The 57671-nt window shown below is 65.7% G+C and carries 46 protein-coding genes, 2 tRNA genes and 3 rRNA genes (2 of these 51 running past the window's edge); 13 read left to right on the top strand and 38 right to left on the bottom strand.

Going from position 1 to position 57671, the window contains the following annotated elements:
* The 5 genes from hydA to AC5LXK_RS36890 form a co-directional block, all read right to left on the bottom strand.
* Positions 1-1350, bottom strand: partial view of a dihydropyrimidinase gene (hydA, locus tag AC5LXK_RS36870; protein WP_493394552.1) — the 5' portion only. Its footprint begins 108 nt before the window's first position; the window shows 1350 of its 1458 coding nt (coding positions 1-1350); its start codon is at positions 1348-1350; its stop codon lies off the left edge, out of view.
* Between the two features lie 64 nt (positions 1351-1414).
* Entirely contained in the window at positions 1415-2923 is a 1509-nt protein-coding gene (locus tag AC5LXK_RS36875; protein WP_493394553.1) for an NCS1 family nucleobase:cation symporter-1, read from the bottom strand.
* Positions 2924-3026: 103 nt separating this feature from the next.
* The gene (preA, locus tag AC5LXK_RS36880) at positions 3027-4343 is read right to left on the bottom strand and encodes an NAD-dependent dihydropyrimidine dehydrogenase subunit PreA (RefSeq protein ID WP_493394554.1); all 1317 of its coding nucleotides are present in this window, start codon (positions 4341-4343) and stop codon (positions 3027-3029) included.
* Positions 4344-4398: 55 nt separating this feature from the next.
* On the bottom strand, positions 4399-5736 hold the full coding sequence (locus tag AC5LXK_RS36885; RefSeq protein ID WP_493394555.1) for an NAD(P)-dependent oxidoreductase: 1338 nt from the start codon (positions 5734-5736) through the stop codon (positions 4399-4401).
* Positions 5737-5863: 127 nt separating this feature from the next.
* Positions 5864-7144: a Zn-dependent hydrolase gene (locus AC5LXK_RS36890; protein ID WP_493394556.1), complete on the bottom strand. Its 1281-nt coding sequence runs from the start codon at positions 7142-7144 to the stop codon at positions 5864-5866.
* Positions 7145-7465: 321 nt separating this feature from the next.
* Here AC5LXK_RS36890 and AC5LXK_RS36895 point away from each other — a divergent pair, with 321 nt between their 5' ends.
* Positions 7466-8158 carry a TetR/AcrR family transcriptional regulator gene (locus tag AC5LXK_RS36895; protein ID WP_493394557.1) on the top strand — a complete coding sequence of 231 codons (693 nt, stop codon included), beginning with the start codon at positions 7466-7468 and terminating at the stop codon, positions 8156-8158.
* A gap of 119 nt (positions 8159-8277) precedes the next feature.
* On the opposite strand, the gene AC5LXK_RS36900 is transcribed toward AC5LXK_RS36895, so the two are convergent.
* Genes AC5LXK_RS36900 through AC5LXK_RS36910 form a run of 3 tightly spaced genes read right to left on the bottom strand, consistent with a single transcriptional unit; the run spans position 8278 to position 11935 of the window.
* Entirely contained in the window at positions 8278-9468 is a 1191-nt protein-coding gene (locus AC5LXK_RS36900) for an acetyl-CoA C-acetyltransferase (protein ID WP_493394558.1), read from the bottom strand.
* An 18-nt stretch (positions 9469-9486) separates the two neighbouring features.
* Positions 9487-10254, bottom strand: coding sequence for a 3-hydroxyacyl-CoA dehydrogenase (locus AC5LXK_RS36905; protein WP_493394559.1), 768 nt, complete (start codon positions 10252-10254; stop codon positions 9487-9489).
* Positions 10255-10267: 13 nt separating this feature from the next.
* On the bottom strand, positions 10268-11935 hold the full coding sequence (locus AC5LXK_RS36910) for an acyl-CoA synthetase (protein WP_493394560.1): 1668 nt from the start codon (positions 11933-11935) through the stop codon (positions 10268-10270).
* A 146-nt stretch (positions 11936-12081) separates the two neighbouring features.
* Between AC5LXK_RS36910 and AC5LXK_RS36915 the strand changes: the two genes are divergently transcribed.
* Positions 12082-13086 (top strand): AraC family transcriptional regulator, encoded by a 1005-nt coding sequence (locus tag AC5LXK_RS36915; protein WP_493394561.1) that lies wholly within the window; start codon positions 12082-12084, stop codon positions 13084-13086.
* Positions 13087-13230: 144 nt separating this feature from the next.
* The gene (locus AC5LXK_RS36920; protein ID WP_493394562.1) at positions 13231-14481 is read left to right on the top strand and encodes an SMI1/KNR4 family protein; all 1251 of its coding nucleotides are present in this window, start codon (positions 13231-13233) and stop codon (positions 14479-14481) included.
* Positions 14482-14514: 33 nt separating this feature from the next.
* Here the strand turns inward: AC5LXK_RS36920 and AC5LXK_RS36925 are convergent, their stop codons facing one another.
* The 3 genes from AC5LXK_RS36925 to AC5LXK_RS36935 all read right to left on the bottom strand — a co-directional run bounded on the left by AC5LXK_RS36925 (position 14515) and on the right by AC5LXK_RS36935 (position 19184).
* Positions 14515-15912 carry a purine-cytosine permease family protein gene (locus tag AC5LXK_RS36925; protein ID WP_493394563.1) on the bottom strand — a complete coding sequence of 466 codons (1398 nt, stop codon included), beginning with the start codon at positions 15910-15912 and terminating at the stop codon, positions 14515-14517.
* Positions 15913-16205: 293 nt separating this feature from the next.
* Positions 16206-17597: an aspartate aminotransferase family protein gene (locus tag AC5LXK_RS36930; protein ID WP_493394564.1), complete on the bottom strand. Its 1392-nt coding sequence runs from the start codon at positions 17595-17597 to the stop codon at positions 16206-16208.
* An 81-nt stretch (positions 17598-17678) separates the two neighbouring features.
* Positions 17679-19184 carry an aldehyde dehydrogenase gene (locus tag AC5LXK_RS36935; RefSeq protein ID WP_493394565.1) on the bottom strand — a complete coding sequence of 502 codons (1506 nt, stop codon included), beginning with the start codon at positions 19182-19184 and terminating at the stop codon, positions 17679-17681.
* 384 nt (positions 19185-19568) lie between these two features.
* On the opposite strand from AC5LXK_RS36935, the gene AC5LXK_RS36940 reads away from it, so the two are divergent.
* The gene (locus tag AC5LXK_RS36940) at positions 19569-20168 is read left to right on the top strand and encodes a hypothetical protein (protein ID WP_493394566.1); all 600 of its coding nucleotides are present in this window, start codon (positions 19569-19571) and stop codon (positions 20166-20168) included.
* A gap of 60 nt (positions 20169-20228) precedes the next feature.
* Entirely contained in the window at positions 20229-20600 is a 372-nt protein-coding gene (locus AC5LXK_RS36945) for a nuclear transport factor 2 family protein (protein ID WP_493394567.1), read from the top strand.
* A gap of 258 nt (positions 20601-20858) precedes the next feature.
* Here AC5LXK_RS36945 and AC5LXK_RS36950 read toward each other — a convergent pair whose 3' ends face one another.
* The 10 genes from AC5LXK_RS36950 to AC5LXK_RS36995 all read right to left on the bottom strand — a co-directional run bounded on the left by AC5LXK_RS36950 (position 20859) and on the right by AC5LXK_RS36995 (position 31272).
* Positions 20859-22688, bottom strand: a complete 1830-nt coding sequence (locus AC5LXK_RS36950) for a methyl-accepting chemotaxis protein (RefSeq protein ID WP_493394568.1) — start codon at positions 22686-22688, stop codon at positions 20859-20861.
* Between the two features lie 415 nt (positions 22689-23103).
* Positions 23104-23820, bottom strand: coding sequence for an O-methyltransferase (locus tag AC5LXK_RS36955; RefSeq protein ID WP_493394569.1), 717 nt, complete (start codon positions 23818-23820; stop codon positions 23104-23106).
* Positions 23821-23925: 105 nt separating this feature from the next.
* Positions 23926-24222, bottom strand: coding sequence for a 4Fe-4S dicluster domain-containing protein (locus AC5LXK_RS36960; RefSeq protein WP_493394570.1), 297 nt, complete (start codon positions 24220-24222; stop codon positions 23926-23928).
* A gap of 2 nt (positions 24223-24224) precedes the next feature.
* On the bottom strand, positions 24225-24542 hold the full coding sequence (locus tag AC5LXK_RS36965) for a hypothetical protein (RefSeq protein WP_493394571.1): 318 nt from the start codon (positions 24540-24542) through the stop codon (positions 24225-24227).
* 12 nt (positions 24543-24554) lie between these two features.
* Positions 24555-25136, bottom strand: a complete 582-nt coding sequence (locus AC5LXK_RS36970) for an RNA polymerase sigma factor (protein ID WP_493394572.1) — start codon at positions 25134-25136, stop codon at positions 24555-24557.
* Between the two features lie 816 nt (positions 25137-25952).
* Positions 25953-26065: ribosomal RNA gene (gene rrf, locus AC5LXK_RS36975) — 5S ribosomal RNA — on the bottom strand.
* A gap of 188 nt (positions 26066-26253) precedes the next feature.
* A 23S ribosomal RNA gene (locus tag AC5LXK_RS36980) occupies positions 26254-29135 on the bottom strand.
* A gap of 349 nt (positions 29136-29484) precedes the next feature.
* Positions 29485-29560: transfer RNA gene (locus AC5LXK_RS36985), tRNA-Ala, on the bottom strand.
* Positions 29561-29600: 40 nt separating this feature from the next.
* A tRNA-Ile gene (locus AC5LXK_RS36990) sits at positions 29601-29677 on the bottom strand.
* Positions 29678-29739: 62 nt separating this feature from the next.
* A 16S ribosomal RNA gene (locus AC5LXK_RS36995) occupies positions 29740-31272 on the bottom strand.
* The 16S, 23S and 5S rRNA genes sit together here with 2 tRNA genes alongside, the layout of an rRNA operon.
* Before the next feature lie 645 nt (positions 31273-31917).
* On the opposite strand from AC5LXK_RS36995, the gene AC5LXK_RS37000 reads away from it, so the two are divergent.
* Entirely contained in the window at positions 31918-32355 is a 438-nt protein-coding gene (locus AC5LXK_RS37000) for an ATPase (RefSeq protein ID WP_493394573.1), read from the top strand.
* 184 nt (positions 32356-32539) lie between these two features.
* Here AC5LXK_RS37000 and AC5LXK_RS37005 read toward each other — a convergent pair whose 3' ends face one another.
* From AC5LXK_RS37005 to AC5LXK_RS37050, 10 genes are all read right to left on the bottom strand, one after another.
* Entirely contained in the window at positions 32540-33226 is a 687-nt protein-coding gene (locus AC5LXK_RS37005; protein WP_493394574.1) for a DUF429 domain-containing protein, read from the bottom strand.
* Between the two features lie 9 nt (positions 33227-33235).
* Entirely contained in the window at positions 33236-33760 is a 525-nt protein-coding gene (locus tag AC5LXK_RS37010) for an HD domain-containing protein (protein ID WP_493394575.1), read from the bottom strand.
* Between the two features lie 121 nt (positions 33761-33881).
* A complete protein-coding gene (locus AC5LXK_RS37015) occupies positions 33882-37352 on the bottom strand; it encodes an ATP-binding protein (protein WP_493394576.1) in 3471 nt (1156 codons plus the stop codon).
* A 3-nt stretch (positions 37353-37355) separates the two neighbouring features.
* Entirely contained in the window at positions 37356-38606 is a 1251-nt protein-coding gene (locus tag AC5LXK_RS37020; protein WP_493394577.1) for a metallophosphoesterase family protein, read from the bottom strand.
* Positions 38607-38661: 55 nt separating this feature from the next.
* A complete protein-coding gene (locus AC5LXK_RS37025) occupies positions 38662-39204 on the bottom strand; it encodes a CbrC family protein (protein ID WP_493394578.1) in 543 nt (180 codons plus the stop codon).
* A gap of 335 nt (positions 39205-39539) precedes the next feature.
* The gene (locus tag AC5LXK_RS37030; RefSeq protein ID WP_493394579.1) at positions 39540-40316 is read right to left on the bottom strand and encodes a hypothetical protein; all 777 of its coding nucleotides are present in this window, start codon (positions 40314-40316) and stop codon (positions 39540-39542) included.
* A 246-nt stretch (positions 40317-40562) separates the two neighbouring features.
* The gene (locus AC5LXK_RS37035) at positions 40563-41072 is read right to left on the bottom strand and encodes a hypothetical protein (RefSeq protein WP_493394580.1); all 510 of its coding nucleotides are present in this window, start codon (positions 41070-41072) and stop codon (positions 40563-40565) included.
* A gap of 313 nt (positions 41073-41385) precedes the next feature.
* Positions 41386-41796, bottom strand: coding sequence for an immunity protein PIM1 family protein (locus tag AC5LXK_RS37040; RefSeq protein WP_493394581.1), 411 nt, complete (start codon positions 41794-41796; stop codon positions 41386-41388).
* Between the two features lie 26 nt (positions 41797-41822).
* Positions 41823-43808, bottom strand: a complete 1986-nt coding sequence (locus AC5LXK_RS37045; protein WP_493394582.1) for a gamma-glutamyltransferase family protein — start codon at positions 43806-43808, stop codon at positions 41823-41825.
* 226 nt (positions 43809-44034) lie between these two features.
* The gene (locus AC5LXK_RS37050) at positions 44035-44991 is read right to left on the bottom strand and encodes a LysR family transcriptional regulator (protein WP_493394583.1); all 957 of its coding nucleotides are present in this window, start codon (positions 44989-44991) and stop codon (positions 44035-44037) included.
* Positions 44992-45093: 102 nt separating this feature from the next.
* Here AC5LXK_RS37050 and AC5LXK_RS37055 point away from each other — a divergent pair, with 102 nt between their 5' ends.
* The 4 genes from AC5LXK_RS37055 (at position 45094) to AC5LXK_RS37070 (ending at position 49460) form a co-directional block, all read left to right on the top strand.
* Complete coding sequence (locus AC5LXK_RS37055) at positions 45094-46218, top strand: aryl-sulfate sulfotransferase (RefSeq protein ID WP_493394584.1); 1125 nt, start codon at positions 45094-45096, stop codon at positions 46216-46218.
* Between the two features lie 58 nt (positions 46219-46276).
* The gene (locus AC5LXK_RS37060) at positions 46277-47632 is read left to right on the top strand and encodes a uracil-xanthine permease family protein (RefSeq protein ID WP_493394585.1); all 1356 of its coding nucleotides are present in this window, start codon (positions 46277-46279) and stop codon (positions 47630-47632) included.
* Positions 47633-47929: 297 nt separating this feature from the next.
* Positions 47930-48442 carry a DUF2165 family protein gene (locus AC5LXK_RS37065; RefSeq protein ID WP_493394586.1) on the top strand — a complete coding sequence of 171 codons (513 nt, stop codon included), beginning with the start codon at positions 47930-47932 and terminating at the stop codon, positions 48440-48442.
* 79 nt (positions 48443-48521) lie between these two features.
* Entirely contained in the window at positions 48522-49460 is a 939-nt protein-coding gene (locus tag AC5LXK_RS37070) for a tyrosine-type recombinase/integrase (RefSeq protein ID WP_493394587.1), read from the top strand.
* Between the two features lie 29 nt (positions 49461-49489).
* On the opposite strand, the gene AC5LXK_RS37075 is transcribed toward AC5LXK_RS37070, so the two are convergent.
* The 5 genes from AC5LXK_RS37075 to AC5LXK_RS37095 all read right to left on the bottom strand — a co-directional run bounded on the left by AC5LXK_RS37075 (position 49490) and on the right by AC5LXK_RS37095 (position 52095).
* The gene (locus AC5LXK_RS37075; protein ID WP_493394588.1) at positions 49490-49969 is read right to left on the bottom strand and encodes an RES family NAD+ phosphorylase; all 480 of its coding nucleotides are present in this window, start codon (positions 49967-49969) and stop codon (positions 49490-49492) included.
* The gene (locus AC5LXK_RS37080) at positions 49966-50421 is read right to left on the bottom strand and encodes an Xre family toxin-antitoxin system antitoxin (protein ID WP_493394589.1); all 456 of its coding nucleotides are present in this window, start codon (positions 50419-50421) and stop codon (positions 49966-49968) included. Before AC5LXK_RS37080 ends, AC5LXK_RS37075 begins: the two co-directional genes overlap by 4 nt.
* A gap of 415 nt (positions 50422-50836) precedes the next feature.
* The gene (locus AC5LXK_RS37085) at positions 50837-51040 is read right to left on the bottom strand and encodes a DUF1289 domain-containing protein (RefSeq protein ID WP_493394590.1); all 204 of its coding nucleotides are present in this window, start codon (positions 51038-51040) and stop codon (positions 50837-50839) included.
* Positions 51041-51152: 112 nt separating this feature from the next.
* Positions 51153-51410, bottom strand: coding sequence for a hypothetical protein (locus AC5LXK_RS37090; protein WP_493394591.1), 258 nt, complete (start codon positions 51408-51410; stop codon positions 51153-51155).
* Positions 51411-51453: 43 nt separating this feature from the next.
* A complete protein-coding gene (locus tag AC5LXK_RS37095) occupies positions 51454-52095 on the bottom strand; it encodes an HD domain-containing protein (protein WP_493394592.1) in 642 nt (213 codons plus the stop codon).
* A gap of 215 nt (positions 52096-52310) precedes the next feature.
* Between AC5LXK_RS37095 and AC5LXK_RS37100 the strand changes: the two genes are divergently transcribed.
* The 3 genes from AC5LXK_RS37100 (at position 52311) to AC5LXK_RS37110 (ending at position 54847) form a co-directional block, all read left to right on the top strand.
* Positions 52311-53276 carry a GlxA family transcriptional regulator gene (locus tag AC5LXK_RS37100; protein WP_493394593.1) on the top strand — a complete coding sequence of 322 codons (966 nt, stop codon included), beginning with the start codon at positions 52311-52313 and terminating at the stop codon, positions 53274-53276.
* Between the two features lie 284 nt (positions 53277-53560).
* Positions 53561-53872 carry a DUF4148 domain-containing protein gene (locus tag AC5LXK_RS37105; protein WP_493394594.1) on the top strand — a complete coding sequence of 104 codons (312 nt, stop codon included), beginning with the start codon at positions 53561-53563 and terminating at the stop codon, positions 53870-53872.
* 261 nt (positions 53873-54133) lie between these two features.
* On the top strand, positions 54134-54847 hold the full coding sequence (locus AC5LXK_RS37110; RefSeq protein WP_493394595.1) for a dienelactone hydrolase family protein: 714 nt from the start codon (positions 54134-54136) through the stop codon (positions 54845-54847).
* Between the two features lie 130 nt (positions 54848-54977).
* Here AC5LXK_RS37110 and AC5LXK_RS37115 read toward each other — a convergent pair whose 3' ends face one another.
* Both AC5LXK_RS37115 and AC5LXK_RS37120 read right to left on the bottom strand, forming a co-directional pair.
* Entirely contained in the window at positions 54978-56510 is a 1533-nt protein-coding gene (locus tag AC5LXK_RS37115; protein ID WP_493394596.1) for an efflux transporter outer membrane subunit, read from the bottom strand.
* A 2-nt stretch (positions 56511-56512) separates the two neighbouring features.
* Positions 56513-57671 carry the 3' portion of an efflux RND transporter permease subunit gene (locus tag AC5LXK_RS37120; protein ID WP_493394597.1) on the bottom strand. 2033 nt of this gene lie beyond the right edge of the window, so 1159 of the gene's 3192 nt are visible here — the last part of the coding sequence; its start codon lies beyond the right edge, outside the window — the gene reads right to left on this strand; the stop codon is at positions 56513-56515.

Raw genomic sequence — 57671 nt, forward strand, 5'->3', positions numbered from 1 at the left:
CACCGCGCGCAGCTCGCCGTCGGCCCATGCGAGCGCACCGCGCGTGAGCGTGTGCGTCGCGACGCCCTGCACCGTCATCCCCTCGAACACGTTGAAGTCGACCTGCTGGTGATGGGTCTTCACCGAGATCGTCTTCGTCGCGGCCGGATCCCATACGACAAGATCGGCATCGGCGCCGACCTGCACGGCGCCCTTGCGCGGATACAGGTTGAAGATCTGCGCGGCGTTCGTCGACGTGATCCGCACGAACTCGTTCGGCGTGATGCGGCCGTGATTCACACCGTGGTGCCACAGCACCGACATGCGATCCTCGACGCCGCCGCAACCGTTCGGAATCTTTGTGAAATCGTCGCGACCCATCGCCTTCTGCGACGCGCAGAACACGCAATGGTCGGTCGCCGTCGTGTGCAGCTGCCCCGATTGCAGCCCGCGCCACAGCGCCTCGCGATGCTCGGCCGAGCGGAACGGCGGGCTCATCACGTGCGCGGCCGCCCGCGTCCAGTCCGGGTCGCGATAGACGGCTTCGTCGATCACCAGGTGGCCCGGCAACACCTCGCCGAACACGCGCAGCCCTTCGCTGCGCGCACGCGTGATCACGTCGACCGCGTCCTTCGCCGACACGTGCACGATATACACCGGCACGCCGAGCACCTGCGCGATGCGGATCGCGCGGTTCGCGGCCTCGCCCTCGACCTCCGGCGGCCGCGACAGCGGATGCGCCTCCGGCCCCGTCATCCCGCGCGCGAGCAGCGCCTTTTGCAACTGGAACACGAGCTCGCCGTTCTCCGCGTGCACGGTCGGCAGCGCGCCGAGCTCGAGCGAACGCGTGAAGCTGTTCACGAGCACCTCGTCGTCGGCCATGATCGCGTTCTTGTACGCCATGAAGTGCTTGAAGCTCGATACGCCGTGCTCGCGCACGAGCGTGCCCATGTCGCGGTGCACGCTCTCGTCCCACCACGTCACGGCCACGTGGAAGCCGTAGTCGGAAGCGGCTTTCTCGGCCCAGCCGCGCCATTCCTGGAACGCCTCCATCAGCGGCTGCTTCGGGCTCGGGATCACGAAGTCGATGATGCTCGTCGTGCCGCCCGACAGCCCGGCGGCCGTGCCCGTGTAGAAATCGTCGCTCGCCCTCGTGCCCATGAACGGCAGTTCCATGTGCGTATGCGGATCGATGCCGCCCGGCATCACGTACTGGTCGTGCGCGTCGACGACGGTTGCGCCGGCCGGCGCGTCGATCTTCTCCGCAATCTGCAGGATCGTGCCGCCGTCCTGCGGGTCCGCGCAGAGCACGTCCGCGCGATAGGTGCGGTCCGCATCGACCACGGTGCCGCCGCGAATCAGGATTGCCATTTCGTTGCCTCCTCGTTGACTGTCGGGTGCCGCATGCCGCGCCTGCGTCACATGCCTTCGCGCGTCAGGCGCTCGCGATCTGCGCGCGCTGTCCGGCGCGCCACTTCATCCAGGTGCCGTACACGCTGGACGCCAGCACGAGGCCGACGAACCACGCGTACGTGTAGAGCGTGTTGAAGAACGCCGGCACGTTCGGGAACGACGCCGGAAATGCGGTGTGCAGGAAGCCGGGCAGGTTCGGCAGCACGCCGACCGCGAGCGCGACCAGCGCGGCCGGGTTCCAGCCGCGCGCGTAGCTGAAGCCGCCGCGCTCGTCGAACAGCGCGCGCGTGTCGAGCTGCGTGCCGCGAATCAGGAAGTAGTCGACCATCAGGATGCCCGCGACGGGCCCGAGCAGCGCCGAATAGCCGACGAGCCAGGTGAAGATGTAGCCGTCCGTCGTCGCGAGGATCTTCCACGGCATCATCACGATCGCGATCGTCGCGGTGATCATCCCGCCGGTGCGGTACGAGATGGCCTTCGGCCACAGGCTCGAGAAGTCGTAGGCGGGGCCGACGAGATTCGCGGCGAGGTTGCAGCACATCGTGTCGAGCGTGAGGATCACGAGCGCGATGCCCACGCCGATCCCCGTCATCCGGCTCGTCAGGTCGATCGGATCCCAGATCGCGTTGCCGTAGATCACGACCGTGGCCGACGTCACGACGACCGACACCACCGACAGCAGCGCCATCGGCAGCGGCAACCCGATCGACTGCCCGATCATCTGGTCGCGCTGCGAATGCGCGAAGCGCGTGAAATCGGGAATGTTCAGCGCGAGCGTCGCCCAGAAGCCGACCATCGCGGTCAGGCCCGGCCAGAACGTCGCCCAGAACAGCCCGGCCTTCTTGCCGCCGGCCGCGAACTGCGACGGCGCCGACAGCATCGAGCCGAACCCGCCCGCCTTCGACGTCGCCCACCACACGAGCGCCACGCACATCACGACCTTGATCGGCGCGGACCAGCTTTCGAGCCAGCGGATCGAATCGGTGCCGTGCCAGATGAAGTACAGCTGCAGTGCCCAGAACACGAGAAAGCACGCGAGCTGCCCGAACGAGATGCCGACGAGCGGCAGCGCCGCGCCGTGCAGCGCGTTGCCGGTCAGGATGTTCAGCAGCGTGTAGATCGCGCTGCCGCCGAGCCAGGTCTGGATGCCGTACCAGCCGCAGGCGACGATCGCGCGCAGCAGCGCCGGCAGCTTCGCCCCCTGCGTGCCGAACGACGCACGCACGAGCACCGCATAAGGAATCCCGTGCTTCGCGCCCGCATGGCCGATCAGCAGCATCGGCACGAGCACGATCAGGTTGCCGAGCAGCACCGTCGTCACCGCCTGCCACGGCGACATGCCCTCCTGGATCAGCCCGGCCGCAAGCATGTACGACGCGATGTTCATCACCATCCCGACCCACAGCGCCGCGAAGTGATACCACTTCCACGTGCGCTGCGCCGGCGTCGTCGGCGCGAGGTCGTCGTTGTACAGGCTGCCGCCCTGCGCCGCGGCGCTGTCGGGATCGGCGGGATTCGCTGCGGATTTCATCGATGGCACTCCACGAAAAACGTCAGCGCCGGCATCGTGCGATGCCGGCCCAGGGGGTAACGAAAAACGGCGGCGCAGACGATGCTGCACCGCCGGACGCCGGTCAGGCCGCCTTCGCGTGTTTCTCGGGCGGGGCCGCGGTGCCCGCACCCGCCCCGGCATCCGCGCTCGCCGGATTGTTCGGATGCGTGGTCCAGTTCGCGTAGTCGCCCGAATCGACGCGCTCCATCGTGATGCATTGCTCGACCGGACACACATGCATGCAAAGATTGCACCCGACGCACTCCGAATCGACCACTTCGAAATGCCGCACGCCGTCCTTCGTCGCCGTGATCGCCTGGTGCGACGTGTCCTCGCACGCGATGTGGCACAGCCCGCACTGGATGCAGCGGTCCTGGTCGATGCGCGCCTTGATGTCGTACTTCAGGTTCAGGTATTTCCAGTCGGTCACGTTCGGCACCGCGCAGCCGCACACGTCGTCGAGCGTCGCGTAGCCCTTCTCGTCCATCCAGTTCGACAGCCCGTCCGCGAGATCCGACACGATCCGGAAGCCGTAATGCATCGCGGCGGTGCACACCTGCACGCTGCCGGCGCCGAGCACCATGAACTCGGCCGCGTCGCGCCATGTCGAGATGCCGCCGATGCCCGAGATCGGCAGGTTCGGCGTTTCCGGATCGCGTGCGATTTCCGCGACCATGTTCAGCGCGATCGGCTTGACCGCCGGGCCGCAATAGCCGCCGTGCGTGCCCTTGCCGTCGACGGTCGGCATCGGCGCCATGTGGTCGAGATCGACCGCGACGATCGAGTTGATCGTGTTGATCAGCGACACGCCGTCGGCCCCGCCCTTGTACGCGGCGCGCGACCCCATCCGGATGTCGCTGATGTTCGGCGTGAGCTTCACGAGGCACGGCAGCTTCGTGCCTTCCTTCACCCAGCGCGTGACCATCTCGACGTATTCGGGCACCTGCCCGACCGCCGCGCCCATCCCGCGTTCGCTCATCCCGTGCGGGCAGCCGAAGTTCAGCTCCACCGCGTCGGCCCCGGTATCCTCGACGAGCGGCAGGATCCACTTCCAGTCGCGTTCGTTGCACGGCACCATCAGCGACACGATCAGCGCGCGGTCCGGCCAGTCGCGCTTCACCTGCGCGATCTCTCTCAGGTTCACGTCGAGCGGACGGTCGGTGATCAGCTCGATGTTGTTCAGCCCCGCCATGCGCTGGCCGTTCCATTGCACGGCGCCGTAGCGCGAACTGACGTTGACGACGTGCGGATCGAGCCCGAGCGTCTTCCAGACGACGCCGCCCCAGCCCGCCTCGAATGCGCGGTTGACGTTGTAGGCCTTGTCGGTCGGCGGCGCGGACGCCAGCCAGAAGGGATTCGGCGAGGTGATGCCTGCGATGGTGCAGCGAAGGTCGGCCATGTTCGGCTCCGTGAGAATGGGGTCGTGATCGGTGTGCTGCCGGTGCGCCGCGCGTTCAGGCCGCCTTCGCGTCGCGCGCGGCGAGCGCCGCGTCGATCGAAGCGGCCGCGCACTTGCCGTCCTGTACGGCCTGCACCGTGAGGTCGATGCCGTCCGTCGCCGCGCAGTCGCCGCCGGCCCACACGTCGGGCAGCGCCGTGCGCCCGTCCGCCTCCACCGCGATGCGCGTGCCGTCCGCCGTCAGCAACGCGGCGGCGACGCCGTCCGGCACCAGCGTCTGGCCGATCGCCTTCAGCACCAGGTCAGCGTCGACGGTGAAGCGCTCACCCGATGCCGCCTCGAATTCGACACCCGTCACCTGGCCGTTCGCCCCCGCGATGCGCATGGGCTTCGCGTGCGTGACGAGCGCCACGCCGCTCTTCTGCGCGAACTCGCGCTCGGCCCACGTCGCGCTCATGGCCTCCACGCCGCGTCGGTACACCATCGTCACGCGCTCGGCGCCGAGCTTGCGGCTCTGCACGGCCGCGTCGATCGCCGTATTGCCGCCGCCGATCACGACCACGCGCCGCCCGACCGGCACGTTCTCCAGCCCGTCGGCCTGCCGCACCTGCTCGATGAAATCGACCGCGTTCATCACGCCGCCCAGTTGCTCGCCGTCGATCGCGAGCGCACGCACGCCGCCGAGGCCCATCGCGAGAAATACCGCGTCGTGTTGCTCGCGCAGCGCGTCGAGCGTCACGTCCCGCCCGAGCGCGACGCCCGTTTCCAGCGTGATGCCGCCGACCGACAGCAGCCACTCGACTTCGCGCTGCGCGAAATCGTCGACCGTCTTGTACGCGGCGATCCCGTATTCGTTGAGGCCGCCTGCCTTCGGGCGCGCGTCGAACAGCGTGACGCGATGCCCGGCGAGCGCGAGCCGGTGCGCGCATGCGAGCCCGGCCGGCCCCGCGCCGACTACCGCGACATGACGGCCCGTATCGGGTGCGCGCCGGAACTGCACCGCGCCGGTCTCCATCGCCCAGTCGGTCGCATGCCGCTGCAGCGCGCCGATCGCGACCGGCTGCGCATCCTGGTGATTCCGCACGCAGGCGCCTTCGCACAGGATCTCGGTCGGGCACACGCGTGCGCACATCCCGCCGAGCGGATTCGCGGACAGAATGTCCATAGCGGCGCCTTTGAGGTTGCCGTTACCGATCTTGCGGATGAAGCTCGGGATGTCGATCTGCGTCGGACACGCCTGCACGCACGGCGCGTCATAGCAGTAATGGCAGCGGCTGGCGGCAGCCGCCGCGGCAGTCGGATCGAGCAGCGGCGCGATATCGGCGAATTCGCACGAGAGTTGCGTGGACGACAGGCGATGCGCGGCGATATCGCCGGTTGGCTTGGTGGTCATACGCGTTCCTTCGACTGAGTGGAGACAAAGCCGTCCCCGCCGGCTGCGAACGCACAGTCGGGGCGGTCATGCTGAGGAATCCTGCGGTCAGGCGATACGCAGCGTCCCGGCTGCTACGGTCGATGCGTCATGAGGCCGGCTCGCATGCGCGCGACAGCATCGCGTGCAGCAGCACGTTCGCGCCGGCCTCGATCCATGCGGGCGTCGCGTCCTCGATCTCGTTGTGGCTGATGCCGTCGACACACGGCACGAACACCATCGAAGTCGGCGCGACCTGCGCGAGGTAGCATGCGTCGTGCCCCGCGCCCGATACGATGTTGCGATGCGAGTAGCCGAAGCGATCGGCCGCGCTGCGCACGGCTTCCACGCAAGCGGCATCGAACGCGACCGGCTTGTAATAGAAAATCTGCTCGAGCTCCGTGTCGAGCCCGATACCGGCCGCGATGCGCGCGACACCGTCGCGCAGCGCGACATCCATCTTCGCGAGCACCGCATCGTCCGGATGCCGAAAGTCGACGGTGAAGAACACGCGGCCGGGAATCACGTTGCGCGAGTTCGGGTGGACCTGCATCATGCCGACTGTCGCGCAGCCGAACGGCGCATGATCGAGGCCGATCCGGTTGACGAGATCGACCACGCGCGACGCGCCGAGCAGCGCATCGCGACGGCGCGGCATCGGCGTCGGCCCCGCATGCGCTTCCTGGCCGGTGAACGTGATCTCATACCAGCGCTGCCCCTGCGCGTCGGTCACGACGCCGATCGTCTTGCATTCCGCTTCGAGAATCGGCCCCTGCTCGATATGCAGCTCGAATGCCGCATGCAGCTTGCGCCCGCCGCACGGCACGTCGCCCGCGTACCCGATGCGCGCCAGTTCCTCGCCGATCGTCTTGCCGTCCACATCCTTGCGCGACAGCCCGTATTCGAGCGAAAACACGCCGGCGAACACACCGGACGCCACCATCGCGGGCGCGAAGCGCGAGCCTTCCTCGTTGGTCCAGATCACGACCTCGACCGGATGCTCGGTCTCGATCCCGTGATCGTTGAGACTGCGAATCACCTCGAGGCCGCCGAGCACGCCGTAGATGCCGTCGAAGCGGCCGCCCGTCGGCTGGGAATCCGCGTGCGAGCCCGTGACGACCGGTGCCGCGTCGGCCACCCGGCCCGCGCGGCGCATGAATACATTGCCCATCGTATCGACCGTCACCGTGCAGCCGGCGGCCTTCGCCCAGCCGACGATCAGGTCGCGGCCGGCCTTGTCGAGATCGGTCAGCGCGAGGCGGCACACGCCGCCCTTCGGCGTCGCGCCGATCTTCGCGACTTCCATCAGGCTGTCCCACAACCGCTTGCCGTCGACCTTGATCGACGTGTCGAAAGCTGCCCGCTTCACTGTTTCCGATACCGCGTTCATTCGTATCGCTCCTGTGGGGTCGGTAATGTTTTCAGCCCGGTCTGTGCCGGTGCGTGCCATGCCGGTTTCGGCGCACATCCGCCCTTGCGTGGTGCATGCCCGGGTGGTTCGCGAAGTGCGTTGAATCCTGTCCGATTGGACAGGTTTTAGACGATCAAAATGACCAGCGCAACGTCTTTCTTGCAGGATTCGACAGAGCGAGAAACGTGCCATCGCAACGCAGCATCGCCGTACACGCATGTCATCCGCATGCGTGCGCTCGACGCGGATCAGCGGCTAGAATGAAGCCCAACGCGGCATGCCCGCCGCGCGAGGGTAACGATGAGACACGACGAGGCGGCAACCGAAGCCACCGACCGGGACGAAACGCCGGCGCCTTTGCGGCGACGCAAGGCACACATCCGCGAGTCCAACGAAGCGCATCTGCTCGCCTGTGCGGAGGCCGTTTTCGCGGAACGCGGGCTCGACGGCGCGAGCACCGCGATGATCGCGGAGCGCGCCGGATTGCCGAAAGCGAACCTGCATTACTACTTCCCGACGAAGCTCGCGCTGTACCGCCGCGTGCTCGACGACCTGTTCGAGGACTGGCATCGCGCGGCCGGCTCGTTCGAGGCCGGCGACGATCCGGTGGAAGCGATCGGCGGCTACGTGCGCGCGAAGATGGCGCTGTCGCAGCGGCGGCCGCTCGGCTCGAAGGTCTGGGCCAACGAGATCATCCACGGCGCGGAGCACATGCAGGACATCCTGTCGGAACGCGTGAAGCCGTGGTTCGACACGCGCGTGAGCGTGATCGACGGCTGGATCGCGCGCGGGCTGCTCGCGCCGATCGACGCGCATGCGCTGATGTACCTGATCTGGGCGACCACGCAGCACTACGCGGATTTCGATGCGCAGATCCGCGCACTGAGCGGCAAGCGCACATTCACGAAGAAGGCGTTCGACGCGCAAACCGAACAGGTCGTGCAGCTCGTGATTCGCGCGTGCGGCGCGGTATCGCCGAACGCGAAACCGTAGCGCAACAAGGCGATCCGCCGAATGAAAAACGGGCGACGCGCACCGCACGGGGAGGTCCCGTGCGATACGCGCCGCCCGTGTTGCCGCGTACGTACGTGCGTGCGACGTGATGCGCTGCGTTACGCGATGCGCTCGATCGCGATCGCCGTCGCTTCACCGCCACCGATGCACAGCGATGCGACGCCGCGCTTCAGGCCATAGGTCTCGAGCGCAGCCAGCAGCGTCACCATCACGCGTGCGCCCGATGCGCCGATCGGATGGCCCAGCGCGCACGCGCCGCCGTGCACGTTGACCTTCTCGTGCGGCAGATCGAGGTCGCGCATCGCGGCCATCGGCACCACCGCGAACGCTTCGTTGATCTCGAACAGGTCGACGTCGCGCAGGTTCCAGCCGGTCTTCTCCGACAGCTTGCGCAGCGCGCCGATCGGCGCGGTCGCGAACAGGCCGGGCTTGTCCGCAAACGTCGAATGCCCGACGATCACGGCCTTCGGCGTGAGGCCGAGACGCTCGGCTTCCGAGCGGCGCATCATCACCAGCGCGGCCGCGCCGTCCGAAATCGACGATGCGTTCGCGGCCGTCACCGTGCCGCCGTCGCGGAACGCCGGCTTCAGCGTCGGGATCTTGTCGAGCCTCGCCTTGCCCGGCTGCTCGTCGATCGACACGACGCTTTCCGTCTTGCCGGCCTTCACGGTCACCGGCGCGATTTCGGATACGAAATGCCCGTCCGCGATCGCGCGTTGCGCGCGTGTGAGCGACGCGATCGCGAACGCGTCCTGCGCCTCGCGCGTGAACTGGTACGCCTGCGCGCAATCCTCGGCGAACGTGCCCATCAGGCGGCCCTTCTCGTACGCGTCCTCGAGCCCGTCGAGGAACATGTGGTCGAGCACCTGCCCGTGACCCATGCGCATCCCCGCGCGCGCCTTCGGCAGCAGGTACGGCGCATTCGTCATGCTCTCCATCCCGCCTGCAACGGCCACGCCCGCCGAACCCGCCAGCAGCAGGTCATGCGCGAACATCGCCGCCTTCATCCCGGAACCGCACATCTTGTTGACCGTGGTCGCGCCCGCCGCGAGCGGCAGCCCGGCCTTCAGCGCGGCCTGCCGCGCCGGCGCCTGCCCCTGGCCGGCAGGCAGCACGCAGCCGAACACGATTTCGTCGATGCGTTCGGCCGGCACGTTCGCACGTTCCAGCGCCGCGCGAATGGCCACCGCGCCGAGGTCGCTCGCGACGGCCCCCGCCAGGTCGCCCTGAAAACCACCCATCGGCGTACGCGCCGCCCCAACGATTACGATCGGATCCTGAGTCGTCATGATTCGCTTCCTCCAGTGTCAGCGCGGTGCCATGCGCAACGCGCCATCGAGACGGATGACTTCGCCGTTCAGCATCGTGTTCTCGGCGATGTGGCGCACCAGCGCCGCAAATTCTTCCGGGCGGCCGAGCCGCGGCGGGAACGGCACGCTCTTGCCGAGTGCGTCCTGCACGTCCTGCGGCATGCCGGCCATCATCGGCGTCGCGAAAATGCCGGGCGCGACCGTCACGACGCGAATGCCGAAGCGCGCGAGTTCGCGCGCGATCGGCAGCGTCATGCCCGCCACGCCGCTCTTCGACGCCGCATACGCGGCCTGTCCGATCTGCCCGTCGAACGCGGCGACCGACGCCGTATTGACGATCACGCCGCGCTCGCCTTCCGCGTCGGCGTCCTGCGTCGACATCGCTTCGGCGGCCAGCCGGATCATGTTGAACGTGCCGACGAGGTTGATCGACACCGCGCGCGCGAAGCGCTCGAGCGAATGCGGGCCGTCGCGGCCGACAACCTTCTCGCCCGGCGCGACGCCCGCGCAATTGACGAGCCCATCGATGCGGCCGAACGCGTCGCGCGCGGCGGCGACGGCCGCCTGGCCGTCGGCTTCGCTCGTCACGTCGGTCTTCACGAAGCGTGCGGCCGCGCCGAGTTCGTTCGCGAGGCTCGCGCCCGCATCGTCATTGACGTCCAGCAGCACCGCCTTGCCGCCTTGCGCGACGACCATCCGCGCTACCGCGGCGCCGAGGCCCGAACCGGCGCCCGTAATCAGAAAAACGCGATCCTTGATATTCATTCGCAGTCCATATTCAGGGTTGAGCGGCCTTCTCGGCTTCCATCTTGCGCAACACGAAGCGCTGGATCTTGCCGCTCGGGGTTTTCGGCAGCGCGTCGACGAAGTCGATCGCGCGCGGATAGGCGTGAGCGGACAGCCGCCGCTTCACATGCAGGCTCAATTCGTCGGCCAGTTCGGGCGTGCCGTCGAAGCCTTTCGACAGGACGACGAACGCCTTCACGATCTCCGTGCGCTCGGGATCGGGCACGCCGATCACGGCCGCTTCGCTGACGGCTGGATGCTCGATCAGCGCGCTTTCCACGTCGAACGGGCCGATCCGGTAGCCGGACGACGTGATCACGTCGTCCGCGCGGCCGATGAAGCTCACGGTGCCGTCCGGCTCCAGTTCGACGTTGTCGCCGGTCCGGTAATAACCGCCCGCGATCGCCGGCGTGTCCTGCTGCCAGTAGCCGTGGAACCACAGCAACGGCGAGCGCGCGATGTCGATCGCGAGGTTGCCGGGTTCGCCGGGGCCGAGCTCGCGGCCCGCTTCGTCGAGCACCGCGACACGGTAGCCCGGCATCGCGAAGCCGGCCGAACCGACGTGCACCGCGTGTGCGAGACCGTGATGGTTGTTCACGACCATGCCGAGTTCGGTCTGGCCGTAGTGATCGTAGATCGGCGCGTCGAGCGCCGCGTCGAACCAGCGTACGACTTCCGGATTCAGCGGTTCGCCCGCGCTGCTCACCACACGCAGCTTGCCCTTCACGCGCGCCGCCGCTTCCGGCCCGGCGGCCATCAGCATCCGGTATGCGGTCGGCGAGCCGGCGAGGCTCGTGATGCCGAGCCGTTCGATCACGTCGTACGTGCTGTCGACCGTGAAGCTGCCCTCGTAGAGGGTCGTCGCATGGCCGAGCACCAGCGGGCCCGTGATCGCGTAATAGAGGCCGTATGCCCAGCCCGGATCGGCGATGTTCCAGAACCGGTCGCCTGCACGCAGATCGACTGCATCGCGCGTGTACGCGCCGAACGCGAGCAACGCGAACAGCGGCACCGGCACACCCTTCGGCAAGCCCGTCGTACCCGACGTCGACATCATCATGAACAGGTCCGACCCCTTGCGCAGCACCGGTTCGAATGCATCGGACTGCGCGTGGAGCGCCGCGCGGAAATCGATGTCGCGTTCGGGCAGCGTATCGCCCGGTTCGCACACCGTCGCCACCGGCGGGCAGTCGGCGATCTCGTCGAGCTTCGCGCGATTCGCCGCATTGGTCACGACGAGGCGCGCGTCGCTCATGCGCAACCGGTGCTCGATCGCCTTCGGGCCGAATGCGGTAAACAGCGGCTGGTAGACGGCGCCCGCGCGCCACGTGCCGAGGATCGTCGCGACGAGCTCCGGCGTGCGCGGCAACAGGCCGGCCACCACGTCGCCCGGCTTCACGCCCTGCGCGACGAGCAGGTTCGCGACCCGGGCCGACAACGCCTGCATCTGCGCGAACGTGAAGCGGTGGTGCTGCCCGCCGGCATCGATCCAGTCGAGCGCGACCGCGTCCGCCGTCACGTGCCGGTCGCAACATTCGACGCACGCGTTCAGGCCGCGTTCCAGGTCGCCGTGCAACTGCGCGGCGGCGGTCTCGATACTGAACCGGGCCACGGCGTCGGCGTAGGCCGGCACCGCCGGGGCGGTAGCTCCATCAGGCATGCGTGTCTCCTGTGCGTTATGACCGCCGGCGAGCCCAAGGGGCGCGACGGGGATATATCGATAGTAGACAGCCCGCACATTGCAATCAATGACAAACAGAATCTAGAATCGTGATCGCTTTTGCCATGTCGGGAGGATGCAGAAAAATGGGGCCGCAGATGATTTCGCCGGATTTCGTCGACGATGCGCTCGCGTGCCTGCGCCGGCAGCACATCGCGACGGCGCCCGTGCTGCGCGCCGCCGGCCTGCCGGCCGCCGTGCGCGAGCCCGTCACGCCGCAGCAGTACGGCCGGCTGTGGCTCGCGATCGCCGGCACGCTCGACGACGAGTTCTTCGGGCTCGCCGCGCGCCCGATGCGGCGCGGCAGCTTCACGCTGCTGTGCCACGCGGTGCTGCACGCCGGCACGCTCGACAAGGCGCTGCGGCGCGCGCTGCAGTTCCTGCGCGTGGTGCTCGACGAGCCGCACGGCGAGCTCGTCGTCGCCGACGGTCAGGCGCAGATCGTGCTGGCGCAGCCGGGCGCCCCGTACCCGGCGTTCGCGTACCGGACGTTCTGGCTGATCCTGCTCGGTGTCGCGTGCTGGCTGACCGGCCGGCGCATCCCGCTGCAGCGCATCGATTTCGCATGCCCGAGCCCCGGCCAGCGCAGCGACTATCACCAGTTCTTCGGCGTGCCCGTGCATTTCGACCGGCCCGACAGCCGGCTCGCGTTCAACGCCGCGTACCTCGCGCTGCCGACGATCCGTTCCGAGCAGGCGCTGAAGACCTTCCTGCGCGGCGCGCCCGGCAACCTGCTCGTGCGCTACCGTCACGATACCGGCTGGGTCGCCAGAACGCGCGCGCACCTGAAGGCGCTGCCGGCTGCCGAGTGGCCCGACTTCGACACGCTGGCCGTGCGCCTCGACACGACGCCCGCGACGTTGCGGCGCCGGTTGCGCAGCGAAGGGCAAAGCTTCGCGGCGATCAAGGACGAGTTGCGCGGCGCGCTCGCCCAGTCGCTGCTGCACGGGCACACGCTCAGCGTCGCCGAGATCGCGGCCGAGCTCGGCTTCACCGAGCCGAGCGCGTTTCATCGCGCGTTCCGCAAATGGACCGGCACGAGCCCCGGTGCATTCCGGCGCGACGTGCATGCAGCGAACGCGGAGCCTTGAAGCGCGAGCGGATCACGCATGTCGCGCGCGGATGACGGAGGGCCGTCCGTCATCCGACGCTGATACGATGCGAACGTTCGCGTGCTGCCCTTCGCCCCCTGAACGAACGCGGACATCCGATCAATCCTCACCGCTTCCGCTCCGATGCAAGCCACCGTCTTTTCCGATGCCGAACTAGCCGACCTGCGCGCGCACGGCATCGTGCTGTTTGCCGGCCGCGTGATCCACGACGCGCAGCCGCCGATGCCGGCCGACCAGATCGCAGCCGTGCAGGCTTGCTGTGACGGCGACATTCCGCCCGCCTTGCTGGACCTGTGGCGCATCACGGCCGGCGGCAGTCTCGACTACGACCTGACGCTGGACATGAACGGCCATGTCGAGGGGATCAGCTGGGGCGAACTGTTCTACAACGGCAGCGACGGCTACCGTGACCTGCAGGGCTGGATCGACCACGAACTCGAACGGGCCGAGGAAGCCGCCGAGGAGAACGCGCAGCCCTGGAGCGGCCGGATCGGCGTGCTGCCGTTCGGCGGATTCGAGTATTGCGACCGGATCTACATCGTGACCGAACCCGGTGCCGCGGATTGCGGCCACGTGCTCGCGTGGAAGCAGGGGCTGCCGCCCGCGTGGCGCGGCGCGATGCACGACGACGGCCTCGCGACGATCGCACCCGACCTGTACGCGGCATTCGGCGCGCTGCAGCTCCATGCCGATCCGCTGGCACCCGGCGGCGAAGGCGGCACCGGCGACATGTTGCTCGAATACGTCGACGCACGCCGCAGCGATCACGGCCTGCCGGCACCGCTGGCCGACAAGCTGATCGCGTTCTATCGCGAGGCCGTGATCGACTGGCGCACGCCGCTCGCCGACGGCACGCTCGCCGCGCAACCGGTACTCGCGCGCCACGCACTACGACAGGCGATCGACCTCGACGACGCTGCACTCACCGCACAACTCGCGTCGCTCGTCGCGAATCTCGGCACGGCAGTCGCCGGCAGTTCGATGCCGACCGACTATGGGCTGCAACGCAAGAAATTTGCCGCCGCCGCCTTGCTCGAATCGGGTGCGCCGGTCGCGCCGGATGCGCTGGCATCCGCGTCCGGCAACGTGCCCGCCGCGCTGATGCGCGCGCTGCTCGACGCCGGCGTGCAGCCGGATGCCGACGCAATGGCGCGCTGCGTGGCCGGCGGCGGCGCCGACAGCGCGCGCCTGATCGGCGCAGCCCTGTCGGCACGAGGTATCGATGCAGTCGCCGCCTACCGGGCAGCAAGCGAGGCGCTGCTGCACACGCTCGCCGCCGACATCCGCAAGGTTCGCGCCGGCAAGCTCAGCCACTACCTCGGGCTCGACGGGCTCGAAGCACACGCCGAACGCCTGCGGACATTCGTGCCGTAACGTTACGCAGGAGCCGGCCCCCCCAACAAACACTCAGTCCGCGCGTGCGGCGACACCCGGCAGCGGCCGCGAGAACAGCTTGCAACCCGCGTAGTAGACCAGCGACGTCAGCGACAACCCGACGATCCACGATATGTCCGCGCCGCCGAGCCGGCTTGCCAGTTCGCCCGTGTAGAGGTCGGTCGCCATGAACGGCGCCTGTGCGACGATGCCGATCAGGTAGGACCCGACGGCGATCGTATTGAAGCGCCCGTAAATGCCGCCGTCCTGCCGGAAGAACGAATCGACGTCGTACTCGCCGTGACACACGAGGTAGTAGTCGACGAGATTGATCGCGGTCCACGGCACGAGCACGTACAGCAGCAGCAGGATGAAGTTCGTGTAGCCGGCGAGGAAATTGTCCTGCCCGAACAGCGCGATCGCGAGCGCGATACCGCACAGGACGATCGCGGTGATCGCCCGCGCCCGCGCCTTGCCCGACCACGACGGAAAGAGCGTCTGCAGCACGGTGATGGCCGACAGCGCGCCGCAATACAGCTCCATCGCGTTGCTGGCGGCGATGCCGAACGACAGCACGACGATCACGAGCACACTGATGCCTTGCGTGAGACCCGTGAGGCCGCTCACCACGTTGCCGTCGGGCGTCGCGAGGCCGACCAGGCAGCCGAGCAGCATCGGGAAGAACGAGCCGAGCACGCAGCCCCAGTAGCTCGACCAGAACGCGGTGCGCGGGCCCGTATCGGGCGGCAGATAGCGCGAATAGTCCGATACGTAGGGCGCATACGCGATCTGCCACAGTGCGGCGACCGACATCGCACCGAGAAAGCCGGACAGGTTCAGCGAATGCTTCGAGAACGTGTCGCCCGGCAGCCCGTGCACGAAGATGATCCACACGAACGCCAGCACCAGCACGCTGCCCGAGCACCAGCTCAGCAGCCGTGCATACGCGTGGATCAGCTTGTAGCCGTAGATCGAGCCGAGCAGGCTGATCAGTCCGATCACGACGACGCCGGCATCGAGCGGAATGGCGGCACTCAGGCTGTGCAGCGCCTGCCCGCCGAACACGCAGTTCGACGCGAAGAAGCCGACATACATCACGACGACCAGCCCGACCACGAGCAGTGCGCCGAACGACCCGAACTGCCCGCGCGTCTGGATCATCTGCGGCACGCCGAGCTGCGGCCCCTGCGCGGAATGCAGCGCCATGAAGACCGCGCCGATCAGGCTCCCGGTGAGCGTCGCGAGCGCGGCCCACCAGAACGGCTGCTTGAACACCGTCGTCGCGAGCGATCCGGTGACGATCGTCAGCATCATGATGTTCGACCCGAACCAGATCGTGAACAGATCCTTCGCGCTGCCGTGCCGCTCGGTCAGCGGAATCGGCTGGATGGTGCTTTCCTCGAGATGAGCAATGGACTCGCCCTGACTCATTTCGTCTCCTTGTTGATGTCGTGATGTGTGTCGATTCACGGGCAGCGGTATCGATCGGGCGCGCCGGGCCGGTCCGCATGAAGCGTGCGAGCCTCGCCCAGAATCGATTTGTCATTCGCATTACTGATTAATTGACGTTCGACGATACGCAATATCGTCGAATCGCTGCCCCGGATACCCGGTCTTCAACCTCCCGGATGGCTGCGCCTGAAACGGCAGGAAGCCAGCCGGTTTCCGCAGCGAAACGCGCTTTCTCCCGTCAGTCGCAGGACGAAAGCGCGTCGCCTGACCGGTCAGCAGTCGATCCCGAGCACTTCGCGCGCGGTGGCATCCACCGCCTTGCGCATCGTGCCGACCAGTTCGTCGATCTGCGCATGGTCGATCACCAGCGGCGGCGCGACGATCAGGCGGCCGTTCGTCGAACGCACGATCGCGCCGAGTTCGAAGCCGACCGTCCGGCTGTGCCAGGTCAGGTCGGCCTCGTTCGCGAAACGCTCGCGCGTCGCCTTGTTCTTCGCGAACTGGATCGCGCCGACCGCCCCCACGCCCTGGATCTCGCCGACGAGCGGATGGCCGTCGAACGCATCACGCAGCGCCTTCTGCAGATACGGGCCCGTATCCGTCTTCGTCCGCTCGACGAGCCCTTCGCGTTCGAGCACGTCGAGGTTCGCCAGCGCGACCGCAGCCGCGACCGGGTGCCCCGAATAGGTCAACCCGTGCGCATAGACGCCGCCCTTGTCGACCAGCGCATCGCCGACGCGCCGGCTCATGATCAGGCCGCCCATCGGCACATAGCCCGAGGTCAGGCCCTTGGCCATGCAGATCAGGTCCGGCTCGAAGCCGAAGTGACGGTGCGCGAACCACTCGCCGGTCCGGCCGAAGCCGCCGATCACCTCGTCCGCGCAGAGCAGCACGTCGTACTGCCGGCAGATACGCTCGATCTCCTGCCAGTAGCCGTCCGGCGGGAAGATCATCCCGCCTGCGCCCTGGAACGGCTCGGCGACGAACGCGGCGACACGGTCCGCGCCGATCTCGAGGATCTTGCGCTCGAGCGACAGCGCCGCCTGCCTGCCGAACGCCTCGGGGCTCAGGTCGCCGCCGTTCGCGTACCAGTAGGGTTCGTCGACGTGCGTGACGTTCGGAATCGGCAGGTCGCCCATTTCGTGCATGAACGCCATGCCGCCCAGCGATGCGCTGCCGACCGTCGACCCGTGGTAACCGTTCACGCGGCCGATCAGCACCTTCTTCTCCGGCTTGCCCATCACGTCCCAGAAGCGCCGCACCGTGCGGATCAGCACTTCGTTCGATTCGGAACCCGAATTGGTATACACGACGTGACTGAAGCGATTGCCGAGCAGCGCGAACAACCGCTCCGACAGCTCGATCACCGACGGGTGCGTCGTGTGAAAGAACATGTTGTAGTAGGACAGTTCCTTCATCTGCCGCGCGGCGGCATCGATCAGCTCAGGTCGGCCATAGCCGACGTTGGTGCACCACAGCCCGGACATGCCGTCCAGATAGCGGTTGCCGTCGTTGTCCCATAGATGGACACCTTCGCCGCGTACCATCACGCGCGCGCCTTCCTGGTTCAGCGCCTTCTGGTCGACGAATGCATGCAGGTGATGCGCGGCGTCGCTGCGTTGATAGTCCTGCGTCGTACGATGCGGAAAGTTGGGCGCATTCATGGGCGAGTCTCCGGTTCGTTGTATGGATGAAAAGCGTTGACGTATAGCGCGGCGCGGCCGTTGGCGGCCTGCCGCATCGAATCAGTAACTGATCCAGGTCGTCTTCAGTCCCGTGTACTTGTCGATCGCGTGCAGCGACAGGTCGCGGCCGAAGCCCGACTGGCGGAACCCGCCGAACGGCGTCTGCGCGCTCAGCGCATCGACGGTATTCACGGACACCGTGCCGGCGCGCAGCCTGCCCGATACGCGATGCGCGCGCCGCAGGCTGCCGGTCCACACCGACGCGGCGAGGCCGTAGATCGAATCGTTCGCGAGCCGGACGGCCTCGTCCTCGGTGTCGAACGCCATCACCGACAGCACGGGCCCGAAGATCTCCTCGCGGGCGATCGCATCGTCATGCTTCACGTCGATGAAGATCGTCGGCTCGATGAAGTAACCTTTCCCGTCGACACGCGGGGCACCGCCACCGATCGCGAGCGTCGCACTGTCGCGGCCGCGCGCGATCCATTCGCGCACGCGCCGGTGCTGCTGTTCGTCGACAATGGCGCCCATCCCGCTCGCCGGGTCGAGCGGATCGCCCGGCATGAACGCGGCCGCATGCGAGATCAGCCGGTCGACGAACGCGTCGTGGATCGAGCGCTGGACCAGCAGCCGCGAGTTCGCGGAACACACCTCGCCCTGGTTGAAGAAGATGCCGAAGCACGCCTTGCGCGCGGCAAGGTCGAGATCGTCCGTATCGTCGAAGACGAGGTTCGGGCTCTTGCCGCCGCACTCGAGCCACACCTGCTTCATGTTCGACTGCGCGGCGTATTCGAGGAATTTCTTGCCGACGGCCGTCGATCCCGTGAATGCGAGCACGTCGACATCAGGATGCAGACCGAGCGCGCGCCCCGCCGTCTCGCCGTAGCCCGGCACGACGTTCAGCACGCCGGGCGGCAAACCGGCTTCGAGCGCCAGCTCCGCGAGACGCAGCGCGGACAGCGGCGATTGTTCCGCCGGCTTCAGCACGACGCTGTTGCCGGCCGCGAGTGCCGGCGCCACCTTCCACGCAACCATGTCGAGCGGGAAATTCCACGGCACGACCGCGCCGACCACGCCCAGCGGCTCGCGCGTGACGACCGCGAGGTTGCCGGGGTCGGTCGACGCGACTTCGCCATGCAGCTTGTCGACCGCTTCGCCGTACCAGCCGAACAGGCCGCCTGCGGCCGGCACGTCGATACTGAACGCGTCGGCAACGCGCTTGCCCATGTCGAGCGAATCGAGCAGCGCCAGCTCTTCGCCGTGCGCTGCGACGAGTTCGCCGAGCCGGCACAGCACGCGCTTGCGCTCGGCCGGCGCGCAGCGCGACCAGGCACCGGATTCGAACGCGCTGCGCGCGGCGCGCACCGCGTCGTCGATGTCCGGCGCGTCGCACGACGCGACTTCCGCGATGACGGCTTCGGTCGCCGGATTGATCGTGGCGAACGTCCGGCCGCTTCGCGCCGGCACGCTGCGGCCGCCGATATGCGCGAGCGTTCTCGGGATGACCTGCGCCGCGAGACGTCTCCAGTCCGCGTGCCGATGGGGTTCTGCTGAAGTTGGGTTCATTCAAGACTCCGTTGTGACGACCAGGCGCTTGTGCGTTGTTCTCCACCTGGATTCGACCCGACGAAAGTGCCCGCAGGCACGACCGAAGTGCATGTCAGCCGTGCTGCGCAGCCGTCGTCCGGTTGGCAAACTGTCGGTCATCAAAAAGAGATTTGAAAGAACAGTTTTTCTTCTCACTGAAGAGGTTATTTCTATCCATTCGACCGTCGTGCAGTGGGTTTTCCTGCCGCCTGGCCACCCCGGAAACGTTTGTTGGTGTCCGGGCGCTGCGGCACTCCGGCGCGATGCGCACGTCAGGCACGCGGCGAGACGCGCTGCACCCGACGTTGCGCCCCGATCCGTCAGACCACATACTGGCCGGCAAATCCGAGCGAGGTTGCGTCGATGGTGAGTGTCGATCAGGGAGCCGCTTCGATCTTTGGCGTGGCCGGAACTGCCGTGTCCTTGCTGGCGGCGATTCCGTACGCGCTTGCGATCTACCGGCGCACCGTTCGCCCGCATCTGTTCACGTGGCTCGTGTGGTCGGTCGTCACGGCGATCGCGGCGGCCGGCCAGTTCGCGGCCGGCGCGGGGCCGTCCGCATGGTGCACGGCGGCGATTGCCGTCACGTGCTTCCTGACGCTGGTCGCCAGCCTGTTTCGCGGCGAACGCGGCTGGACGCCCGTCGACTGGTTTTTCCTGTGTGCGGCGCTGTCGGCCATTCCGCTGTGGATGCTGACCGACGATCCGACGGTCTCGATCTGCCTGGTCACGCTGATCGAGCTTGCCGGCCTCGGCCCGACCGTGCGCAAGACGATCCGCGATCCGTGGAGCGAGAGCCTCGCCTATTTCGCGCTGTGCGTGCTCAAGTACGCGCTGGCGTTGCTGGCACTGAGTATGTGGAATGTGGCGGTCGCGTTCTATCCGGCCGTCAACTTCATCGCGTCGATCGGCATCTGCCTGGTGATGCTGATTCGGCGTCAGGTGTTATCGAGCGTGCGGTAGGCGTCGCTGGCCGCCGCATGTCGACACCCCCCTTCTTCCAGGATCATGCGAGGACCCGACATGGACGCAATCCGTACCGTCATCGAACCCTGCGAAGCCGCGCTTCGCGCAGCGATGCTGACCAGCGACGTCGATGCGCTCGACGCGCTGCTGGACGACGCGCTGATATTCACCGTCCCGGCCGGGCAGGTCATCTCGAAGGAAGACGATCTGGCCGCGCATCGCGCGAAGCTTCTGCGCCTGGAAAAACTCGACGTCCACGACATGCACGCATGTGCGATCGACGAGATGATCCTGACCACGACGCGAGCAACCCTCGCCGGTCATTTCAATGGCGCGGCGTTCGACGGCACGTTTGCCTATACGCGCCTCTGGCGCCGCTCGGCCGCCGGCTGGCGCGTCGTCGCCGGGCATGCATCGCAGGTCATGTAGGCCCCGCCCGATTCCGGCTGTCCGGGCATTCACGTGCGCGTGAAATTCCCCGCCAACGCGGGCAACCTGGAACCGGAACCGGCGCGCTCGTTATCGATGCGTTGCAGGATCGAAGGGCGGATACCCGTCGCGGGTCACGTCCATTTCAGCCTGTCGATGGAGGCGGTGCCGCGTCTGCGTGCATCAACCTCGAAGGCGTACGTGAAGGATGCTGCGCCCACCCGTGTCGCGGATGGGCGCAGCCGGTAGCGCGCCTCGTCACGCGGGCTGCAACACCGATGCGCGCTTGTCCTCGAGCTTGAACTCGCCGACCGTCTGCGCGAGCCTGGCGGCCTGTTCGCGCAGCAACGTCGCCGCGGCCGCCGACTGCTCGACGAGCGCCGCATTCTGCTGGGTCGCATTGTCGAGCTGCGACACGGCCTGATTCACCTGCTCGAGCCCCGTGCTCTGTTCCTTCGCGGCGACGGTTATTTCGGCGATCACGCCCGTGATGCCGCGCACGCCCTCGACGATTTCATCCATCGTCGCGCCGGCCGTCTGGACGAGTCCGGAGCCCCCCTCGATCTTCTCGACCGACGAGTGGATCAACTGCTTGATCTCCTTGGCGGCCTGCGCGCTGCGCTGCGCGAGTGCGCGCACCTCACCCGCGACCACCGCAAAGCCGCGGCCGTGCTCGTTCGCACGCGCTGCCTCGACGGCGGCGTTCAACGCGAGAATGTTGGTCTGGAACGCGATGCCGTCGATCACGCCGACGATGTTGGCGATCTCGCCGGACGCCTGCGTGATGTCGTTCATCGTCGAGACGACCTCGCTCACGACCGAGCCGCCGCGCAGCGCGACATTCGACGCGGATTCCGCCAGGCGGCTCACCTGGCTTGCGGCATCGGCCGAGTTGCGGGCCGTGCCGGCAATTTCCTCAAGCGCGGCGGCCGTTTCCTGCAGGCTCGACGCCGCATGTTCGGTCCGGCTCGACAGATCCTGGTTGCCCTGCGCGATCTCGGCGCTCGCGACGTTGACGGATTCGCTGAATTCGCGAATCTGCAGCAGGATCGTGCTGATCTTTTCGGCGAACAGGTTGAATGCGTGCGCGATCTGCGCGGCTTCGTCCGTGCCGTCGGCAGGCAGGCGTTTCGTCAGGTCGCCGCTGCCGCTCGACACGTCCGTGAGCGCATCGCGAACCAGCAGAATGCGTTTGAAGGCCGCGTTCGTCATCGCACCGACGAGCGCCGCCGCGATGACGGCCACGATCAGGATCGCCGCCAGCGTCGTCATCGCGACCGCACGCATGCCGGCCGTCACGTCGCCCTTGTCGAGCGCGAGCACCAGCGACCAGTCGGTGCCGGCGATCGGTTGCGCGCGCACCAGCTTGGTGGCGCCGTCGATGTCGACCGCGACGGGGGCCGACGCCGTTTGCAGCGCGCCGAGGTGATCGGCATCGAGCGCGGGCGAAAGGCCGGTCGCAGGCTTCATGATCAGGTCGGTCTTGGCCGACGCGATCACGCGCCCGCTCTTGTCGACCAGGAACGCGAAGCTCGCCGGTGTCGGGTGAACGGAGGTGACGATCGCGCTCACGCTCTCCATGAACAGGCTGGCAGCCAGCACGCCCTTCACGGTACCGTCGCGCACCACGGGCACCGCGAACGCCACCGCCGGCTTGCCCGTCGTCGCATCGCGGTAGAGTGCCGTCACGACCAGTTGGCCCGCGCTGACGGCCTGCTTGTACCAGGGCCGTGCGGTCGGGTCGTAGCCGGGCGCGAGCGGGACGTTCGAGAATGCGGTCTTGTCCGGCAGGCCGAGCGTCAGCACCTCGAAGCCGCCCGACTTGCCGAGCAGCTTCAACGCCGGCAGCGGATCGCCTTCGCCGATCGCGATCGTGTCCGCGAGTGCCTGGGTTTCCCGTCCCCTGCTGGCTACCCATTCGTTGATCGCCAGCGCGTGGCCGGCGAGGATCGACTTGTGGTTCTGGTCGATGGTCTCGTCGTTGTGGTTCTTGACGACGTAATAGACCAGGCCCCCTGTCACGGCCAGCGCCGTCACCACGATGGCGACGCAGGTCGCCAGTATCCGAGCACGAATCGAGGACAGCATGATGACTTCGATCTCCGTTACTGCGTTATTGGAATGGGGTCGCCGAAAAGCGGCAACGTCTGTTTAACGACAGCCGTTGCGGGAACTTAAGGCCTGACTGGCCAGACCAGTTTGAATCGGAGATCGGCGAGACTGCGGAGCCGGGAGAAGACACGGTCGATTCTGCAAGGCCGGACGCTCATGCCGACTGCCTGTGCAACGCAGAGAGGCGTCTTGATGAACGGGCGACGACCTTCGGGATACCCGGAAGGCTGCCATGTGCTGGCTCGACGAAGGGCTGAAGGCTGGAAATCAGGTGTCCGGGCGGACACCTGAGCGCTGTTCCGGATTTCGTTCGCGCGGCCACATCGATCTTTGACGGTGCGCTTCCTTCAGCCGGGAATCCCGCGGCAGGCGTCCTTCGACGCCCCCCCACTCAAGCAACGACGACGGTAAATTCGATCCCCGATTCGAATTCCAGCGTCGTGGTCGAAAACCGCGGATCGTCGTCGAGGTAGCGCTTGTATGGTCGAACGGCGTCCTCGGCCGTGTACATGTTGTCGGCCAGTACGACCGATCCCGGGCGCAGCAGGGGTTCGATCTGCCTGAACAGTTTCAGATAGACATCGGCCCATACGTCGATGAACACCATGTCGAAGGGCCCGTCCAGCTCGGCGACGGTCTCGAATACGTCGCCCTCCCGCACGTCGACATACGCGTCCAGGCCGGCTGTTTTGACGTGATCGCGCAAATGCGTGCACTTGAGCGCATCGCACTCGGTCGCGACGACCACGCCGCGGCCCAACGTCCGCAGCGCCTCGGCGAAATACAGGGTGGACACGCCACAGGAACTGCCGAGCTCGAGAATCCTGGCCGGCCGCTGCGAGAGCACCATGTTGCGCAGGAATCGTCCCGTTTCCGCCGACACGGCCAACGACAGCGGGCTGCCGTCCGACGACGCGAAGTCTTCGCTCGACAGCCCGAGCATGTCGAGAAACCGCCCTCGCAACCGGGGAGCAAGGGCCTCGTATTCGTCGCCGAGCGTCAGGAACACCTCGTCCGAGCCCTGGAACTGCCTGCGTGCACGGGCGATGATTTCGGCCCGGCTCTCTTCATGAAGGCGTTCCAGAAGAGCATTGGTGGATGAAACCATGTGCATCCCTTGCTGAGATTGATGAGGCTAACGACGTATCCGGCCGCGGCCCTGGCCGTCAGGCTTCCTGCGCGATGGCCTTGTCGTCGACGAACCCGGGCGATGTCATGTCCTTCGGGAGAGCGTGATCGCGCGTTCGGGGCACGCCGTCACGCACAGTCCGCATGACCGGCAGGCGTGCGCATTCGGCGTATAGGCGACTTTCATTCCATGCACGCGCTGTTTCAGGCGATGCATCAGATCGAGTCCGGCGTAATCGGCCCTGTCGATGCGGCGGATCTCGAACACGTTCTCCGGGCAAACGGTGACGCAATCCCCCTTGCCTTCGCAGCGCTTCAGGTCGACGATCGGCACAATCACACCCGGCTTCTGCTTGCAGTCGGCCGTTGATTTCTCGCGCACGTTCACTCTCCCGCGGGACGGTTGGCACCGGATCGCCACGCGGCCCGAAAACGCTCGCGCTCTTCGGGCGTCATCGCTTCCCACTTGCGCCAGTGGCGCCGACCGCGCCAGCCGCGGTGTCCGTGGTGTCCGCGGAAGCCGCCGAACAGAATGCGGCTCAACACGAGGAGGCCCAGCGCGCGGGCGAAGTCGATCGTCCGGGCGCCGACGAATAGCGCCGGAATCACCCAGTTCCAGAGCATCATGACGACCCATCCGAGCACACCTATCGCGACCACCACGAGCAGCGCCTTGCCCGCACATCTGATTCGAAAATTCATTCGCCGACTCCTCTAGATATCCAGTTCGTCATAAATGGGCTGCAGTCGGGCGCGCAGATGCAGGACCGCATAGCGTTTGCGCGCGAGCAGGGTATTCAGTGCGATACCGCTTTGCGCGGCCATCTCCTTGAAGGAGCGCCCCTCCAGTTCATGCGCGATGAAGACCTCACGCTGATCCGGCGGCAATTCGTCGAGCGCATCCTGCAAGGCCTTGAGCACCAGCGTGCGAGCGTAGAGGGCTTCGGGGCCGGCATCGTGTGCCGGCAGCGCGAGGTCGAGGCGATACTCGCCGCTCGCTTCGTCCTCGGCCTCGAACAGGTCGGCCAGCGGTTGCTCCTTCTTTTTGCGAAACCGGTCGATGATGCGGTTCCGCGCGGCACGGAAAAGCCACGCGCTCGCCTGTTCGATCGGCGCAGGAAGTCGATAAGCCTGCACGAACTCGTGAAACACATCCTGCAGAATGTCTTCGGCATCGTCCGGGTCGCGGATCCGGCGCCGGATGAAGTTCACTAGCCTCGTTCGTTCACGCATCACTGTCGCTGTGATGTCGCGGTCTGGGTCGGTCATCATGGGCGAAGTGGGTGGCGATTCCATGCATCTGAAGACGTTTCACGCGACCGAATATTGTGGCGTGTGTGAAAAATCTGCGGCTCAACGAATCGGCGGTGCGGTAATACGGTTCGACGCAGCCAGGCTACGGAAGCACGGGTTGCAGCCGGCCCTGTAAGACGGGCTCGTGGCGACAGACGATGCCGCCTGACGCCATTTCCGCCGCACCGCTTCCCGCTGACACTGCGTGAACGATCCCAAGAGGATAACTGCGAAGATTTTCGTTTTTTGCCGAGAAGAGGTGCACGGGCACTGGCAAGACGCTCGAGCCGAAGACGCGCCACGGAAATGTGCAACGGCGCACGATCTTTTGACAGCGTTGATCAAAGATTGTCGGCGGCAAGCACGGCCCAGCGCATCGGCTCGGTGCAGTCGTCAGCAGCGGCAGCGGGCGGTAACTTCGTGAACAGTCAGACCAGAGAGCGATACGGGTCGATGCCGTTCGCCTGGCACGTCTGGACGATGGAGTACGGGTAGATCAAGCAGGATGGCTGCGTCAGAAGACGGCATTTTACGAGCATTGTCGACGAACGTCGCTCATCATCGGCCATCACAATATCACCGCTGAATGCGGCGACATCGGCCGGATGTCGGCTGACTGGGGATCGCTGTAGTCCGTGGAAGGACGTGTCAGGGGATTTTGGTGGTGTCTGGTGACCGGGAATCGCTCTGGAACGGAGCTTGAATCGACGTCCCCAGCGCCGCAGCGGTGGTCACGTTGTGCTTGGCCGCTCCACACGCATTTCCGTCGCACCAATGCAAAAACCCCCGCCTTTCGGGCGGGGGTTCTTGGCTTAGGGAGCCTGACGATTACCTACTTTCACACGGGAATCCGCACTATCATCGGCGTAGAGTCGTTTCACGGTCCTGTTCGGGATGGGAAGGGGTGGGACCGACTCGCTATGGTCATCAGGCAAAGAGGGTTGTTGTGCTGACTTCGCAGCACAACCAATCTTGGAAGAAGCAGTAATTTGGTTGGGTTGTGAGGTTGTATCTCACACATATGCGGTACTTCAACCGCAGTACATCGAGCGCCTCGCACTCGATGCTCGACATTCGTACAGCGCTGAAGCGCTAACGACTGTCGAGACAGACTTGTTATAGGATCAAGCCTTACGGGCAATTAGTATCAGTTAGCTGAACGCATTACTGCGCTTACACACCTGACCTATCAACGTCCTGGTCTCGAACGACCCTTCAAGGGGATCTAGTCCCCAGGGATATCTCATCTTAAGGCGAGTTTCCCGCTTAGATGCTTTCAGCGGTTATCTCTTCCGAACATAGCTACCCGGCGATGCCACTGGCGTGACAACCGGTACACCAGAGGTTCGTCCACTCCGGTCCTCTCGTACTAGGAGCAGCCCCCTTCAAATATCCAACGCCCACGGCAGATAGGGACCAAACTGTCTCACGACGTTTTAAACCCAGCTCACGTACCTCTTTAAATGGCGAACAGCCATACCCTTGGGACCGGCTACAGCCCCAGGATGAGATGAGCCGACATCGAGGTGCCAAACACCGCCGTCGATATGAACTCTTGGGCGGTATCAGCCTGTTATCCCCAGAGTACCTTTTATCCGTTGAGCGATGGCCCTTCCATACAGAACCACCGGATCACTATGACCTGCTTTCGCACCTGCTCGACTTGTCGGTCTCGCAGTTAAGCACGCTTATGCCATTGCACTATCAGCACGATTTCCGACCGTACCTAGCGTACCTTCGTACTCCTCCGTTACGCTTTGGGAGGAGACCGCCCCAGTCAAACTGCCTACCATGCACTGTCCCCGACCCGGATCACGGGCCAAGGTTAGAACCTCAAACAAACCAGGGTGGTATTTCAAGGACGGCTCCACCGAAACTAGCGTTCCGGTTTCATAGCCTCCCACCTATCCTACACAGATCGGTTCAAAGTCCAATGCAAAGCTACAGTAAAGGTTCATGGGGTCTTTCCGTCTAGCCGCGGGTAGATTGCATCATCACAAACACTTCAACTTCGCTGAGTCTCGGGAGGAGACAGTGTGGCCATCGTTACGCCATTCGTGCAGGTCGGAACTTACCCGACAAGGAATTTCGCTACCTTAGGACCGTTATAGTTACGGCCGCCGTTTACCGGGACTTCAATCAAGAGCTTGCACCCCATCATTTAATCTTCCGGCACCGGGCAGGCGTCACACCCTATACGTCCACTTTCGTGTTTGCAGAGTGCTGTGTTTTTATTAAACAGTCGCAGCCACCAGTTTATTGCAACCCCTTCACCCTCTGCCCGCAGGGGCATCAAGCTACAAGGGCGTACCTTATCCCGAAGTTACGGTACCAATTTGCCGAGTTCCTTCTCCCGAGTTCTCTCAAGCGCCTTAGAATACTCATCTCGCCCACCTGTGTCGGTTTGCGGTACGGTCATTGTTAAACTGAAGCTTAGAGGCTTTTCTTGGAACCACTTCCAATTGCTTCGCTTCCTAAGAAGCTCGCGCCACACCCTTGAATTCCGCACCCGGATTTGCCTAAGTGCCTTCTCCAATGCAGCGACCGGGACTTCCAACACCCGGACAACCTTCCGCGATCCGTCCCCCCATCGCATTTAACAATGGTGCAGGAATATTGACCTGCTTCCCATCAGCTACGCATTTCTGCCTCGCCTTAGGGGCCGACTCACCCTACGCCGATGAACGTTGCGTAGGAAACCTTGGGCTTACGGCGAGGGGGCCTTTCACCCCCTTTATCGCTACTCATGTCAGCATTCGCACTTCCGATACCTCCAGCACGCTTTTCAACGCACCTTCGCAGGCTTACGGAACGCTCTCCTACCATGCGTGCAAAGCACGCATCCGCAGCTTCGGTATATAGCTTAGCCCCGTTACATCTTCCGCGCAGGACGACTCGATCAGTGAGCTATTACGCTTTCTTTAAAGGATGGCTGCTTCTAAGCCAACCTCCTGACTGTTTTAGCCTTCCCACTTCGTTTCCCACTTAGCTATATTTGGGGACCTTAGCTGGCGGTCTGGGTTGTTTCCCTCTTGACACCGGACGTTAGCACCCGATGTCTGTCTCCCGTGATTGCACTCTTCGGTATTCGGAGTTTGCTATGGCGGGGTAATCTGCAATAGACCCCCCAACCATGACAGTGCTCTACCCCCGAAGGTGAGACACGAGGCACTACCTAAATAGTTTTCGGAGAGAACCAGCTATTTCCAAGTTTGTTTAGCCTTTCACCCCTATCCACAGCTCATCCCCTAACTTTTCAACGTTAGTGGGTTCGGACCTCCAGTACGTGTTACCGCACCTTCATCCTGGCCATGGATAGATCACTTGGTTTCGGGTCTACGCCCAGCAACTGAACGCCCTATTCGGACTCGCTTTCGCTACGCCTGCCCTATACGGTTAAGCTTGCTACTGAACGTAAGTCGCTGACCCATTATACAAAAGGTACGCCGTCACCCCTTTCGAGGCTCCGACTGTTTGTATGCATGCGGTTTCAGGATCTATTTCACTCCCCTCCCGGGGTTCTTTTCACCTTTCCCTCACGGTACTGGTTCACTATCGGTCGATCACGAGTATTTAGCCTTGGAGGATGGTCCCCCCATCTTCAGACAGGATTTCACGTGTCCCGCCCTACTTGTCGCACACCTAGTTCTTTCATACTGTTTTCGCCTACGGGGCTATCACCCGCTATGGCCGCACTTTCCAGAGCGTTCGGCTAACAATACAAATAAAGAGTGCAAGGCTCATCCCATTTCGCTCGCCACTACTTTGGGAATCTCGGTTGATTTCTTTTCCTGCGGTTACTTAGATGTTTCAGTTCACCGCGTTCGCTTCACATGGCCTATGTATTCAGCCATGGATACTCCAAAAGGAGTGGGTTTCCCCATTCGGACATCTACGGATCAAAGCTTGTTTGCCAGCTCCCCGTAGCTTTTCGCAGGCTACCGCGTCCTTCATCGCCTGTGATCGCCAAGGCATCCACCACATGCACTTGTTCGCTTGACCCTATAACGAGTCTGTCTCATCTTTCGACGCTACAGTCGCTACAGGTTGAGTTCTCGCATTTGTGCCGTATTCCAATTGATGTCGGTCCGGCGTTAGCGCTTTAGCGCTTACGCTGGCCCCACTCCCGAAGGGAGTAGACCCGAATCATCTTGAGATACATCGATACAATCACAACCCGGATAGTTTTCACGTCCATCTCATAGACGCTTCCGCTATCCAAATTACTTACTTCTTCCAGATTGTTAAAGAACGACAGCCGATATGGTGTTACTCATATCACTCTGACTGGCTCAATCGCCAATGACAAAGACTCGAACATCGCTTCGTTCGAACGCTTGTCATTGAAGATTGGTGGAGGCAGACGGGATCGAACCGACGACCCCCTGCTTGCAAAGCAGGTGCTCTCCCAGCTGAGCTATGCCCCCATGTACAGGTTTCCTCAGGGTGTACCGCCAGATAAGACGGTGGTGGGTCTGGTTGGATTCGAACCAACGACCCCCGCCTTATCAAGACGGTGCTCTAACCGACTGAGCTACAGACCCCTGAGTCTGTCTTTAATTTACAGCCGATAAGCGTGAGCGCTCAACTTTGCGAGAAGCTCTAGAAAGGAGGTGATCCAGCCGCACCTTCCGATACGGCTACCTTGTTACGACTTCACCCCAGTCATGAATCCTACCGTGGTGACCGTCCTCCTTGCGGTTAGACTAGCCACTTCTGGTAAAACCCACTCCCATGGTGTGACGGGCGGTGTGTACAAGACCCGGGAACGTATTCACCGCGGCATGCTGATCCGCGATTACTAGCGATTCCAGCTTCATGCACTCGAGTTGCAGAGTGCAATCCGGACTACGATCGGTTTTCTGGGATTAGCTCCCCCTCGCGGGTTGGCAACCCTCTGTTCCGACCATTGTATGACGTGTGAAGCCCTACCCATAAGGGCCATGAGGACTTGACGTCATCCCCACCTTCCTCCGGTTTGTCACCGGCAGTCTCCTTAGAGTGCTCTTGCGTAGCAACTAAGGACAAGGGTTGCGCTCGTTGCGGGACTTAACCCAACATCTCACGACACGAGCTGACGACAGCCATGCAGCACCTGTGTATCGGTTCTCTTTCGAGCACTTCCACCTCTCAGCGGAATTCCGACCATGTCAAGGGTAGGTAAGGTTTTTCGCGTTGCATCGAATTAATCCACATCATCCACCGCTTGTGCGGGTCCCCGTCAATTCCTTTGAGTTTTAATCTTGCGACCGTACTCCCCAGGCGGTCAACTTCACGCGTTAGCTACGTTACTAAGGAAATGAATCCCCAACAACTAGTTGACATCGTTTAGGGCGTGGACTACCAGGGTATCTAATCCTGTTTGCTCCCCACGCTTTCGTGCATGAGCGTCAGTATTGGCCCAGGGGGCTGCCTTCGCCATCGGTATTCCTCCACATCTCTACGCATTTCACTGCTACACGTGGAATTCTACCCCCCTCTGCCATACTCTAGCTTGCCAGTCACCAATGCAGTTCCCAGGTTGAGCCCGGGGATTTCACATCGGTCTTAACAAACCGCCTGCGCACGCTTTACGCCCAGTAATTCCGATTAACGCTCGCACCCTACGTATTACCGCGGCTGCTGGCACGTAGTTAGCCGGTGCTTATTCTTCCGGTACCGTCATCCCCCGACCGTATTAGGGCCAAGGATTTCTTTCCGGACAAAAGTGCTTTACAACCCGAAGGCCTTCTTCACACACGCGGCATTGCTGGATCAGGCTTTCGCCCATTGTCCAAAATTCCCCACTGCTGCCTCCCGTAGGAGTCTGGGCCGTGTCTCAGTCCCAGTGTGGCTGGTCGTCCTCTCAGACCAGCTACTGATCGTCGCCTTGGTAGGCCTTTACCCCACCAACTAGCTAATCAGCCATCGGCCAACCCTATAGCGCGAGGCCCGAAGGTCCCCCGCTTTCATCCGTAGATCGTATGCGGTATTAATCCGGCTTTCGCCGGGCTATCCCCCACTACAGGACATGTTCCGATGTATTACTCACCCGTTCGCCACTCGCCACCAGGTGCAAGCACCCGTGCTGCCGTTCGACTTGCATGTGTAAGGCATGCCGCCAGCGTTCAATCTGAGCCAGGATCAAACTCTTCAGTTTAAACCTGTTACTGTTTTCGGTTCAGTTAAGAACCGGTCGCTCACTCAAAGCTGACAGGAATATGAATCACTTCATAAACCTGACTTACTTTAGTGTGAGACTCTTGATACTTTCGCTATCTGATCCGAAGATCAGCTCGCTTCCATCAAGCGCCCACACTTATCGGCTGTTAATTTTTAAAGAGCATTTCTGCGAGAAACTTCGTGTTTCTCAGCAGTGCTGCGTTTTCAGCAGCAGAGAAGCGAGATTATGAACCGTGTTTCGCAGCTCGTCAACAACTTTTTACACTACATCGTTGCGACTGCGGGGCTCAACTTTCGTACCGCCGAGGCCGTTACCACCAAGCCCCAACAGCACTGCTTCCCTTCCCTCCCGCGCTGCGTTTCCGTTAGCGCGAAAGAGGCGTGATTCTAAGCATCCGCCCGCGTCTCCGCAAGCCCCTTTGTGAAGAAAGTTTGAAAAAACCCTCGTGCGCTGACGCGCACGAGGGCTTGGGGTTCGGCGGACGCGAATCGCGACGCCGGCAGCGCTCCCTAGATATGACGTATGCGCCACCTCCCTTCTATATAGGAGATCGCGGAACGGACGAAGAACCTGGCGCGGTCGAGTATCATGCCGCGACCGAACCACGCACTCATATCGACGATGGACAGCACGACTCAATCCGGCGACGCCGATCTTCGCGACGAATATGCAGCGCTGCGCGAGCGCGCCACCCTGTTGGAAGAGCAAGCGCCGCCGCTTCTTCAGCGCATCTCGGATGTATTGCCGCGCATCAGCGGCGAGTCGGAACTGGCGGACGAGCATCGCGAGCGCCTCGTCGGCGCACGCAACGCGGCGATGGTATCGATCGAAAACTATCAGCAGGCCATCCCGTTCCTGCAGACGGCCGACTCGATCATCGAGCAACTGGACAAGACGCCCGAGCGCGACGAAGACATCGAGTGGCGTGAATCGCTGCTGCAACGGCTCGACGAGTTGATCGACGTCGCGGTCGTGATGATCGACGATGCGGAAGACTACTTAGATCAGGCACAAGCCTGCGATCTGTCCAGCGTGCCGAAATCCATCCTCGAAGACTGAACCCCGCCAACCGGATCGCACGGTGCACCGGCTTCACGTCGCGTGCACCCGCCAGACCTGATCCGTGCCGGCCACCACTGACCGGCACCTTCATCGCAACACCCGCCGCATCGCTCCCGCAAAAGCTCACCTGAACACGGCAGCTTTCCTGCGATCACCGTCCGCCCGGAGCCGAACGTCCCAACTACGGCGCATCGAGCACGATCGTCTCGCTGACGATCGGCACGCGGATATAGCCGCCCTCCGCATCGCCATATGCATGCGCGTTCCCGTCGATCACGTATTGGGCGGTCAACGCGCAAAGCGTCGCGTCTCGCGCATCGACGGAGCGCAGCGTCGACACGTCGATCCCCAGCCGCTCCAGCAATTTCAGGCGCTGCGTCCGCTTCAGCTTCGCCGACGCAACGGTTTTGCCCAGCATCGCGCAGGTAATCGCGTACGGATAGGTTTCGAAACTCGCGCGACCGCCGGCATAGTGCGCATCGGTCAGCAACGGATAGGCATCCGCGAGTGCACGGTAGACGCGCTCCCCCATGAACATCCAGTCGAAGAAGCCCGACGTGCTTGCAACGGCCTGCTCCCGCGACGGCGTCGGAAAGCACGAGATCCGCTCACGCGCGAGCGCCTGTTCGGCGGCCCGGCGGCCGACGCCTGTCCACCACAGGCTCGGGGCGTCGACGCCGACGGCCACGACGTCATGGGCCATACATAGTGCGGGCACCGCCTCGGGTGCGATCCGCGCTTCGCGACAGACGACCGTCGACTCGCGCAGGATCACGAGATCGCACAGCTTCCTGTCGCCACCGACATCGACGCCCGCCACGGCAGCCGAGTGCCGCACGGCAGATCCGACCGATCGGGCCGATGCCATGCCTGAATCTCAGTCTGCCGGCCGCGCGGCATACGCGGTGTCGAAGATCGCCTCGAGGCCGGGATGCACGCCGCGCAGTTGATCGACGACCGACTTCGCCCAGTCGAAGTACGCCTGCTTGCGCTCGAGCGGCCAGTCCGCGGGCGGATGCCGTGCAATGTCGCGCAGGTTGCAGATCTTGTCGGCCAGCTTCACGAGCTTCGCGCGCCGGCTGATGGAGGCCGCATGCTCGATCTGCATGCGCTTGCGTTCGTCCTTCGGCAACGACTTGTCGTCGGTCACCTCCATCACGATGTCCGCCACATCCTTGCCGAACAGCCGCAGCAACTCCTGCTCGGTCGTCTCCGTATCCTCGACCGTGTCGTGCAGCACGGCCGCGACGATCACGCGTTCGTCCTCGACGCCCGCTTCGTTGGCCAGTACGTCGGCGAGCGCGATCGGATGATTGATGTACGGCGACGCCTCTTCATCCTTGCGCCGCTGATTGCGATGCTTGTCCGCCGCGAACGCGATGGCGGCTACCAGCTTTTTCATGTTTACCCCTCGTGTGGCCAGACCCGCGACCGGTTGAACCGGCCGCGTGCGTTTCGGAACCGCTCATACTACCTGTACGCGATGACCCTGCCCTTGCGCCGGCATCCCGGCGCACCCCGCATCACGCGCCGGCGGGCGCGCGCTGCAACTCGACCACGTTGACCCGCGCGCCGAATACGTCCCTCACGAGCGGCAGCAGGTGGTCGTGGTGCGTCAGGAACAGCACCTGGGTTCGCGTCGACAGATCGCGCAGCGCATCGAGCCCAGCCTTCGCGCGCGCGTCGTCGAAATTGATGAACAGGTCGTCGGCAACGAACGGCAGCGCCGTCCGGCTGCCGAGCTGCAACTCGAGCGCCGCGATCCGCAGCGCGAGGAACAGCTGGTCGCGCGTGCCTTCGCTCAAGCCCGCGACTTCGACCGACGCGCCCTTCGTGCGCCTTGCATAAAGTGCGGGCGGCGTCCGTTCGGTATCGACGGTCAGCTTCGCGAATTCGCCCAGCGTGAGCCCCGCGAAGATCTCGCCGGCGCGCCTGAGCATCGGCCCCTGCTTCTGGTCGCGGTAGCGATCCGTCGCCCACTTCAGCAAGCGGCTCGCCGTCGCCGCCTCCAGATACTGTTCGGCCGCATCGCCCATCGCCGCCAGCGCCTCCTGCCGCTTCGACTCGGCAACGGCCGCACTCGCCTGGCCGTCGATCGCACCGAATGCCTGGTCGGCCACGACCTGCTGCTGCGACAGCTCGTTCAACCGCTTGCCGACGTCGCCCAGCGACTGCTTCACCGCTTCGAGATGCGCCGGCACGTCGACAATGTCCTGTTCCGCGACTTCGGCTTCGACGGCGGACCGCGACAGCCCGTCGCCGTCGCGCACCAGTGCCTCGTGCGCGGCATCGACCGCCTGCCGAAGCTGGCGCTGGCGATCCGAGCGCTCGGCGAGCGGCAGTGCCGCATCGATCGACGCGACGCCGGCCAGTTGCAGCAGCGGGTGGATGCGTGCGTCGGCACCGGCTACCGCGGCGGCCGCATCCGCGACCTTGCCGTCGGCCTGCCGCACGGCCTCGTCGGCGCGACCGATCGCACGCGCCGTTTCCTTCGCGGCCGCGAGACGCATCGTCAGCCGGCGCGCCACATCCGGCCAGTCGCCGCTTGCCAGCCCTTCCGGTGCGAGCGCTTCGGCAAGCCGCCGCGCGCCGGCCTCGAGTGCGGCCAGCTCCGCACGGATCGCGGCGATCCGGTTGCGCGGCGCGTCGGCATCGGCCAGTTCGGCCGTCACCGCATTCGCGAGCGCGAGCGCACCTTCCGCCGCGGCCAGCGTCGTCGCGCTCGCGGACAGTTTCGCGTCGGCCAGCGCGTCGCGCCATTGCGCCAGCCATGCATCGTAGGCCGTCTGCGCATGGCCGGCCCGCGACTGCGCCGTCGCGCATCCTCGCTCGGCTTCCCGCGCGCGATCGTCGAGGCTGTCTTTCTGCGCGGCCGCTTTCTCGGCCGATTGCACGAAAGTCTCGGCGACGGCGACGAGCGCGGCCAGCCCGTCCGACACGCCGCCTCGCGATACTGCAAGGAGTGCCGTGCGCAGCGCGGCTTCCGCGCCGGCCCGTGCCGCACGAACCGTGTCGAATTCGCGGCATTGACGGTCGAGATCAGCCTGCGCGGCGAACACCGTGTCGCGCTTCGCGAGCCAGTCGCCCATCGCCGCCAGCGGCATGCCGGGCACGGCGGCCGCCGCCGCGAGCGCGGCCCACGCGTCGCGATGCGCGGCCAGCTCCCGCACGCGCTCGTCCAGCGCGGCCTGCCTGCGTGTCACGCCCGCACGCGCGGATTCGACCTGTTGACGCAGCGATTGCAGCGTCGCCGCTGCCTGCGTCGCGCCGAGCTGCGCATCGACGAGTTCGTCGGCAAGGCGAATCGCATCGTCGAGCGCCGGCGCGCCCGTCGCGAGATCGACGGCCCCGCCGCGGATGTCGCCCCACGCGCCGTCGCGACGCACCCGCGCCGCCAGCACGTCGGCCGTCGTGACGACCTTGTGATTCTCCGTGAAATGCCTCTCCTGCAACGCGAGCCGTTCGAGCTCTTCGAGCGCGCCGTCCCGCGCGTCGCGTGCCGCAGCAGCCGTGCTTGCACGTTCGCTGTCTTCCTTGAGCAATGCACCGAGCCGCGCCGGCGACGGCACGTCGAGCGCGCGCAGCGCGTCGACCGGCATGCGCCACTGGCCGAGCGCATCGAGCGCGCCGGACAACGTGCGTTCGGCCGCGGCGATTTCGTGCTCCAGCGCCTGCTCGCGCTGGCCGCTGTTGCGAAACCCTTGCGCGTCGGCCAGCGCCGCGCGCAACGCTTCGGGCACGTCGACGGTCGACAGGCGCGCCTGTTGCTCCCGGGCCTGCGCAAGCTCGCGCGTGCGTTCGTCGAGCGATTCGCGCGCGCCGGCAAGCGCCTGGTGGAGCGCGCCGTGCTCGCGTAACAGGTTCTCGACGGTCTTCAGCGACAGCGCCGTCGGCAACGCCGTGCGCAGCGACGCTTCGTCGCCCGGCCAGCCGAGCTGGGCGGCCGCCGACAACGCGCCCGACAGGTGCCGCTCGACGTTCGCGCCGAGCAGCAGCAAATCCTGCGGGTGATTCATGCACGTGCCGCGCAGCCGGTCGAGCGCTTCGATATCGGCTTCGAGCGCCAGCGTGTCGGCGTCCGCGTCAATCGCAGCGCGCGCCTGCTGCTTCGCGAGCAGGTCGGCACGTCGCTCTTCGAGCACCTTCTGCTCGGCAGCGAGATCGCCCTGCGCCTTCAGCAGATCCGCATACGCGGTGGGCGGCAACTCGACGACCGCGCCGAGTTCGGCCAGCGCCGCGTCCTTGACCGTCAGCTCCTTCAGGTACGGCGCAAGCCGCCGCACGCGCTCGAGCTTCGAGCGCAGCGTCTCGAGCCGGCGCAGCTCCGTGCGCGCCTGCTCGAGACGCTGCTCGACCGCTTCACGCGCGTCCTTGCGATCGACCCAGTCGCGCGTGCGCACCTGGACCGTCTTCAGCTCGGTCACCGCTTCGTTGAACGACGTTTCAGCCAGCGCAAACGCGCTGCCGCTCCGACGCGGCGCCCACAGTTCGAGCGAACGCGCGTCGAGCTCCTCGCGCACCGGCCCGAGACTGCCGACGCCGGCGGCCGATTCGAACAGCACCTGGCCAAGCTTGTCGGATGCGTCGAGAATGCTCCGGCCGCCATCGACCAGCCGCCCGTGGTCGAGCCCGAACATCTGCTCGAAGAATTCGCGGGTCGCGCCGTCGAGGATGGCCGCGAGGTAGTCGTCGGGCAGCTTGTCGTCGGCGGACGTGCGCAACGGACTCCGCCCCCGCGCACGATGAAACGCGAGTTCGGCCGCGCCGCTTTCCAGCACGCCGCCGATCCGCAGTTCAGGCGTGCTGTGCAGGAAATCGAGCGGCGTCTGCAGCTTCATCCCGAACAGCAACTCGGACACGGCCGTGCGGATCGTCGACTTGCCGGCCTCGTTCGGCCCGACGATCACGTGGAAATCCTCGCCGGCCGACGGAAACCGCAACGTCTCGTCGGTGAACTTGCCGTACTTGATCAGATCGAGCTGGCTGATGCGCATCGCTTACTCCCCCTTCGCCAGCCGCGCGAGCAACGCGGGCCCGACCTGTTCGACCAGCGCCGTCAGCTCGCCTGCGCGCGCCATCGCCAGCAACGGCACTTCCTCCTTCACGTCGCTGCGAACCTTGCCGACGAACGGCTTCAGGTCGCGTTCGAGCAGTGCGAGGAAATCCGGATCGTGCGCGGCGTCGGCCAGGATCTGCTTCAGGTCCTCCAGCGCCTCGAGCTGTTCGCTCTCGCCCGGCTGATGATCGGCGGCCGACGTTTCGAGCCGGACCTTCTCGAGCCAAAGCAGCTCGTTGCCGATGATCCCGATCTGGTTCAGCACCTCCGCGCGCAACTGGGGCGCGCGGCCGAAAAAGAGCCCGTGCGCGGGCGTGCGCCCCGTGACCGTCACGCGCACCGCGCGCGGCACGTGACCGTCGACGGCCAGCAGCGCTTCCAGCGACTGGCCGATCTTTCTCGACAGATCGGCAACCGACAGGCAATCCGACGCATCGACCGACACGGCTTCCCAGCGCAACACGTCGAGATACAGGCGCTCGACCTCCGTGCGGCCTTGCTCGACCGTCACGAGCACCGCGCCGCGGCGGCCCGTCTCGCGGATGTGGCGCCCCTGCAGGTTGCCGGGAAACACGACGGTGGACGGCCCCGTCCATTGCTGGAATTCGTGCACGTGGCCGAGCGCCCAGTAGTCGTAGCCTTTCGCGTGCAGCTCGGCCAGCGAACACGGCGCATAGTTCGCATGCGCCGCATAACCTTCCAGCGCCGTATGCAGCACGCCGATGTTGTAGTGCCCGGGCACCGGGTCCGGATAGCCGATCGCGAGATTGTCGACGACCGCCTTGTCCTTGAAGCTCTGCCCGTGCAATGCGACATCGAATCCCGGCAGCGTGAAGGTTTCCGGCTTGCGGTGGCCGAACACGGTGACGTTGTCGGGCAGCGTCAGCTTCTTCGTCATCTCGCTTTCGGCATCGTGGTTGCCGCCGAGCACGAACGCGCGGATGCCGGCCTTGCGCAGGCGGCCCATCTGCTGGCCGAAGAAGATGCCCGTGTTGTGGTCCTTCCAGTCGCCGTCGTACAGGTCGCCGGCGATCACGAGAAACGCGACTTCCTCTTCGATCGCCCGATCCACGAGTTGCCGCAGCGCCTCGCGCGACGCGTTGCGCAACTGCGCGGCCGGCGCGTCGGGATACGCGCTCAGGCCGTGCAACGGGCTGTCAAGATGAATGTCTGCCGCGTGGATGAACTTCACGAAGATTCCTCTGTTTCATGACGAAAGGGTGATGCCGCTCGGGCAGGCCCGATCGTCAATCGCAATCCTGATAGCCGCCGGGCTCGCCGCAATGAATGCAGCGAAATACGTACGCGGTCGGCGAGCCGTCCTTGTCGAGCGCCGCGAAAAAGTGTTCCCACTCGGCGCCGTCGTCGAGCCCGGTCGAAGCGCGGATCGCGTCGACGGCCTGCGGGCCGAGCGCCGTCAGTTCACCGGCGCCCGCGCGGCCGACGAACTGTGCGCCGTCGCCGCAATGCGTCCACCACCGTTCCTGCTGCCAGCCCTGGAAGCCCGGCGTGCGATACGCGATCTCGTCGACAACCGCTTCGGGCACTTCGTCCCATTCACCGCCGCCAATGCCGTACGTGTCCGTGAAGCTGGCGTCGAGCCGCGCATGTGCCGTGCCGTCGGCGATGCACCACGGGCAGATGCACTGCTCGTACTCGTCGACCGCATACACCGGGCCGGCGTACACGTATCCGCGCGCATCGCCGCAGCATACGCACCGCACGTCCGAGCGGATCACGCTGCCGGTTGCGAGCGGGTCGGGATGGTACCTGAAAGCGGGTAACGACATGAGGTTCTCCGTCGGTCCGGATGGTCGGGCCGCACGCGAAATGGAATCGAACCGCCATTGTGCCGCAGCCCGATCGCGGGACCGCAGAACCCCGTCGCCTGCACACGGGCCATTCGCGAAACGATCGTCACGCTGCATCGCGGCCAGTGTGTACGAGATGCGTCGGCGGACGTCGATGCCGGCCGGCGTTGCACCACGCGATTGCCGGACAGGGCGATGGCGTGACGGATCCGGTCAATCCAAACTGGGTCGAAACGACGTTGACCGGGTTTCGGAACTCGCGCAGGCTCGCCCCGCGTGCATCGTCATGCACGCGGGCGCACGGCTACCGGCCGTCACTCGCCGCGCGGGACGGGCGGCGGCGCAAAGCCGTTGTCGTTGCCGGGGAACGGGTTCGCGTTGCGGCGCAGCGCCTCCTCGTCGTTCTCCTTCTGCGCGAACAGCGCGACGCCGATCACGCCGACGTTCGCGGCATCGCCGTACTTCGAGTTCGCGACATAACTGTCGGGCACCGCGGCAAAGCGGAACGCGGCGACTTCGTCGCGGCTCTTGCGGAAGCCCTCGATCGTCAGCGTACGGCCCGGATACAGCACGTAGCCGCCGTTCGTGTAGCTGCCCGGACGCCCCGACAGCACGTCGAGCCCGTCGACCGTCGACACGACTTCGAACGTACGGCGCCCCTGGTTGCGCAGCACGATCATGTAGCGCGAACCCTCGACACCGGCCATGTGCCAGCGGCCGTTGCTGCGCGCGAGACGCAGCGGTGCGCCTTTTTCGTCGGTAAACGACAGCGCGATGTCGCCGTTCGCGAGCGCGACGCGGATCGGCAGCCGGCGCACTTGCGACGCGGGAAGATGGCCTGGCAGCACGTCGTTGTAGTAGACCGACGCGAGATCGGTCGGCTTCGCCGGATCCGCGCGCTCGAAGGCGACCTGACTGGTTTCGGATCGCACCGATTCGCCCCACGCGGTACCGAGCCCGCGGCGTTCGCTGGCGTCGGGTGCGGGTGCGGGGGCGGACGCGGCGGTACTGGCGGACGGCGGAGGCGGCGACGCGCAGGCGGCCAGCCAGAGCGCGCAGGCGAGCGCGAGAAGACGGAACAGGATGGTCATGACGTGATGCCTCGGAATGTTATCGGACCGGGCCGGGCGGGCCGGAACGGTGTTTTTGTGTCGTCTGTCGTCACGGTATCGATCGGACATGCTGGCCGGACCGGCCGGCGCTGCCGGTGCGGCAGCCCGGCGACCGGGAGCGCTGCTATTTAAGCATGGCGCGCGGGCATTGGGCAGGGGTCACGCACCCATGAAAAAGCCCGGCCTGCATCGAAGCAGGCCGGGCCGTGGCGGAATGCGTGCTGCTTACAGCGCGCCGCCTTGTGCCGACGCGGAACCCTTCAGGCCGACCGATGCGCCGCCCTGCACCGGGTTCGTCGCGCCTTCGAGCGCTGCGCCGGCCTTCGCCTTCGCGCCACCCGCGACGTCGCCCGCCGTCGACACGGCGCCCTGTGCATGGCTCTTCGCCGAGCCTGCGACGTGCTTCACGTGCGACTTCGTCGAGTGGGCGGCCGATGCCGCCGCATCCTTCGCCGTGCCGGCGGCCGAGCCGACCGCGTGCGTCGCACCACCGACCGTCTTGCCGACGCCGCCCAGCGCGCCGCCAACGGCGTTGCCTGCGCCCGAACCCGAACCGGCCGCGTTCGCGCCGGCACCCGCCTGCACGCCCGCGCCGCCGCCGAGCAGCGGCGTCTGGACCTGAGCGCCGACGCCTGCGGAACCCTGGGCGCCGGTCTGGGCCGTCTGGGCAAATGCAGCCGAAGTCGCCATCGCCGTCAGAGCGGCACCCAGCAGAATCGTATGGATCTTGTTCATGGTCATTCTCCCCAAAGACGTTGTTGCTGCGGGCCGCCTTCGTGCGGCTTGTCGCATGCCTTGCCGCGACGTGCGGCAGGTGGAGCTAATGTAGCGACGCCGGCGTGCAAAACGATCGAATTGCGGGGACTGTTACTTCCGTTGCAAATGCTGACGATTGACTCACACTGTTTGACAATCGGAGGCTGGCGGCGGAATCGATCACGGATTTGATGGTGAACCCGTGCGAACCCGTTGGCATGGGCACGGGCCGCGCCGCGATCTAGGTTGGCCCGATCGACACGTATCGGGAAAGACGCACAGGGTGAAGCGGTTAGCAGGGAAACCGGCCGTCTTTATAAGCATTCCAAAGGATGCGTTCAGGCCAGCCGTCAACACTGCCCGACAGCCTGCTCCTTGCAATCAGTTCGATGTCGTCGGACACGCATGCCGCCACGCCGGCGTTGCCCGATGCGCCGAACGCAAGCTTGAACGCCTTTTCCCGCAGCGCGTCCACGGCCGGCTTGTCGATCGCCGCGGCCGGATCGCCGTCGATCGCATCGAATGCCGCCATCCACTGCGTATCGAACGGCTCGGCATCGCGACTGTCCAGCGCGTCGTCGCAATCGACGTCGCCGAGGAAATCGAAAAAACCCGGCGCCGACAGTGCGGCGTCCAGCTCGAGCAGATGTGCGTTCTTCATCGCAGCCCCTTCAGAAATACGGCCCCGACTGCCCGTCGGCACATCGGGGCCGTGCGTGTTCCGTCCGGTTACGGGCGGAACGTATCGCCGAGTACGACGCCTTCGCGACGCGGATCGGTGCCGCCCTGCAACGCGGGCGACTGGCCGACCGACACGCGCATCACCGTGTTGACGCCGCTCGCCTGCGCGGACGTCGACACCTTGTGCCCGAGCGCGAGCAGCCCCGTGATCAGCGGATCGTTCGCGCCGTTGTTCGCCGTGTTGACGTTCGGATGCTCGCCGCCGATCGTGGTCGTCGGGCTGTTGCTCGCGCCGAAATCGACGAGCCCCGCGGACTGCTGCGCGTCGAGCCCCCAGTCGAGCGCGCCGACGAGCGTCTTGACCACGTACTGCGGAATCGTGCCGCCTCCCGGCGAACCGGTCGCCATCACGAAGTCGCCGCGCGAACCGTCGGCGGCCTGCCCGAACACGATCGTCGGCGCCATCGAGCTGCGCGGCCGCTTGCCCGGCTGCAGCCGGTTCGCCACCGGATTGCCGGAGGTGTCGACCGGGTTCGCGGAGAAATCGGTCAGCTGGTTGTTCAGCAGGAAGCCGTTGGTCATGTGGAACGAGCCCATGCTCGACTCGACCGTCGTCGTCGCGCTCAGCACGTTGCCGTCGCCGTCCACGATCGTGAACTGGTTCGTGCCGTGCTCGATCAGCGTCGTGTCGACGCCGAGCGGCACCGACCCGAGGTTGCCCGGCTGCGCGGTGCCCATGCTCCTGGTCGTGTCGATCAGCGCCGCACGCGATTTCAGGTAAGGCTTGTTCAGCAGCGTGTTCCAGGTGCCGCCCGGCAGCGGCACGAAATCCGTATCGGCCACGTACTTGTCGCGGTCGGCATACGCGAGCCGTTCGGCCTCGGTGACGAGGTGCACGCCCGCGACGGTCGGCTTGCCGCCTTCGAGATCGATCGCCGTCGGCTTCAGCGACTTCAGGTCGTAGTTCTCGAGAATGCCGAGCGCCGATGCGACCGCGATGCCGCCCGACGACGGCGGCGGCATCCCGCAGACCCAGTAGCTGCGATAGGTCGTGCATACGGGATCGCGGCGCTTCGCCTGATACGCGGCCAGATCCGCGACGGTCGTCTTGCCCGGCGTGAGCGTCGAGCCGTCCGCACCCTTCGTTGCCGCGATCTTCGCGACGATGTCCTGCGCGATCTGCCCCGTGTACAGCGCATTCGCGCCCGACTGCGCCATCAGCGTCAGCGTATGCGCGTAGGCCGGGTTCTTCAGCACGGTGCCGAGCGTCTTCGGCGAACCGTCGGCGTTCAGGAAGTAGGCGGCGGCCTCGGGGTCACGCTTCAGGTTCGACGCGTTCGACGCGATCGCGTCGGCGAGCCGGCCGCCGATCGGGAAGCCGTTGGTCGCGAGCGTGATCGCGTCGCCGAACAGGTTCTGCCACGGCAGGCGGCCGTGATCCTGCTGCAGCGCCTCGATGAGCCGCGGCACGCCGATCGTGCCGATCGAACGGCCGCTCGCACGCGCATTCGGCAGCGGCGCCGATTGATCGGTCGCATCGTCGACGTAACGCAGGTAGTTCTCCGTCGCGGCGGCCGGCGCGGTTTCGCGGCCGTCGTACGCCTGCACCGTCTTGCTGCGCGCGTCGTAGTAGAGCAGCACGCCGCCCGACCCGAGGCCCGTCGCCTCGGGCACCGTCAGGCCGAGCACGGCCTGCACGGCGACCGCTGCATCGGCAGCCGTGCCGCCCTTCTTCAGCACCGCGCAACCGGCCGCGCTCGCGTACGCGTTCGACGTGGCCACCAGGTAGGTTTTCGCATAGACGGGCTTCATCCCGGTGCGATAGCCCGACGACGCTTCCGGCAGCGACGGATCGCCCGGCTGGTTCGAGCCGACCACGACCGTCGCGCCGCTGTTGTCGACGGCGAGGCAGCTCGCATCGGTGGAAGGTGTCGTCGTGCGGGCCGCTTCGTTCTCGACGTCGCCGCCGCATGCGGTCAACAGGGCGGCCGCGAGCAACGCGGGCGCGTACGGAAAGATCGCTGTTCTGTTCATTGTCTGCCGATGTTCTTGTAGGTCGTTGCGATGGACATCGCGTTGCCTGAGACCCCCTCGGTGCACGGGCAACGCGTTCGATAGTCCCATGAACAAAATTCATTCCGCAATAAGGGAATGACGTAATGCAACCGGACGTTGCGTGCGCAACGTCACCGAACCGGCATGCGGATTCGCATGCTGCATCGCATCGCAATGCCTGCACGCGGGTGAGATCGTCCCTTCGTTATTTCGTCACGCGGCGACGCTTGCCGGTCGCCCGACCATCGGTCGCGAAGCCATGCTCCATCGCTTCGATCGCTTCCGAAAAGAACTCGAGAAACATCGTCATCGCGACGGTCGCGCTCATGTCCGCACGCTGGTAGATGCAACTGAACGAGCGCGCGCCCGCATCGGCGAGCGGCGTCCACGCGAGCCGCCCGGCGGCCACGTCGTCCGCGACGTTCTCCGCGATCAGGAAGCCGATGCCGGCGCCTTCGGCCGTGAGACGCCGCACCATCGACACCGAGCCCGTCTCGACCAGCGGCCGTACGTTGCGCGGCTGCCGCGCATCGATCTGGTCGAACATCGCGCGCAGCTCCGTGTCGGGTGTCATCAGGATCAACGGGTGCGCGAAGCAGTCGCGCATCCGCACCTTGCCGCCCGCCAGCGCCAGCGGATGGCCGGGAGCCGTAACAACGCCCAACGGCTGCGCGAACGCACGCACCTCGACGACACCCGCCGCCGTGCGCCGGCGCAGTGCGTAGCCGATGTCGACCTCGCCCGTCTCGACCCAGCGCACGATGTTCTCGCCGTTTCCCGAGCGCACGCTGTACGTGACGCCCGGGTAGCGCTGCATCGCGGCGAGGATCGCGTCGGGCACGAGCTTCTCCGCGGTCGACGCGGGCACCGCGAGATTCACGTGCCCGCGCCGCAGCGCGCGCAGATCCTCGACCTGCGTCAGCGCGTTGTCGAAGTCGCGCTGGCCGCGACGCACCGCCGCGATCACGATTTCGCCGGCGAGCGTCAGTTGCATGCCGCGCGGCAGCCGGTCGAACAGCGGCACGCCGACCTGCTCCTCGAGATTGCGGATCTGCTGGTGCACCGCCGCGGCGGTCAGGTGCAGCGCGTCGGCCGCCTTGCGAAGCGAGCCGCGCCTCGCGACTTCGTCGAAACAGCGGAATGTCTGCGATATCGAACGCATGGGGGTACCGTTAGATTTTTCCGAACAGGCCGTCAAGAATAATCCGATTTTACCGACACGCAGAATCGTCTAGATTTCGCTGCATCCCCGCATCCGATTCGAATGGAGACCGCAGTGACGACCGTCGACCAGATTACCCAGCGCCGCCGAGGCGTCGGCCTCATCGCCCACGATCCCGCGCTGTCCGCGGGCGGCTATACGCTCATCGCGCCGCAAACGGCCGACGGCAACGTCTACCTCGTCGGCATCGACGGCGAAGTCGCGCACCAGTGGAAAATGCCCGTGCGCCCCGGCCGCCACGCGGTCATCCTCGCGAACGGCAACCTCGGCTACAACGGCAATCATCCGCGCTCCGAGTCGCGCTACGCGCCGTGGTCGATGTGGCACGGCGGCGACTTCTACGAGGTCACGCCGCAAGGCGAAACCGTGTGGCGCTACGAGGATCCCGCGCATCACCACGACGCGCAGTGGCTGCCGAACGGCAACCTGCTCTACGCCGCGTGCGAACCGGTCGACGCGGCGTTCGCGCAGCGCGTGCCGGGCGGCACGGCGCATGGCGACGACGAGGTGATGTATGCGGACGTGATCCGCGAAGTGAACCGCGCCGGCCAGATCGTCTGGGAATGGCACGCACGCGACCATCTGCGGCCCGAGGATTTCCCGATCGCGGCAGGCTTCGGCCGCTATCACTGGCCGCTCGTCAACGGCCTGGCGGTCGATGCGAACGGCCGCGTGCTGATGAGCCTGCGCACGACGTCGGGAATCATCGCCGTGAACCGTGAAACCGGCCGCGTCGACCTGCGGATCGGGCCGGACGTCGTGTCGCACCAGCATGCGCCGGTGCCGCTCGCGAACGGCAACATCCTCGCATTCGACAACGGCAATTTCCGCCACGGCGCGCATGTCGTGTTCTCGCGCGTCGTCGAAATCGATCCGGCGACGCAACGTGTCGTGTGGTCGTATGCCGACGACGTCGTGAACCTGTTCTACACGCCGTTCATGGGCAATGCGCAGCGCTTGCCGAACGGCAACACGCACGTCACCGAATCGTCGACGGGCCGGCTGTTCGAGGTGACGCCTGACGGCGAGGTCGTGTGGGAATACGTGATCCCGTGGTTCGCCGAATACCCGGACGAAGCCGCGCGCAAGACCGGCCCCGGCCAATTGAACAGCGTGTTCCAGACGTTCCGCTACAGCGCCGCGCAGTTGCCGTGGCTGCGGACCTGACATTCCGTTCGCCGCCGGTTTCCGGCCGTTTTCGCCGTTCGCTTCCGAGGGGCCTGCCGTGTCGCACGATCCGATCTCCCCGCCCGTCGACGTCCGGCTGCCCGCATGGCAGCTCGCGCTGTTCGGGCTGCAGCACGTGCTGTCGATGGCCGCATCGCCGATCACGGCCGTCTTCCTGATCGCAAAGGTCCTCGCGCTGCCGGCCGACCTGACGGTCCAGCTGATCGGCGCGACGTTCTTCGCATGCGGCATCGGGACGCTGGTGCAATCGCTCGGCGCCGGCCCGATCGGCGCGCGCATGCCGTTCGTGATGGTGCCCGGCGGCGCCACGACGATGCTGTTCGCGGGCATCGCCGCGCAATCGGGGCTACCCACCGCGACCGGCGCGGCCCTGCTCGCCAGCGCGTTCTACTGGGTGCTGCTGCCCGTCTTCACACGCTGCCTGCGGCTCTTTCCGCGCATCGTCGTCGGCGCGATGCTGCTGCTCGTGTCGGTCAACCTGATCCGGATCTACGCGACGATCGTCGTCGGCCAGCCCGGTTCGGCCGACTTCGCGCAGCCGCGCGCGCTCGGTCTCGCCCTGGCGACGATCGTCGCCACCGTTGTCGTCGCGGGTGCGTTTCGCGGCACGGCCGGGCGCCTCGCGGTGCTGATCGGCCTGGTGGCCGGCGCGACGCTCGGCTGGACGCTCGACGCGATGCCGGCGCTCGCCGACGTGTGGCGCGGGCCGCTGTTTACGCATCCGGTGTGGCTGCCGTTCGGGATGCCGCGTTTCGACGTGCTGGCCGCGCTGCCGCTGCTGATCTTCACCGCGATCTCGATGGCCGAGGCCACCGCGCAGACGGTCGCCGTCGGCGAGACCTGCGGCAAGACGATTTCGCTGCCGCGCGACGTGCCGAAGACCATCCGCGGCGACGCGCTCGCGTCGCTGGCCGGCGCGCTGTTCGGCACGCCGCTGATCGTGACCAGCGCCGAAAACATCGGCGTCGTGCAGACGACCGGCGTGCGCTCGCGCTACGTGACGGCCGCGGCCGGCGCGATCCTGATCGTCGTCGCGCTGTTCGCGCCGCTCGCACGGCTCGCGTATGCGATTCCGGCCGCCGTGGTCGGCGGCACCGCACTGGTTGTGTTCGCGATGATCGGCGTGATGGGCATCCGGCTGCTCGCGAGCGTCGACCTGCACGCGCGCGGCAACCAGTACACGCTCGCGGCTGCACTCGTGGTCGGCCTCGCGCCGATCCTGGTGCCGAACCTGTATCGCCATTTCGGCGCGCCCGTGCAGATCGTGCTCGGCAACGGCATGGCGGCCGGCACGCTCGCGGCCATTGCGACACAACTGGCGTTCGCCGCACTCGCGCGACTGGGCAGGCCAGCGCAAGCACGCGCGGCTGCGGCGCCTTCGCACGACGCGTAACGGCCGCGGCAGGCACTGCCGCACGCAACACGCGCACGCTGCGCCCCGCTTGACGACGCCTGCGGTTCGACCGACAATCGCCGCTCCCTCCTGGCGCGGGCACTCGATCCAGCCGGCGCGTGCGTCTCCTCGACGCCGCACCGGCTTCAGGTTTTCCAGTCCCGATCTCCGCGCCGCCGTGCTCACGCACGCAAACCCGCCGGCCTCGCCGGACACGCTTTCACAGGTATCGCCCCGAACGCCGGCTCATTGCCGCGCGGTCGCGCTTTCGCCTGCCCATTCATTTCGGAGTCCATGATGATCGTTCGTCTTTCCAAGGCAGCCATGGTGCTTGCCATGGCTTTCTTTGCGTCGCTCGTCGCGTTCGGCAACATTACCGACTATGCGACGAATTTCGCCTTCGTGCACCACGTGTTCCTGATGGACACCACCTTCCCCGGCAACGGGATCATGTATCGCGCGATCGGCACACCGTGGATCCATCACGCCGGCTACATCGGCATCATTTCGATGGAGACGCTGACGGCCGTGCTGTGCTGGATCGGCGGCGTCCGGCTGCTGCGTGCGCGGCGTGCAGGCGACGCGGGATTCCGTTCGGCGAAGGCGTTTGCGATCGCCGGCCTGACGCTCGGCTTCCTCACGTGGCAGGTCGCGTTCATGTCGGTCGGCGGCGAATGGTTCGGGATGTGGATGTCGAAGCAATGGAACGGCGTGCCGGACGCATTCCGCTTCTTCATCACGCTGCTGCTCGTGCTCGTGTACGTGACGATGAACAACGACGGCATCGACGACACGCGCCCCGCGCACTGACGCGCCGGTTGCGGCGCACCGGCCGGCCCGACATCCGGGGACGATTGCCGGCGTCGCCGCGTCCGGCTATAAATCGGGGATGGACACGAATCGCTGGATTCACGACCCCGTCGGCGCGTTTCGCGCGTGGCAGGAAACCGCCGCGACCGGCGCCCGCCGCCGGCCGTTCGCGCCGCGCTCGGTCGTGCAGCACGTCGCGATGTTCGAACGGTTCCTGCGCCACCTGAGCGCACACCGCGTGTCGCTGGCCACGTTCGGGCCCGACCACGTCGCGGCGTTTCTCGCGGAACTCGACCGTACCTGCGCACCCGGCACGTCGACGCGCGTGCGCTATGCGAAGCTGATCGACCGGCTGAGCCGGCATCTGGTTGACACCGGCGTACGGACGATTCATCCGGCCGGCCGGACGACACGCGATCTTGCATGGCCGGACGGCGAGCCTGAACCGTGCTACCTGCCGCCCGACGCCGACGCCGCGCTCCAGCGCCATGTCCAGCCTCGGCCGGACGACACGCCAACCGACTGCCGGAATCGCGCGATCGTCGCGCTGCTGCTCGCGAGCGGCATCACGTCGGCCGAGATTCGCGCGACGACATGTGACGCGCCCGATCTCGACGCGCGGCCTGCGGCGTTGTCCGTGCCGCGCGATCGTGCGCGGTCGGCGCGCCGGATCGAACTCGCGTCATTCTCGCTGGCGCCGCTCGCCGCATGGCGCGCGCGTTCGGCGGGCACGCCCGCATCGGCGCTGCTGTTTCCCGCGCCGCGCAGCGGCGGTGCGATGAACGACATGTTCCTGCTGCTCGTCGTGCGCGACGCGCTGAACGCGATCGGCTTCCACGCAACCGACATGAGCCCGCGCGTGCTGCGCAATACGTATGCGCGCCGCCAGTTGCTCGCCGGCCACGCGCATGCCGATGTGAGTGCGATGCTCGGTCTCGTCAGCATGCGAACGGTCACGCGCATCCGGCAGACGCTGCCGCCAGACGCAGCCGCGAGTCGCGCTGCGCACGAGCACTGATCACGCGCCCGGTTTCTTCAGGAACGGCGCTATTCGCCCGGCTTCGACTGCACGAGCCGCAGAATCCGCGTGTCGTACGGCGATTGCATGACTTCCGCGATGCGGATCCCGGGCGCGACCGGATGCAGCGGATTCAGCAGGAAGTTGTGCGCGTGCGGCACGACGACGCTCGGCACGCGCAACAGCGCGCTCGGCTGCGTGTGCAGCCACTCGGTGCCGGCGCTGCGGGTCCAGTCGACGTTCGTTCGCCAGTCGTCCGGCGCGTCGCCTTCCGCGATTTCGGCGACGTCCACCGAATCAGGTACCTCGATACGCAGCAACTGGTAGCCGCTCGGCAATTGCGCGACGGTGGCGATTTCGAAATGAACGAGCGTCTCAAGCAGGGCAAGCGCCGGATGCTCGGCGAGATACACGACGGGCTGCCCGGCAAAGTGCCAGCGCCCGCCGGCCCGCAACCCGCCGATGCCCTTCAGATCGGCGTAATTGCTGATCCGCCACAGCGTCGTCAAGCGAAGTACCCCTCGTCGATCTGCGTGAGGACTTCCTCGACGAGCCGCGCGCCGTGCTCGGTGCTCGCCATGTCGAGCGACGTGCGGCCGCCGAAGCGCTCGAGCGCGTTGCGCAGCCACGCCATCGCCTTGTCCTGGTCGCCGAACGTGGCCGTCGCCTGCGCGACGATGCGCGCGAGTCGGATCGCCTTGTCCGACTCCTCCGGCGACAGGCGTTCGTGCGCCTGGCGACGATGGCTCAGCGTGCGGCGGGGAATGATGAAGGCCAGCTCGTCCGATTTCAGCCCGCGCTCCGACAGCCGGTCGATCACCGACACGTCGACGCGCGCGCTCGCCAGCTCGGCCAGATCCGCGCCCGACCGGACGCGGATCGCCAGCAGCTGCTCGAGAATCGTGAATTCGGCCTGACGCGGATGCGCGACACCCGAAGGATGAAAAGCGATGGTGCTCATGACCTCTCTCCGGCAATTTGCCCAATCATTATAGGCGTTTTGCCGGAGGCATGCGAAACGGACGGATATGCTCCGTCCGCCAGGGCGGTTAGATGCCCCCTCGTGTCTGGCAGCAGGTTATGAGGGTGGCGAATCGGAGATTCGCCTCGGTGGGTTGCAGCCATCATTCAGTATATAAAGTACGTTGGCGTGTCTTACGGTTGTCACGTAACAAATCTTTTACCAATTTAAACCGCACCTGCACGCCATGGCCGAATCAGAACGTTTGCTGCGGCCGGCCATGTCCGCATTCGACAGCGCACATGGCGCCATCCCGAAAGACCGACCGTGCGCGGGCGCAACGCAGCGGCTGCCGATTCAGACGTTCGCCGTCGTTCAATGAACCTCCGTCGATCAGCGCGAACGACCTGGCGATTCACCGACCGTCGCGACTGAAACGCATCGCCGTATCCTCGCTCCGGATGCGCGTCCAGATCGCCCGCTTCTCGTCGTCGCTCATGAACACCCAGCGCGAGACCTCGTCGGCCGTACGGCCGCATCCCCGGCAGACATCGTCGAACAGTGTCGAGCACACGCCGACACAGGGGCTGTCGGGTACGTCGTGAAGCGTGGAACCCATCGGAACCCTCGTCTCGATTGAATATCCGGCAGCGCAACCGCCCGCACTCCCATAGGCGGCTACCCTGCCCCCGGGCGATGCAGCCTGCGCCGCATCGCCCGGTTCGTCCGGCTCATTTCGCGTCGGTCGCCAGTCTCTCCCGTGCCGCCGCGATGCCTACCCGATAAGCCCAATCGGCCTTCGTGCAGTGATCGATGTGCCTTTGCCGGATTTCCTTCGGCACGCGGGCAAGCTGACGCGCTTTCTCGTCGAACAGCGTCTGCCGCCGGCCGGTGCGCCGTTCACAGGGGTCATGCTCTCGATCGCTTGCCCGATCCGGCATCGACGTCTTCCTGAACAATGCCGGAGTCGGGATGAACGTTGCACGCACGATCCCGCTCAATGCCGGGGACCATGCGCGATTTCGGCAGCGATCAGCCTGCCCACGCGGACGACCGGATCACGCTGCAGAAATTTCCGGCATGGAAATGCGGATCCTTGTCGGCGATCACATCGGCCTTCACGTTGCCGAACGTCGTGCCCGGCTTGTGCCTGATCCCGTCGTAGAACGCCTGGATAATGTCTTCCTTGAAGTGCGGCGTACGCGGATGCGCACGGACGACGGCCTCGCGCTCGACGTCGCTGTATTCCGGATACGTGAGGCCCAGCACGTCCATCTCGACGCCCGCGGTGACGAGCGCGATCACCGGATGCATGTGCTGCGGAATGCCGGGCGTGGTGTGCAGCGCGATCGAAGTCCACACGACGTCGATGTCCTGCTGCGAGATGCCCTTGCCCTTCAGGAAATCGCGGGCGGCATTGGCGCCGTCCACTTCGAAGCGCTCGCATGCGCTGCTGTGCTTGTGCGTGAGCCCCATGTCGTGAAACATGCAGCCGCAGTAGAGCAGCTCGGGATCGTACTTGAGCCCGCGACGCTGGCCTGCCAGCGCCGCGAAATAGTAGACGCGGCTCGAATGATGGAACAGCAGCGGCGACGCGGTATCGCGTACGAGCTCGGTGATCTCGCGCGTCATCTGGCTATCGGGAATGGTGATGCCTGCAACGTTCTCAGTCATGATTGACCTCCATTGAAAACACCCCCGATTCTCCGGAGTCCGATAGCTGTCTTCAATAGACGTACTACGTCAGATCCTGCCATTTTGCGCGATGGACGGACGTAGTGCCCGCATGGCCGAAAAGACAGCGGAAACAGGCTCCACCGAGCCGCCTCCTGCACCACCGGCACCTCTATACTGCTGCGCATCACGTTCGACACAGCACGCAACCGATCATGCCGAAGGTCGTGGGAATTTTCGCCGTTCCGGGCGTTCAACTGCTCGATGTCTCCGCACCGCTCGACGTGTTCGCACAAGCGAACGCCGAATGCGGAAAACCGTTCTATACGTTGCGGATCATCGCGAGCGAATCCGGTCCGATCCGCAGTTCATCCGGTGCGCAGTTGCTGCCCGACTGGATCGTCCCCGACATCCCGGAACGCATCGACACGCTGCTGGTCGCCGGCGCGCCAAGCGCGGGCCGCATCGTGCTGCGCACCGACGTCCTCGCGTGGCTGCGGTCGGCGGCCGTGCAGAGCAAGCGCTACGGGTCGATCTGCACCGGCGCGTTCATCCTCGCTGCCACCGGCCTGCTGAAAGGACGCCACCTGACCACGCATTGGGCCGCCGCCGACGCGCTCGCCGAAGCCTATCCGTCGCTCGCCGTCGACGCCGATGCGCTGTACGTGCGCGACGGCAAGCTGCGCACCGGCGCCGGCGTCACGGCCGGGCTCGATCTCGCGCTCGCGCTGGTCGAGGAAGATCTCGGCCGTGAGATCGCGCGGCGCGTCGCCGCGCAACTGGTGATGTTCTTCAAGCGCCCGGGCGGGCAACTCCAGTTCAGCCGCAAGGGCGAGGCGCGCCCCGCCGGGCGGTCGGTACTGCAGGAAGTCCAGCGCTGGATCGCCGCGCATCCGGAACTCGAGCATTCGGTTGCCGCGCTGGCGAAGCATGCGGGCATGAGCCCGCGCCACTTCGCGCGGCTGTTCCGCGCGGAAGTCGGCATGACGCCGGCCGCGTGGGTCGAGGCGACGCGCATCTCGGCAGCGCGCCAGTTGCTCGAGAACGGGCACGACACGCCGAAGCAGGTCGCCGCGAAATGCGGCTTCGCGAACGTCGACACACTCAGGCGGTCGTTCACCCGGCATGTCGGGATCACACCGGCCGAATACCGGAAGCGGCAGGCGGTCCCGGCTGCGTGATGCGCAACGAACGGTGGCGTCGGCCATGCCAAAATATTTCGGAATGCGATTGAATCACTCAACCTCGACCCGACTACCGATCGACGATATCTCCACGCAAAGGGAACCCTCCTCCGGCGCACCGCCAATCATCAGATGAAACCGCCATTCACGCGGATCGTATACCCAGTTGCAATAATGATTCGCTGCAACGTGTATTTCCGACCGGTAACGCGCTCGCTACGATGCAATCAACCGCTGAACGCAACAAGCGAAGCGCGAAATCTACAGAACCGGAGGTCATCATGAAGTCGCTCATCACCACTGTCGTCGCCGCAACCGCGCTGTCCGCCTCGTACGGCGCATTCGCACAATCGAACCCGTCGGACCAGCTGACGCGTGCCCAGGTCCGTGCGGAACTCGTCCAGCTCGAACAGGCCGGCTACAAGCCCGAAGTTTCCGATCAGTATTACCCGCGCGCGCTGCAGACCGCACAGGCCCGCGTGACGAACGCCGATGAAACCGGTTACGGCGCGCAAGCTGCCGCCGGCGTGCGTGCCGGCCGCGCGATCGCCGTCAAGCAGGACACCCGCGACTCCGTCTATTTCGGCCAGTAAGCCGGACGCGCGCGTATTCCGATACGCGCGGCACACGCGACACCCCGCTCCCGTTCATCGGGGCGGGGTGTTTTGCTTTGCGGGCGCCCGCGCCCCGGAACCGGCTGCGTGCCGCGCGGCCCCGTTCACGCAAGCCGCCGGTGTTTGCGCATAGAATGGCCGCGTGGTCGGCGCCGGCCGCAACGCACGCGGGCTGAACCACGACGCCTGCCGGCCGGCCCGATGCCGCACTCAGCGCATTTTTCGAAAAGGAGCGGTTTCATGTCTCAAACATCCGGTTCCACGATCACGTTTCGCCGCCCGGACGGCCAGGAACTGCAGGGCTATCTCGCCACGCCGGCACGGACCGAAGGCGCGCCCGCGGTCGTCGTCATTCAGGAATGGTGGGGGCTGAACGACCAGATCCGCGGCGTCGCGGATCGACTCGCGCGCTGCGGTTACTTCGCGCTCGTGCCCGACCTGTATCGCGGCAAGTCGACCGTCGAGGAAGAAGAAGCGCACCACCTGATGACCGGGCTCGATTTCGGCGACGCCGCGTCGCAGGACATCCCCGGCGCGGTCACGTACCTGAAGACGCTTGCGCCGCGTGTCGCGGTGACGGGCTACTGCATGGGCGGCGCCCTCACGCTGCTGTCGCTGCAGTACGCCGATGCGGACGCGGGCGTCACGTGGTACGGCATGCCGCCGCTCGACTACATCGATCCGTCCAAGCTCAAGGTGCCGCTGATGGGTCACTGGGCCACGCAGGATGCGTTCTTCGCGATCGACCAGGTCGACGCGCTGGAGAAGAAGCTGACCGATGCGAAGGTCGGGTTCGAATTCCATCGCTATCTCGCGCACCATGCATTCGCGAACGAAACGGCCGTCGGCCCCGGCCGCATCTCCGGCACGCAATTCGATCCGGTGTGGTCGCAAATGGCCTGGGATCGCACGCTCACGTTCCTCGGCCGTACGCTCTGGACGAAGCAGCAGTAACGTCACGCCGCTGCCCGCCGGCAGCCGTGCCAAAGAAAACGCCACGGATTTGCGTCCGTGGCGTTTTCGTTTTTGCGTACTGCCGGTTCGGCGGACAAACGCGGTTTCCCGCGCCTGCCCTTCTCTGCGCTTACCCGTTCGCCGCTGCCGCCGACGCCGCCGCCGGAGCGGCCGCCTTGTCGTAGTCGACCGGCGCATCCGGCGCGCGCGGCGTCTCGCCGGCCCGCTGGACCCACCCGCCGCCCAGTGCGCGGTACAGGTCGACCAGGTTCGTCCAGCGCGCCAGACGCGCGCTGATCAGCGTCTGCTGCGCCGAGTACAGATCCGTCTGCGCGGTCAGCACCGACAGGTAGCTGTCCACACCGTTCTTGTAGCGCAGGTCCGACAGATCGAAACGTCGCTGCTGCGCGTGCTCGTTGCGCTCCAGCGCCGCGATCTGCTGGTCGTACGTACCGCGTGCGGCCAGCCCGTCCGACACTTCGCGGAACGCCGACTGGATCGCCTTCTCGTAGTTCGCGATCTCGATGCGCTTCTGCACGTGCGCGAGATCGAGGTTCGCGATGTTCTGCCCGCCCTCGAAGATCGGCAGCGCGATGTTCGGCGCGAACGACCACGCCGCCGTGCCGGCCTTGAACAGGCCACCCAGCGTCGGGCTCGCGGTGCCGAACGCGGCCGTCAGCGAGATCTTCGGGAAGAACGCCGCGCGTGCCGCGCCGATGTTCGCGTTCGCGGCCAGCAGCGTCTGCTCGGCCTGCATCACGTCCGGACGGCGCGTGAGCAGATCCGACGGCAGCCCGGCCGGCACGTCCGTCAGCAGGTTCTGCGCGTCGAGCGGCATGCCCGCCGGCAGGTCGTCCGGCAGCGGCTCGCCGATCAGCAGCACCAGCGCATTCAGCGCCTGCGCGCGGGCACGTGCCTGCGCCTGCTGGTTCGCGAGCGCCTGCTCGACCACCGTCTGCGCCTGACGCAGGTCGAGCTCGGAGCCCGTGCCGTTGTCGAACTGCAGCTTCGTCAGGTTGTACGACGCCTGCGCGGACTTCAGCGTGTCTTCCGTGACCTTCAGCAGGTCGTCGGTCGACAGCAGCGTCAGGTACTGGTCAGCCACCTGCGACACCAGCGAGATCTCGGAGGCCTGCCGCGCATACGCGGTCGACAGGTACTGCGCGAGCGCCTGGTCCTTCAGGCTCTGCACGCGGCCGAACAGGTCGAGCTCCCACGAAGCGGACAGCCCGACGTTGTAGGTCGACGTGATGTTCTGACCCGGCACCGACGTCAGCGCATTCGGCAGACGCTGGCGATTGCCGGTGCCCGTCGCGCTGAGCGTCGGGAACAGGCCCGCGCGCGTGATCTGGTACTGCGCGCGCGCCGCCTCGATGTTCAGCACCGACACGCGCAGGTCGCGGTTGTTCCTCAGTGCGATTTCGATCAGCCGCTGCAGGCGCGGATCGACGAAGAATTCGCGCCAGCCGATGGCGGTCGCCGCCTGGCCGTTCGCGCTGCGCGCGCCGGCCGCACCCGGCTGCGTCGCATAGACGCCGCCGGCCGGGTACGCCTGCGCGACGGGTGCGTCGGGCCGCTTGTAATGCGGCGCCAATGTGCAGCCCGTGGCGAACAGCGCGGCAGCCAGTGCCGCCACCGTTGCAGTCAAAGCATGTTTTTGCATCGTTACTGCCCCTTCGAATCGTGTGCGTCGTCGTGACCGCGCTGCAGGTCGCCCTGCACGAGACGCCATGCGTCGTCGACGTTTTCCGTCTCGCCGCTGAAGATCGCGCGAACCCGCACGAAGAACATCGGAATCATGAAGATCGCGAGGAACGTCGCCGTGATCATCCCGCCGATCACGCCGGTACCGATCGCGTGCTGGCTCGCCGAGCCCGCACCGTTGCTGATCGCGAGCGGCAGCACGCCGAGCATGAACGCGAGCGACGTCATCAGGATCGGACGCAGCCGCAGGCGCGCCGCCTCGATCGCCGCCCGCACCGGCCCCATGTTCCCGTTCGCCTGCAGCTCGCGCGCGAACTCGACGATCAGGATCGCGTTCTTCGCCGACAAGCCCACGGTAGTCAGCAGGCCGACCTGGAAGAACACGTCGTTCTCGAGGCCGCGCAGCATCGTCGCGAGCAGCGCGCCGACCACGCCGAGCGGCACGACCATGATCACCGAGAACGGGATCGACCAGCTTTCATACAGCGCCGCGAGACACAGGAACACGACGAGGATCGAGATCGCGTACAGGATCGGCGCCTGCGAACCGGACTGGATTTCCTGGAACGACAGGCCCGTCCACGAATAGCCGATGCCGTCCGGCAGCTTGCTCGCGAGCGCTTCCATCGCGGCCATCGCCTGGCCGGTCGACTTGCCTTCCGCGGCCTGCCCCTGGATCTCGATCGACGACACGCCGTTGTAACGCTCGAGCTTCGGCGAGCCGTAGCTCCAGTGGCCGGTCGAGAACGCGCTGAACGGCACCATCCCGCCCGAGCTGTTGCGCACGTACCAGATGTTCATGTCTTCCGGCGTCATCCGGAACGGCGCGTCCGACTGCACGTAGACCTTCTTGATCCGGCCGTCGGTATCGAGGAAGTTGTTCACGTACTGCGATGCCCACGCGATCGAGAACGTCTGGTCGATCGCGGCGGCCGTCACGCCGAGCGCGTTCGCCTTCTCGCGGTCGATATCGACCTTGTACTGCGGTGTGTCGTTCAGGCCGTTCGGGCGGACCAGCGCCAGTGCAGGATCCTTCGACGCCATTCCGAGCAGCTGGCCGCGCGCGGCCATCAACGCTTCGTGGCCGAGACCGGCGTTGTCCGTCAGCTCGAAGTCGAAG

Source organism: Burkholderia pulmonis, assembly GCF_984667975.1.

Coding starts and splice junctions, on each gene's coding strand:
- AC5LXK_RS36875 (WP_493394553.1), bottom strand. CDS start 2,923: ATGAAATCCGCAGCGAATCCCGCCGATCCCGACAGCGCCGCGGCGCAG.
- preA (WP_493394554.1), bottom strand. CDS start 4,343: ATGGCCGACCTTCGCTGCACCATCGCAGGCATCACCTCGCCGAATCCC.
- AC5LXK_RS36885 (WP_493394555.1), bottom strand. CDS start 5,736: ATGACCACCAAGCCAACCGGCGATATCGCCGCGCATCGCCTGTCGTCC.
- AC5LXK_RS36890 (WP_493394556.1), bottom strand. CDS start 7,144: ATGAACGCGGTATCGGAAACAGTGAAGCGGGCAGCTTTCGACACGTCG.
- AC5LXK_RS36895 (WP_493394557.1), top strand. CDS start 7,466: ATGAGACACGACGAGGCGGCAACCGAAGCCACCGACCGGGACGAAACG.
- AC5LXK_RS36900 (WP_493394558.1), bottom strand. CDS start 9,468: ATGACGACTCAGGATCCGATCGTAATCGTTGGGGCGGCGCGTACGCCG.
- AC5LXK_RS36905 (WP_493394559.1), bottom strand. CDS start 10,254: ATGAATATCAAGGATCGCGTTTTTCTGATTACGGGCGCCGGTTCGGGC.
- AC5LXK_RS36910 (WP_493394560.1), bottom strand. CDS start 11,935: ATGCCTGATGGAGCTACCGCCCCGGCGGTGCCGGCCTACGCCGACGCC.
- AC5LXK_RS36915 (WP_493394561.1), top strand. CDS start 12,082: ATGGGGCCGCAGATGATTTCGCCGGATTTCGTCGACGATGCGCTCGCG.
- AC5LXK_RS36920 (WP_493394562.1), top strand. CDS start 13,231: ATGCAAGCCACCGTCTTTTCCGATGCCGAACTAGCCGACCTGCGCGCG.
- AC5LXK_RS36925 (WP_493394563.1), bottom strand. CDS start 15,912: ATGAGTCAGGGCGAGTCCATTGCTCATCTCGAGGAAAGCACCATCCAG.
- AC5LXK_RS36930 (WP_493394564.1), bottom strand. CDS start 17,597: ATGAATGCGCCCAACTTTCCGCATCGTACGACGCAGGACTATCAACGC.
- AC5LXK_RS36935 (WP_493394565.1), bottom strand. CDS start 19,184: ATGAACCCAACTTCAGCAGAACCCCATCGGCACGCGGACTGGAGACGT.
- AC5LXK_RS36940 (WP_493394566.1), top strand. CDS start 19,569: ATGGTGAGTGTCGATCAGGGAGCCGCTTCGATCTTTGGCGTGGCCGGA.
- AC5LXK_RS36945 (WP_493394567.1), top strand. CDS start 20,229: ATGGACGCAATCCGTACCGTCATCGAACCCTGCGAAGCCGCGCTTCGC.
- AC5LXK_RS36950 (WP_493394568.1), bottom strand. CDS start 22,688: ATGCTGTCCTCGATTCGTGCTCGGATACTGGCGACCTGCGTCGCCATC.
- AC5LXK_RS36955 (WP_493394569.1), bottom strand. CDS start 23,820: ATGGTTTCATCCACCAATGCTCTTCTGGAACGCCTTCATGAAGAGAGC.
- AC5LXK_RS36965 (WP_493394571.1), bottom strand. CDS start 24,542: ATGAATTTTCGAATCAGATGTGCGGGCAAGGCGCTGCTCGTGGTGGTC.
- AC5LXK_RS36970 (WP_493394572.1), bottom strand. CDS start 25,136: ATGGAATCGCCACCCACTTCGCCCATGATGACCGACCCAGACCGCGAC.
- AC5LXK_RS37000 (WP_493394573.1), top strand. CDS start 31,918: ATGGACAGCACGACTCAATCCGGCGACGCCGATCTTCGCGACGAATAT.
- AC5LXK_RS37005 (WP_493394574.1), bottom strand. CDS start 33,226: ATGGCATCGGCCCGATCGGTCGGATCTGCCGTGCGGCACTCGGCTGCC.
- AC5LXK_RS37010 (WP_493394575.1), bottom strand. CDS start 33,760: ATGAAAAAGCTGGTAGCCGCCATCGCGTTCGCGGCGGACAAGCATCGC.
- AC5LXK_RS37015 (WP_493394576.1), bottom strand. CDS start 37,352: ATGCGCATCAGCCAGCTCGATCTGATCAAGTACGGCAAGTTCACCGAC.
- AC5LXK_RS37025 (WP_493394578.1), bottom strand. CDS start 39,204: ATGTCGTTACCCGCTTTCAGGTACCATCCCGACCCGCTCGCAACCGGC.
- AC5LXK_RS37030 (WP_493394579.1), bottom strand. CDS start 40,316: ATGACCATCCTGTTCCGTCTTCTCGCGCTCGCCTGCGCGCTCTGGCTG.
- AC5LXK_RS37035 (WP_493394580.1), bottom strand. CDS start 41,072: ATGAACAAGATCCATACGATTCTGCTGGGTGCCGCTCTGACGGCGATG.
- AC5LXK_RS37045 (WP_493394582.1), bottom strand. CDS start 43,808: ATGAACAGAACAGCGATCTTTCCGTACGCGCCCGCGTTGCTCGCGGCC.
- AC5LXK_RS37050 (WP_493394583.1), bottom strand. CDS start 44,991: ATGCGTTCGATATCGCAGACATTCCGCTGTTTCGACGAAGTCGCGAGG.
- AC5LXK_RS37055 (WP_493394584.1), top strand. CDS start 45,094: ATGGAGACCGCAGTGACGACCGTCGACCAGATTACCCAGCGCCGCCGA.
- AC5LXK_RS37065 (WP_493394586.1), top strand. CDS start 47,930: ATGATCGTTCGTCTTTCCAAGGCAGCCATGGTGCTTGCCATGGCTTTC.
- AC5LXK_RS37070 (WP_493394587.1), top strand. CDS start 48,522: ATGGACACGAATCGCTGGATTCACGACCCCGTCGGCGCGTTTCGCGCG.
- AC5LXK_RS37080 (WP_493394589.1), bottom strand. CDS start 50,421: ATGAGCACCATCGCTTTTCATCCTTCGGGTGTCGCGCATCCGCGTCAG.
- AC5LXK_RS37085 (WP_493394590.1), bottom strand. CDS start 51,040: ATGGGTTCCACGCTTCACGACGTACCCGACAGCCCCTGTGTCGGCGTG.
- AC5LXK_RS37095 (WP_493394592.1), bottom strand. CDS start 52,095: ATGACTGAGAACGTTGCAGGCATCACCATTCCCGATAGCCAGATGACG.
- AC5LXK_RS37100 (WP_493394593.1), top strand. CDS start 52,311: ATGCCGAAGGTCGTGGGAATTTTCGCCGTTCCGGGCGTTCAACTGCTC.
- AC5LXK_RS37105 (WP_493394594.1), top strand. CDS start 53,561: ATGAAGTCGCTCATCACCACTGTCGTCGCCGCAACCGCGCTGTCCGCC.
- AC5LXK_RS37110 (WP_493394595.1), top strand. CDS start 54,134: ATGTCTCAAACATCCGGTTCCACGATCACGTTTCGCCGCCCGGACGGC.
- AC5LXK_RS37115 (WP_493394596.1), bottom strand. CDS start 56,510: ATGCAAAAACATGCTTTGACTGCAACGGTGGCGGCACTGGCTGCCGCG.